The 57,219-nt window shown below is 69.4% G+C and carries 52 protein-coding genes, 1 tRNA gene and 1 other RNA gene (1 of these 54 only partly in view); 21 read left to right on the plus strand and 33 right to left on the minus strand.

The window, feature by feature from the left end; genetic code table 11:
• Positions 1–805 precede the first annotated feature (805 nt).
• From ACZ4FV_RS12385 to ACZ4FV_RS12450, 14 genes are all read right to left on the minus strand, one after another.
• A complete protein-coding gene (locus tag ACZ4FV_RS12385; RefSeq protein ID WP_465322588.1) occupies positions 806–2,080 on the minus strand; it encodes a tyrosine-type recombinase/integrase in 1,275 nt (424 codons plus the stop codon).
• A gap of 11 nt (positions 2,081–2,091) precedes the next feature.
• Positions 2,092–2,319, minus strand: a complete 228-nt coding sequence (locus ACZ4FV_RS12390) for a helix-turn-helix domain-containing protein (RefSeq protein WP_465322589.1) — start codon at positions 2,317–2,319, stop codon at positions 2,092–2,094.
• 298 nt (positions 2,320–2,617) lie between these two features.
• Positions 2,618–4,087 carry a YfjI family protein gene (locus tag ACZ4FV_RS12395; protein WP_465322590.1) on the minus strand — a complete coding sequence of 490 codons (1,470 nt, stop codon included), beginning with the start codon at positions 4,085–4,087 and terminating at the stop codon, positions 2,618–2,620.
• A gap of 65 nt (positions 4,088–4,152) precedes the next feature.
• Positions 4,153–5,043 carry a bifunctional DNA primase/polymerase gene (locus ACZ4FV_RS12400; protein WP_465322591.1) on the minus strand — a complete coding sequence of 297 codons (891 nt, stop codon included), beginning with the start codon at positions 5,041–5,043 and terminating at the stop codon, positions 4,153–4,155.
• An 82-nt stretch (positions 5,044–5,125) separates the two neighbouring features.
• The gene (locus ACZ4FV_RS12405; protein ID WP_465322592.1) at positions 5,126–6,190 is read right to left on the minus strand and encodes a DNA cytosine methyltransferase; all 1,065 of its coding nucleotides are present in this window, start codon (positions 6,188–6,190) and stop codon (positions 5,126–5,128) included.
• A complete protein-coding gene (locus tag ACZ4FV_RS12410) occupies positions 6,187–6,441 on the minus strand; it encodes a hypothetical protein (protein ID WP_465322593.1) in 255 nt (84 codons plus the stop codon). Before ACZ4FV_RS12410 ends, ACZ4FV_RS12405 begins: the two co-directional genes overlap by 4 nt.
• An 89-nt stretch (positions 6,442–6,530) precedes the next feature.
• Complete coding sequence (locus ACZ4FV_RS12415; RefSeq protein ID WP_465322594.1) at positions 6,531–6,761, minus strand: hypothetical protein; 231 nt, start codon at positions 6,759–6,761, stop codon at positions 6,531–6,533.
• A gap of 16 nt (positions 6,762–6,777) precedes the next feature.
• Entirely contained in the window at positions 6,778–7,008 is a 231-nt protein-coding gene (locus ACZ4FV_RS12420) for a hypothetical protein (RefSeq protein ID WP_439675749.1), read from the minus strand.
• A 33-nt stretch (positions 7,009–7,041) separates the two neighbouring features.
• Positions 7,042–7,323: a hypothetical protein gene (locus ACZ4FV_RS12425; RefSeq protein WP_465322595.1), complete on the minus strand. Its 282-nt coding sequence runs from the start codon at positions 7,321–7,323 to the stop codon at positions 7,042–7,044.
• 141 nt (positions 7,324–7,464) lie between these two features.
• Positions 7,465–9,690 carry a cell division protein FtsK gene (locus ACZ4FV_RS12430; RefSeq protein WP_465322596.1) on the minus strand — a complete coding sequence of 742 codons (2,226 nt, stop codon included), beginning with the start codon at positions 9,688–9,690 and terminating at the stop codon, positions 7,465–7,467.
• Between the two features lie 73 nt (positions 9,691–9,763).
• Positions 9,764–10,144 carry an RRQRL motif-containing zinc-binding protein gene (locus tag ACZ4FV_RS12435; protein WP_465322597.1) on the minus strand — a complete coding sequence of 127 codons (381 nt, stop codon included), beginning with the start codon at positions 10,142–10,144 and terminating at the stop codon, positions 9,764–9,766.
• The gene (locus ACZ4FV_RS12440; RefSeq protein ID WP_465322598.1) at positions 10,144–11,511 is read right to left on the minus strand and encodes a hypothetical protein; all 1,368 of its coding nucleotides are present in this window, start codon (positions 11,509–11,511) and stop codon (positions 10,144–10,146) included. Before ACZ4FV_RS12440 ends, ACZ4FV_RS12435 begins: the two co-directional genes overlap by 1 nt.
• Positions 11,508–11,933, minus strand: a complete 426-nt coding sequence (locus tag ACZ4FV_RS12445) for a DUF3307 domain-containing protein (protein ID WP_465322599.1) — start codon at positions 11,931–11,933, stop codon at positions 11,508–11,510. Before ACZ4FV_RS12445 ends, ACZ4FV_RS12440 begins: the two co-directional genes overlap by 4 nt.
• Complete coding sequence (locus tag ACZ4FV_RS12450) at positions 11,930–12,196, minus strand: hypothetical protein (RefSeq protein WP_465322600.1); 267 nt, start codon at positions 12,194–12,196, stop codon at positions 11,930–11,932. Before ACZ4FV_RS12450 ends, ACZ4FV_RS12445 begins: the two co-directional genes overlap by 4 nt.
• 376 nt (positions 12,197–12,572) lie before the next feature.
• On the opposite strand from ACZ4FV_RS12450, the gene ACZ4FV_RS12455 reads away from it, so the two are divergent.
• Genes ACZ4FV_RS12455 through ACZ4FV_RS12465 form a run of 3 tightly spaced genes read left to right on the plus strand, consistent with a single transcriptional unit; the run spans position 12,573 to position 14,544 of the window.
• Positions 12,573–13,340, plus strand: a complete 768-nt coding sequence (locus ACZ4FV_RS12455) for a GntR family transcriptional regulator (protein WP_465322601.1) — start codon at positions 12,573–12,575, stop codon at positions 13,338–13,340.
• A 12-nt stretch (positions 13,341–13,352) separates the two neighbouring features.
• On the plus strand, positions 13,353–14,105 hold the full coding sequence (locus ACZ4FV_RS12460; RefSeq protein WP_465322602.1) for a protein phosphatase 2C domain-containing protein: 753 nt from the start codon (positions 13,353–13,355) through the stop codon (positions 14,103–14,105).
• Positions 14,106–14,109: 4 nt separating this feature from the next.
• On the plus strand, positions 14,110–14,544 hold the full coding sequence (locus ACZ4FV_RS12465; RefSeq protein ID WP_465322603.1) for an NUDIX hydrolase: 435 nt from the start codon (positions 14,110–14,112) through the stop codon (positions 14,542–14,544).
• Positions 14,545–14,692: 148 nt separating this feature from the next.
• On the opposite strand, the gene ACZ4FV_RS12470 is transcribed toward ACZ4FV_RS12465, so the two are convergent.
• Both ACZ4FV_RS12470 and ACZ4FV_RS12475 read right to left on the minus strand, forming a co-directional pair.
• Positions 14,693–18,274, minus strand: coding sequence for an NACHT domain-containing protein (locus tag ACZ4FV_RS12470; RefSeq protein ID WP_465322604.1), 3,582 nt, complete (start codon positions 18,272–18,274; stop codon positions 14,693–14,695).
• Between the two features lie 572 nt (positions 18,275–18,846).
• Positions 18,847–19,254 (minus strand): MerR family transcriptional regulator, encoded by a 408-nt coding sequence (locus ACZ4FV_RS12475; protein WP_395866553.1) that lies wholly within the window; start codon positions 19,252–19,254, stop codon positions 18,847–18,849.
• A 49-nt stretch (positions 19,255–19,303) separates the two neighbouring features.
• On the opposite strand from ACZ4FV_RS12475, the gene ACZ4FV_RS12480 reads away from it, so the two are divergent.
• Positions 19,304–20,188, plus strand: a complete 885-nt coding sequence (locus ACZ4FV_RS12480; RefSeq protein ID WP_465322605.1) for an NAD(P)-dependent oxidoreductase — start codon at positions 19,304–19,306, stop codon at positions 20,186–20,188.
• 96 nt (positions 20,189–20,284) lie between these two features.
• On the opposite strand, the gene ACZ4FV_RS12485 is transcribed toward ACZ4FV_RS12480, so the two are convergent.
• A complete protein-coding gene (locus ACZ4FV_RS12485; RefSeq protein WP_395866556.1) occupies positions 20,285–20,887 on the minus strand; it encodes a LytR C-terminal domain-containing protein in 603 nt (200 codons plus the stop codon).
• 145 nt (positions 20,888–21,032) lie between these two features.
• Positions 21,033–21,329 (minus strand): type II toxin-antitoxin system VapB family antitoxin, encoded by a 297-nt coding sequence (locus ACZ4FV_RS12490; protein ID WP_395866557.1) that lies wholly within the window; start codon positions 21,327–21,329, stop codon positions 21,033–21,035.
• A 168-nt stretch (positions 21,330–21,497) separates the two neighbouring features.
• On the opposite strand from ACZ4FV_RS12490, the gene ACZ4FV_RS12495 reads away from it, so the two are divergent.
• The gene (locus tag ACZ4FV_RS12495; RefSeq protein WP_402234332.1) at positions 21,498–23,060 is read left to right on the plus strand and encodes a helicase HerA-like domain-containing protein; all 1,563 of its coding nucleotides are present in this window, start codon (positions 21,498–21,500) and stop codon (positions 23,058–23,060) included.
• Positions 23,061–23,141: 81 nt separating this feature from the next.
• On the opposite strand, the gene ACZ4FV_RS12500 is transcribed toward ACZ4FV_RS12495, so the two are convergent.
• The 5 genes from ACZ4FV_RS12500 to ACZ4FV_RS12520 form a co-directional block, all read right to left on the minus strand.
• The gene (locus ACZ4FV_RS12500; RefSeq protein ID WP_395866560.1) at positions 23,142–25,013 is read right to left on the minus strand and encodes an AAA family ATPase; all 1,872 of its coding nucleotides are present in this window, start codon (positions 25,011–25,013) and stop codon (positions 23,142–23,144) included.
• A gap of 77 nt (positions 25,014–25,090) precedes the next feature.
• On the minus strand, positions 25,091–26,539 hold the full coding sequence (locus ACZ4FV_RS12505; protein ID WP_395867024.1) for a DUF2201 family putative metallopeptidase: 1,449 nt from the start codon (positions 26,537–26,539) through the stop codon (positions 25,091–25,093).
• A gap of 5 nt (positions 26,540–26,544) precedes the next feature.
• Positions 26,545–29,094 carry a hypothetical protein gene (locus ACZ4FV_RS12510; protein ID WP_465322606.1) on the minus strand — a complete coding sequence of 850 codons (2,550 nt, stop codon included), beginning with the start codon at positions 29,092–29,094 and terminating at the stop codon, positions 26,545–26,547.
• 268 nt (positions 29,095–29,362) lie between these two features.
• Positions 29,363–29,497, minus strand: coding sequence for an alpha/beta fold hydrolase (locus ACZ4FV_RS12515; RefSeq protein WP_465322607.1), 135 nt, complete (start codon positions 29,495–29,497; stop codon positions 29,363–29,365).
• A gap of 19 nt (positions 29,498–29,516) precedes the next feature.
• The gene (locus ACZ4FV_RS12520; protein WP_395866566.1) at positions 29,517–30,350 is read right to left on the minus strand and encodes an isocitrate lyase/PEP mutase family protein; all 834 of its coding nucleotides are present in this window, start codon (positions 30,348–30,350) and stop codon (positions 29,517–29,519) included.
• Between the two features lie 258 nt (positions 30,351–30,608).
• On the opposite strand from ACZ4FV_RS12520, the gene ACZ4FV_RS12525 reads away from it, so the two are divergent.
• From ACZ4FV_RS12525 to ACZ4FV_RS12540, 4 genes are all read left to right on the plus strand, one after another.
• Positions 30,609–31,988 (plus strand): FAD-binding oxidoreductase, encoded by a 1,380-nt coding sequence (locus ACZ4FV_RS12525; RefSeq protein ID WP_402234337.1) that lies wholly within the window; start codon positions 30,609–30,611, stop codon positions 31,986–31,988.
• A 172-nt stretch (positions 31,989–32,160) separates the two neighbouring features.
• Complete coding sequence (locus ACZ4FV_RS12530) at positions 32,161–33,504, plus strand: sensor histidine kinase (protein ID WP_465322608.1); 1,344 nt, start codon at positions 32,161–32,163, stop codon at positions 33,502–33,504.
• Between the two features lie 206 nt (positions 33,505–33,710).
• Positions 33,711–34,361 carry a response regulator transcription factor gene (locus ACZ4FV_RS12535; RefSeq protein ID WP_395866571.1) on the plus strand — a complete coding sequence of 217 codons (651 nt, stop codon included), beginning with the start codon at positions 33,711–33,713 and terminating at the stop codon, positions 34,359–34,361.
• A gap of 176 nt (positions 34,362–34,537) precedes the next feature.
• Entirely contained in the window at positions 34,538–36,628 is a 2,091-nt protein-coding gene (locus ACZ4FV_RS12540) for a serine/threonine-protein kinase (protein ID WP_465322609.1), read from the plus strand.
• 25 nt (positions 36,629–36,653) lie between these two features.
• Here the strand turns inward: ACZ4FV_RS12540 and ACZ4FV_RS12545 are convergent, their stop codons facing one another.
• From ACZ4FV_RS12545 to ACZ4FV_RS12565, 5 genes are all read right to left on the minus strand, one after another.
• Positions 36,654–37,430 (minus strand): ABC transporter ATP-binding protein, encoded by a 777-nt coding sequence (locus ACZ4FV_RS12545; RefSeq protein ID WP_465322610.1) that lies wholly within the window; start codon positions 37,428–37,430, stop codon positions 36,654–36,656.
• Positions 37,427–38,389, minus strand: coding sequence for a FecCD family ABC transporter permease (locus tag ACZ4FV_RS12550; RefSeq protein ID WP_402234344.1), 963 nt, complete (start codon positions 38,387–38,389; stop codon positions 37,427–37,429). Before ACZ4FV_RS12550 ends, ACZ4FV_RS12545 begins: the two co-directional genes overlap by 4 nt.
• Before the next feature lie 217 nt (positions 38,390–38,606).
• Positions 38,607–39,626, minus strand: a complete 1,020-nt coding sequence (locus tag ACZ4FV_RS12555; RefSeq protein ID WP_465322611.1) for a FecCD family ABC transporter permease — start codon at positions 39,624–39,626, stop codon at positions 38,607–38,609.
• Positions 39,604–40,419 (minus strand): siderophore-interacting protein, encoded by an 816-nt coding sequence (locus ACZ4FV_RS12560; RefSeq protein WP_395866580.1) that lies wholly within the window; start codon positions 40,417–40,419, stop codon positions 39,604–39,606. Before ACZ4FV_RS12560 ends, ACZ4FV_RS12555 begins: the two co-directional genes overlap by 23 nt.
• Positions 40,420–40,514: 95 nt before the next feature.
• Positions 40,515–41,522, minus strand: coding sequence for an ABC transporter substrate-binding protein (locus ACZ4FV_RS12565; RefSeq protein ID WP_395866582.1), 1,008 nt, complete (start codon positions 41,520–41,522; stop codon positions 40,515–40,517).
• A gap of 105 nt (positions 41,523–41,627) precedes the next feature.
• On the opposite strand from ACZ4FV_RS12565, the gene ACZ4FV_RS12570 reads away from it, so the two are divergent.
• The gene (locus tag ACZ4FV_RS12570) at positions 41,628–42,440 is read left to right on the plus strand and encodes an AraC family transcriptional regulator (RefSeq protein WP_402234346.1); all 813 of its coding nucleotides are present in this window, start codon (positions 41,628–41,630) and stop codon (positions 42,438–42,440) included.
• A gap of 254 nt (positions 42,441–42,694) precedes the next feature.
• Here the strand turns inward: ACZ4FV_RS12570 and ACZ4FV_RS12575 are convergent, their stop codons facing one another.
• The 3 genes from ACZ4FV_RS12575 to ACZ4FV_RS12585 all read right to left on the minus strand — a co-directional run bounded on the left by ACZ4FV_RS12575 (position 42,695) and on the right by ACZ4FV_RS12585 (position 46,286).
• The gene (locus tag ACZ4FV_RS12575) at positions 42,695–43,744 is read right to left on the minus strand and encodes a porin PorA family protein (RefSeq protein ID WP_402234347.1); all 1,050 of its coding nucleotides are present in this window, start codon (positions 43,742–43,744) and stop codon (positions 42,695–42,697) included.
• 729 nt (positions 43,745–44,473) lie between these two features.
• Positions 44,474–45,223, minus strand: coding sequence for an SDR family oxidoreductase (locus tag ACZ4FV_RS12580; protein ID WP_465322612.1), 750 nt, complete (start codon positions 45,221–45,223; stop codon positions 44,474–44,476).
• 157 nt (positions 45,224–45,380) lie between these two features.
• Positions 45,381–46,286, minus strand: a complete 906-nt coding sequence (locus tag ACZ4FV_RS12585) for an AraC family transcriptional regulator (RefSeq protein ID WP_395866590.1) — start codon at positions 46,284–46,286, stop codon at positions 45,381–45,383.
• 144 nt (positions 46,287–46,430) lie between these two features.
• Here ACZ4FV_RS12585 and ACZ4FV_RS12590 point away from each other — a divergent pair, with 144 nt between their 5' ends.
• Positions 46,431–46,748, plus strand: coding sequence for a putative quinol monooxygenase (locus ACZ4FV_RS12590; protein WP_465322613.1), 318 nt, complete (start codon positions 46,431–46,433; stop codon positions 46,746–46,748).
• 98 nt (positions 46,749–46,846) lie between these two features.
• Positions 46,847–47,806 carry an alpha/beta hydrolase gene (locus tag ACZ4FV_RS12595; RefSeq protein WP_395866592.1) on the plus strand — a complete coding sequence of 320 codons (960 nt, stop codon included), beginning with the start codon at positions 46,847–46,849 and terminating at the stop codon, positions 47,804–47,806.
• 167 nt (positions 47,807–47,973) lie between these two features.
• Here ACZ4FV_RS12595 and ACZ4FV_RS12600 read toward each other — a convergent pair.
• Positions 47,974–48,061 (minus strand) — tRNA-Ser (locus ACZ4FV_RS12600).
• 84 nt (positions 48,062–48,145) lie between these two features.
• An RNA gene (gene ffs / locus ACZ4FV_RS12605) (signal recognition particle sRNA small type) lies at positions 48,146–48,244 on the minus strand.
• Between the two features lie 90 nt (positions 48,245–48,334).
• Between ffs and ACZ4FV_RS12610 the strand changes: the two genes are divergently transcribed.
• The 9 genes from ACZ4FV_RS12610 to ACZ4FV_RS12650 all read left to right on the plus strand — a co-directional run.
• Complete coding sequence (locus tag ACZ4FV_RS12610; RefSeq protein WP_465322614.1) at positions 48,335–50,488, plus strand: DNA polymerase III subunit gamma and tau; 2,154 nt, start codon at positions 48,335–48,337, stop codon at positions 50,486–50,488.
• Positions 50,489–50,644: 156 nt separating this feature from the next.
• Complete coding sequence (locus ACZ4FV_RS12615; RefSeq protein WP_395866596.1) at positions 50,645–50,989, plus strand: YbaB/EbfC family nucleoid-associated protein; 345 nt, start codon at positions 50,645–50,647, stop codon at positions 50,987–50,989.
• A 237-nt stretch (positions 50,990–51,226) separates the two neighbouring features.
• The gene (recR, locus tag ACZ4FV_RS12620; RefSeq protein ID WP_391586320.1) at positions 51,227–51,826 is read left to right on the plus strand and encodes a recombination mediator RecR; all 600 of its coding nucleotides are present in this window, start codon (positions 51,227–51,229) and stop codon (positions 51,824–51,826) included.
• A complete protein-coding gene (locus ACZ4FV_RS12625; RefSeq protein ID WP_395866598.1) occupies positions 51,819–52,439 on the plus strand; it encodes a DUF5063 domain-containing protein in 621 nt (206 codons plus the stop codon). The genes recR and ACZ4FV_RS12625 overlap by 8 nt, the downstream gene beginning before the upstream one ends.
• 229 nt (positions 52,440–52,668) lie before the next feature.
• Positions 52,669–53,937, plus strand: coding sequence for an aspartate kinase (locus ACZ4FV_RS12630; RefSeq protein ID WP_355530902.1), 1,269 nt, complete (start codon positions 52,669–52,671; stop codon positions 53,935–53,937).
• A complete protein-coding gene (locus tag ACZ4FV_RS12635; RefSeq protein ID WP_395866600.1) occupies positions 53,934–55,001 on the plus strand; it encodes an aspartate-semialdehyde dehydrogenase in 1,068 nt (355 codons plus the stop codon). Before ACZ4FV_RS12630 ends, ACZ4FV_RS12635 begins: the two co-directional genes overlap by 4 nt.
• Before the next feature lie 253 nt (positions 55,002–55,254).
• Positions 55,255–55,842 carry a SigE family RNA polymerase sigma factor gene (locus tag ACZ4FV_RS12640; protein ID WP_395867026.1) on the plus strand — a complete coding sequence of 196 codons (588 nt, stop codon included), beginning with the start codon at positions 55,255–55,257 and terminating at the stop codon, positions 55,840–55,842.
• Positions 55,839–56,828 carry a DUF4232 domain-containing protein gene (locus ACZ4FV_RS12645; RefSeq protein WP_402234413.1) on the plus strand — a complete coding sequence of 330 codons (990 nt, stop codon included), beginning with the start codon at positions 55,839–55,841 and terminating at the stop codon, positions 56,826–56,828. The genes ACZ4FV_RS12640 and ACZ4FV_RS12645 overlap by 4 nt, the downstream gene beginning before the upstream one ends.
• A 43-nt stretch (positions 56,829–56,871) precedes the next feature.
• Positions 56,872–57,219: the start of an SURF1 family protein gene (locus ACZ4FV_RS12650; protein ID WP_465322615.1), read on the plus strand. The gene runs 444 nt beyond the window's last position; only the first 348 of its 792 coding nucleotides appear in the window; it begins with the start codon at positions 56,872–56,874; its stop codon lies beyond the right edge, outside the window.

The following is a 57,219-nucleotide window of genomic DNA, read 5'->3' on the forward strand; positions in this document are numbered from 1 at the left end:
CTTCCCCCCCCCCCCCCCCCCCCCCCCCCCCCCCCCCCCCCCCCCCCCCCCCAACCCCCCCCCCCCCCCCCCCCCCCCCCCCCCCCCCCCCCCGCTTCCGTCGTTCCGTCTCAGTTTCCGTCTCACTTGGTCCAAGGGCGCGGCGCTTCCCCTCCGAGGTGGTGGGCCACACGGCCGGGGCGCCTTCGTTTCGAAAGAAGATTTAGACCATCCGCCTCTAAAGACGTCTTGCATGCCATCGGCTAGGTGCAATTTATCCGCTTTGTTGGCCCATGGGCCACCTGATTTTTGCTGACAACCGCCGTGGCCTTGGGATTCAACGGTAAAGAGTGGCAGGCCAGAGCGCTGATCTTGGAAATCAAGGATAAATCGATGTCTGGCCTAAGAAGTAGTGGTAAGGGTTTGAGTGAGCCCTTGACTTCGTTGCCTATTGGCTGCATTGGCCTCTGAAACGCAGTACGATCCTGAGCAGGGAGCTGGCTTCTTCACAGCTCGTCATGTTCGAGAGCCGCCCGCTCTCTCGCCAAAGATAACCGGGCGGCTCTCGACGGGAACCTCTTGTAGGAGGCTCGTCTTGCCCGAAAGTAGCACCTCAGAGGACGAAGAGTTCGAAACCAAGGGCCGCTCAGGTCGACGGCGCCAGTCTAGTCGGCGTCTCCTCCGGGAACTGACTGTCCAGATCATTGCTGGTCTGGCAGTAGCGGGAATCGTTGCGTTGGTAGCAATCCTGCTCTGAGGCGCCGCACTGCGGTGTGGGTTCAGACAGGGGTGCTCGACCTTCAATGGATCGAGTGCCCCTGTCCGGCTATCCGTTGCGGTCGACCGCCGTCCCATTGTGGGTGGGTCGCCCCGGAAGCGGTTCCCAAAGCAGCCCGTCTACACGTTGGGCAACGTCTTGCCGGATGCCGTTAGTGACGTGTTGGTACCGCGCGGCCATAGCGGTTGAGGACCAACCCATGATGGACATCACCGTGCGTTCGGGCACCTCCAGGATGAGGAGCACGGTGGACGCGGTGTGCCGGGCGTCGTGTAGCCGGCCATCCCGAACTCCGGCAGCCGACAGAAGCGCTTTCCAGTGGGTGTAGTCGGTGCGCGGGTTGATCGGCGCACCGGTCTCGGTTGCGAACACCCAGTCACCTTCCTGCCACGCCGCTCCTGCGGCGAGCCGTTCGGCCTGTTGCTGGGCGCGGTGCAGTTCGAGTAGTTCCACTAGGCGGTCCGGCAGGCCGATCACGCGCCGTCCCGCGCGGGATTTCGTGTCGTCGGTGTCTTCGTTCTTTCGGATTCGACGCGGACAGTACCCGGCGTACTGTCTTCCACAGACGTCTCCGCAGCCATGTGTGTACTTGGGTCGCAGCCGGTTTCGGCGCACGCGAATGGTACGTCCGGGCAGGTCCACGTCACGCCACTTGATGCCGAGCGATTCGCCCTGGCGCAGGCCGAGCGCGAGCGCGAGTGCCCATCGTGCGCTGTTTCGGCTCTTGCCCGCCTCCACCAACAGCCGCTGCACCTCGAGGACAGAGTAGGGCTCGACTTCGTCGTCAGTGAGGCGCGGCGCCTTGGCGAGGGTCGCCACGTTCCGCACGACGTGGCGACGTCGGAGCGCTTCGTTCAGCGCGGCCCGGATCGTTCGATGCGCCTGGTGCGCGGTCGCGGCGGAACTCCCGTTCTTCTGCATCTTGGCGTAGAGCCGTTCCAGATGCTCGGGTTCCAGCTTGCGGAGACGATGAGCGCCAAGCCCCGGGATGAGGTGAACGTTCACCGCGGAGCGGTAAGCGGAGTGGCTGGATTCCCGGACCACGGGCGGCGCAACGATGTTGTCGAGCCAGTGGGTGAGCCACGCCTTGACCGTCCACGCCTTGCCTGTCTTGGGGACGGCGCCGTCGTCGCGCTGCTTCTCCAATTCCCGGACGGCTTGGATCACTTGACCTTCAGTCTTGCGTTCGACGTGGCGCCGGTCGGGCCTACCGTCGTCCTTCACGCCGACGGTCACGCGACCGTGCCATTTACCGTCTTTGCCCAGGTAGACGGTTGACGCGCCGTTGGGGCGGCGAGTGCGGTTCTTGGGCTGTTCTGCCACGCGGGTTCTCCTCAAGCTGCGGTCTCGGAACGGTGGGCCTGCCGGAGCCGGTGGACGTACTCGGCTACGGCCTCGACGGGGATGCGGCGGAGACGGCCGACGGGCACGGTCTCGATGGCGCCGGATGCGATGAGGGCGTACATGGTGGTGCGGCCGATGCGGAGACGGCGGGCGCCTTCCTCGACCGTGAGGAGCAGGACGGTCGGGTCGGGTACGGGGAAGGCGTTGGGCTCGGTCACGTCGACTCCTCGCGGATGCGTTGGGATGACGGAGGCGCCGCAGTAATCGCACAAACCGCAGTAATGCCGGTTGGGTGCTCTGACCTGCGGTGATGCGGTGTTCGGTGCGCCCCGCAGTAATCGGAGGTAATTCCGCAGAATTAGCCGTGCTCGGGTGCCGGACCGGCCGCTGCTGCCTGCTCGCTGATTACTGCGGAATTGGCGGGCTTTCTGCGGAGCGGCGGCCGGTCGGGCATCGGTGCTGGTCAGAGCGGGTGCGCGGGTATTACTGCGGGTTCTGCGGTTTCTGCGTACGGGTTCAGACGGGCGGAACGGTCAGGTGCGGGTGTGTCTCGTACCGGGGCGACGGCGGCCGGCCGCGCCCGCGCCGTTCGGGTGCGGGTTCCTGCCGTAGCCACCCATGCTCTTCGAGCAGGTCGAGAACGGGGTCGAGATCGGCCATGGTGGCGAACTCGGCGCGTGACAGCGCGGTGAACAGGTCCCGCTTGGACACCGACGGCACGGGCGCGGCGCGGAGGTGTTCGAGGATGGTGCGGGCGCGGTCTTGGGCGGGGTCGGCGCCCATGAGGTCGAAGACGGCGAGTGCGTGGTCGGTGAAGTAGTCGCCGATGCGTCCGGCCGCGGTGAGGGTGGCTGCGTCGATGGCTCGTGACCATCCGTCGGTGGGGTGTTCGGCGAGGTGGAGGAATCCGGCGATGCGGACGGTGGCGCCGTCGACCTTGCCGCCCCAGTTGCGGACGTGGGCGAGCGTGCCGCCGTCGGCGAGGCGCCGTTCGGTGCGTTCCTGCCGTTGGACGAGTACCGCGTCGGCTTCGGGGGTGAGCGGCAGGACGGCGGGGTCGGTCCAGTCGGCGAGCGTCATGGTGAGGGCGCCGAGCTGCTGTGCGTAGGTTGCGGCGACCTGCTCGGGGACCGGTTCGGTGAGGATCCGCCGGTGGCCCACCAGGGAGACGGGCAGGGAGTACAGGAAGCGGGCGAGCAGGCCGCGGCCGTCGAATCCCTTCACGCGGGCGATGTCTTCGAGGACGGTGGGCTGTACGGCGAGTCCCATGGTGAGCGCGGGGTTCTCGATGTACTCGCGCCGTCCCTGCCGGTTGACCTTGAGCAGGTCTCCGGCGTGACCCTTGAGGAAGACCTCCATGTTGGGCGTGCCGCTGTAGCGACCGGCGATGATGTCGAAGATGCCGCCTTCCGCCGAGAGGAGTGCGAGACGTCCGCCCTGCTCGGCGAGCAGGGACGCGACCGCCTCGGGTGTGGCGTCGTCGGCGATGAGTTGCGGTCGTGGGGGCACCGCGACCGCCTCGGCGGCCTGGGCGAGCGTGATGGCGTCGGCGGTGAGTGCGTCGCGTTTCTCGGCGTCGGCGCCCGCAGCCTTCATGGCGGCTTTCTCGGCGGAAGCTTTGGCGAGTCGAGCGGTGGTCTCCGCTTCCACGATGGCGGCTACGGCGTTCTCAGCCATCAGCTTCTCGGTTTTCAGAAGCGGTCCGGTCATGGCGGAGAACACAGCGCTCTTGCGGTTCGCCGGTGGCAGCGCGACGGCGACGTACACGTTGACCGGTTCCCGCCACGCGCCCCGGGCGGCGACGACTGCGCGTCCGCCGGCCGCCGTCGACAGGGCGGCGAGTGCGAGGCATCCGGGCAGGTCGGTCGGAGTCTGTGTCTCTTCGGCAACGGCGGCGACCATGTCGGCGACCCACGCGGGCAACGCGTCCACCGGGAACGGCGGCAGGGTCCGGGACTGCCCGACGGGGATCGGGTCGTCCCACACCGCAACCGGGGCGGAGTCAAGCTGGTTGAGGATGTCGTCAACCGTGAGTGGTCGACCCGGGCCGGTCACGCGGTCGTGCCGGTGGTGGCGCCGCGGGCGAATCCGCTGCGAATGGCCTGCTCGCACTCGGCGACGGGCAGGCCGCGTGCGGTACCCGCAGCGATGAGGGCTTGTGCGGTGAAGGTGGTCGGTAGGTCGCCGGACGCGACGAAGCGGGCAAGCGCGAACGCGGCGCCGTACAGGGTCCGGTTGCGGGTTCCCTCGCGGGCGTGGAGAACCTTGCTCAGTTCGCCACGCAATGCCGCGTCGCAGTAGCCGCGCGCGTTGCCCAGCGCTGCCCAGCGTTGGGCGAACGCGACGGTGTGCACGGGCTGTTCGGCTACGCGCGAGGTGGTGAGCGCGACCGTGAGCCACGACGGCAGCGGGTCGGGGCCGGTGGCGACGGTCGCCGCGTACGAAGTGCCGTCGATCATGCTCGCGGCAGCAACGACGTAACCACCGTGCGCGCGGGTGTCGATCTTCCACCCGAGCTTGCCCGCGGTGTTGCGCAGCTCGGTTCCGTCGGGTGCCCGGAAGTAAAGGTGTTGCCCGCCGGTGGGCGTGGCGACGGTGTACGTGTCGCCCGGGTAGGGCTGCTGGGCGCCGGTGGCGAGCAGGTAGAACACGTCGAATCCGTCGGTGGCGCCCTGCTCGGCCCATTCGGTGGGCGGGGTGTCCGTGTCGGTCTTGGGCTTGTCCAGGTCGACCACGAGCAGGCCGGACGGTCCGCACGCGATGCCGATGTTGTACGGCCCGTGGTCCCAGCACCGGGCGATGCGCTCCGGGTCGGTGGTCGCGCGGTCCTGCCACTTCGCCACGACCGGCTTCTTGCCACCCGGGGCGAGAGGGAAGACGTGCCACCCACGCTCGGCGTGCGCGAGCGCGGCGGCCTTCAGGATCGGGTTCGGTCGGGTCATGTGTCCCTCCGGTGTCCTTCGGGGTGTGACCGGCCGCCGGCGGGGCGGCCGGTCACGGTGGTGCGCTGCTTGGGTGGGGTGTTCAGGCGGCCTGGTGGCGCTCGGCCCGGTGGGCGAGCAGGAGGCGGAGCGCGGTGGCGGCCTGGGCGGGGAAGACGCCGTTGCCGAGCGCGTGCAGTTGGCGGGTGCGGGACAGGCCGGGCACGTCCGTGACGCGTCCGGTGGCCACGCCCATGAGCCATTCGACGAACACCGGGTTCAGCCGGGGTTGTCCGTCGCGGTTGGGTGCGGTGTGCGCGGGCGCGCGGAGGCCGGTGACGCGTTCCCAGCGGGCCACGGCGCTGGCGTACTTGCCCCATCGGTCGGGCTGTACGGCGGCCGGAGGCGCGACGTCGCCGGGACGGCTGCCCCGCTGGTTCGTGCCGCCGTTGCCGCCGTCGGTGGCGCGCTGCATCGGCAGCAACGACACCGCCGTACGCAGGTCCACACCACCGGTGCCGTGCGCCCCGGCCCCGTTGGCGTCGGACACGCGCGGTGTAGGCAGCAGCGTCAGACGGGCGGCAACCCCAGGATGGCGGTCGGGAGTTGCCCGCGTTGTCCCCCGCCGCGCCAGTCCCGGGCCGCCGGGGTGGGAAGCAGGCCAAGCGGTGATGAAGACGCGGCGTCGCAGGTGGGCGGCGCCGACGTCGGCGGCAGATAGAACCCGGTAGCGTCCCACGTACCCGAGTCGGGCCAGTCCGTGAACGACTCGGGCCATAGCGTCGCCGCCGTCGACAGTGAGCAGCCCGGGGACGTTTTCGAGCACGAGCAGCCGGGGTTGTGGGTCCAGGTCGCGAGCAGCGTTGAGGATCGCATCGAAGATCCACCTCTCGTCGGCCGTCCCGGCGCGCTTGCCGGCCATGCTGGAGGGCTGGCACGGCCACCCCGCGGTGAGCACGTCCACCGCCGGGACCGTGCGGAAGTCGAGCGCGGTGATGTCCCCGAGGTTGGGGACTGTGGGCCAGTGGTGGGCCAGGATCGCGCTCGCCCCGGGGTCGTTGTCCGCGTGCCACATCCGTTCTCCGCCGAGCACGGTTCGCACGGCGTCGTCCAGGCCGCCGTATCCCGTGCACAACGACCCGATGCGCGGGCCGGTCGCGGTGTTCACGAGATCTCCCCGCGCGGCTCGTGCGTTGCGGCACGGGTGAGGAGCGAGGCGACGGTCAACACGGTGGGGCTGTCCCAGGTGCCGAGCCACTCGATGATGCGGTGGTCGTACATGCCGAGCTGCACGCCGGCGTCGGCGAGCGCGCGGTACAGCAGCGCGCGATTCTCGGCGCCGGTCTGGCGCTCGATGCCGCGCGGTTCGGTGTTCAGCGGTTCGCGCGGGATGGGCACGTCTCGGATGGGTCCTGTCATGCTGGGTGTCTCCTGTCTGCTGATGTGGTGCAGGAGGCCCGGGGCGACCGGCTGTTCTTGGCGGTTCGGGCGGTCGCCCCGGGGCGGTTTTAGAACGGCGGTTCGGCGCTGTACATCCGGCTCGGCCGTCGGCCGTAGGGGATGCGGTAACGCGGGCCGTCGTTGCACGGGCACGCGACGACGTCGGGGTCTTCGGGGTGGGTAGCGCTGCCTTCCCACCAGCCGCCTTCGCCGAAGCAGTCGGGGCAGTTGGGGTTCGCCCCACGTTCGATGTGAACGGCGCGGTGCTCGCGGTAGACGAACCAGCGGCGGATGCGCATGCGGTGTGGTCTCCGTTCAGCCGATGGCGGAGGCGAACGCGTCGACGGCGCCCGCGACGAACGTCCCGGTGGAGTTGCTGAGCGAGGCGGCGAACGCGGTCCCGGAGAGGTTGACTCCGGCGACGAACAGGCAGAACCCGGCGAGCTTCGGGGCCTTGTTGTTGGCGAGCAGGCCGAAGGCGGCGAGCAGGAGGATCAGGGGCAGGCCGATGGTGACGGTGGATCCACCGGCGGCGAGGGTGGTCATGGCTGGTCTCCTGACTGGTGGTCGGAGCGCGGTTCAGCGGGTGCCGTCGGCGTGAAGGCGCCGGGCGTGGTTGTGGATGCGGCGGCCGATCCGCAGCCGGGCGCCGGTTCCCTTGCAGCGGCGGCAGGGCTTGCGGATCCGCCGCTTCGGCTTGGCGGCCGGTGCGGTGCGGGCGCGGTGCTTGTCCCACCACGAGATGTGGTTGCCGGTGCCCTCGCAGCGTCGGCAGGGGCCGAACGGCGAGACGAGGCACAACAGGCTGTAACCGAGAGCGTAGGCGGCGACGGCTGCCGCGACGAGCGTCGTGAGGGTCACGAGGTGCCTCCCAGAGGGGTTTTCGCTGGTTCCGGGCATGGCGGTGCTAGGGGCTAGTGCTCTGGTCAGTGCGGGGATTGGGTGCTAGCAGGGGTGCTAGGTCTAGCAGGGGGGCCTGCTAGACCTAGCACCGTTTCGCGATCAGTCGGCCGCGCGGTTTACGTCACGCTTGGTGACGGCTGCGGTGATGTCGTCGCGGGTGATGCCGCGCCGGTTCGCGCCCTTGCCGCCGTCGGCCGGGGTGCCCCAGACCTGACCGACGGTGATGCCGAACGGCTTGAGTGCGGTGGTCAGTTGCGCGGGCTTGGCCTGACTGTCGAGCGTCGCCCACGGCCCGTAGACGTCCGGCCGCAGCTCGGCGAGGCGGTCGACCACGATCTCGTTCCACACCTTCGCCTCACTCGGTTCGACCACTGCGAGGATGTCGGCGAGCAGGTCGTGAACCGGTGTGCGGTCGGTGTCGGTGCTCGCTCCGGCGGCCTGCCCGGTGAGTGTCCCGGCGGCGACGCGCGCGGCGCGGGCGCGGGTGCACACGATCTCGGCGCCGGGGTTGTCGACGCCGAACGTGCGGCCGGTCTGTGCTTCGGGGCCGGCGCCCACGAGGTAGCCGATGCCCTTGTCCTTGAGCGTGAACGTCGTCGCGCGCAGCCCGTTCTTGTAGGACGACGTGCCGAGGATCATGTCGTTCTCGGTCTGGCCCATGACCTTGAGGCAGAACCGGATGCCCACGTTGGCGCTGATTGCGGTGGGCAGCGAGTCCTTGTCGGGGCGTTGGGTGGCGAGGAGGAGGATGATGCCCAGTGCTCGGCCGCGCTTGATGATCGCGGTGAGCTTGGTGTCGGCCTCCTTGCCGAACTTCTCGTGTGTGAACAGCTCTTGGCACTCGTCCACCGCGAGCACGAGCGGGTGCAAGCGCAGCCGCTTCCTGGCGGCGAGTTCCGGGGTGACCTTGTTCTCGGGGCACACGTCGCGCGGCAGACCGGAGATGACCTTGGCGCGGCGTTCGAGTTCGGTGTGGACGTAGCGGATCGAGTCCATCGACCCGGCGATGGTCGGGTCGTCGGCGCCGGATCCGTAGGCGTGGGCGACCTGCTTGAACGGCGACAGGTCGCCGGTGCCCTTGAGTTCCCACACGTGCAACTCGGCCGATACGTCCAGCGCGGCGGCGAGCAGCGCGATGCGCAGGGCGAACGTCTTGCCCATGCCGGGCATGGCGCCGATCAGCATGTTCGCGTACATCAGGTTGAGCAGGATCACCCGTCCGCGTTGATCGGTGGCGTAGGGGATCGACTTGAACAGCGACACCGCACCCGACGCGGCGAGTGGCCATACGGCGGGTGGAGCCTGCGACATGTCCTGGTCGCCGACCCACAGGACCAGCCGTCCGGCGTGCTGGTCGTACGCCGGTTCCGGCCATACGCAGCCCATCGGGCGGCGCAGGCCGGACGCGAGCCGGTCGCGGCGCTCGATGATGTCGACGGCGGTCACGCCGTACGGCAGGTCGATGTCCGCGCGCCATCCGGGCCCGTCGCGGGTGATCGGGGCGACGAACGCGCGCGGACCCCAACCCTTCGCCACGGCCTTGTTGATCTCGGCGATCCCCAGCGCGCCGAGCGCCCGCAGGACCATCGCGCTGGACAGCTTCTCGGCCTGCGGTTTGACCACCGCCGGGCCGATCACCGGCCGGTCATCCGGCGCGCCCGCCCACCCCAGCCCGGCGACGACGCCGAGCAGGGTGAGCACCAGGGCCCAGGTCGGACCCACCAACAGCAGCGCGGTCAGGAGCAGACCGGCGGACAGGACAGCCGCGGTAAGGATGGTGCCGCGCAGCCGGACCTTGCCGTCGCGGTGCTTGGCGAGCTTCAGGTACTCGGCCGCGTCCGCCTTGCGGACCGCTTCCGCGCGGACCGGGCGCCCGTCGGCGTCGGACACCCACCGCAGCGCACCACCCACCAGCCGGGCCGCGCCGAGCGGCGAACGCAGCGCGAGCGTCCCGGCGTACACCGGCGTGCGGACGGCGTGGAACGCGAACACGTGCTTGTAGTGGTCGAGCACCCACGCGGTCTGCTCGCGCAGAGCCTCACGGGAGCGCAACCACTCGGGGAGGACGTCCCGGCGCTGCTCGCCCCGGACCGATTCGCTCCACGTGGGCTGCGATCGGCCTGGCGGGTCGACCGGTACCCGAAGCTCGGTGTCGTCGTCCTGCTCGGCGTCGGTTTCCTCGGTCTCGTCGGTACGGGTTTCGGCGTCCGGGTCCGCCGTCGTCTCACGCGGGAAGGGGATCACCTCGCCGCCGGGCGGGGTGTCGTCGTCGCGGTCGCGCTCGTGGTCCTCGAAGTCGGGACTGTCGAAGGTGTCGTGCGTCATGCTGAACCTCTCCTCTTAAGAGTGGAGAGCGGGCACCGGCCGAGCCGCCAAGCAATCGCCGGTGCCCGCCTGATCAGGCAGCGCTGTACTGGTCGACATCCGCACACGGCACACACACGCCGAGACGGACGGAAATCACGTAGCCGCGGTCAATGCGGCAGGTGGGGCAGGTACGGCGGGCACGCATCGCGGCGGCAAGCGCGCGGTGACGACCCACGGTCATCGGCCGGACCGGGCGGGCCCGGTCGACCCGGTACAGGTACGCGACCCGCAACCCGCGTGCCCGCGACTGCCACATGAGTTGCGCGGCTGGGTCCTGGCCACCGGGCCGCAGCCTCTCGGCCCGAAGCTGACGCCGGGTCATGAGCCCTTCGGGCGCGCACTGCCACGGATACGTCGGAATGCCGTAGCGGGCACCGGTCGGGTCCCAGAACCGCGCCCGGAACCGGGCCATCAGCTCTCGGCCGCAGCGCCGGAGTCGACCACCAGGTGAAGCCCGGCGGCCGTGCGCTCGGCGAGCAGCGCATCCCGCAACGTCCGACCGTTCGCCGACGACGTGCGCACCGCCTTGCGGACCGCCTCACCGGTCAGTCGGTCGACTGGCCACCCGGCGGTCAACCTCCTTGCCTCAACAAGAAGTTCATCGGACGACCGGACCCGTCCCGTCGCCTTCGCCGCCGTCGGGACCTTGCCGGTCGACCTGCGCGCACGCGCACCGGTCGACCGAGTCACACCCGACTCGGCCTTGCCGTTTTGCGATGAAATGTGCTGATCAGGGGTCGACTGCTCCGCGTGAGTCGGGGCAGTCGAGCGGACCTTGCCGAGCAGTTCGGCGACCGGCCGCGCGGAGTCGAACGCGAGGATGAGCGCGTCCCGGACGGCTTCATCGGAGTCGAGCACCGAACCGCCCGGGGCGACGTCGGCGAGCGTGGCGGTCGGCGTCTGCATGACCGACAATGCGACCGGTTCGGTCGGCAGGTCCGGTGCTTCTGCCAGGAGTTCACGAACCCGTCGGGCGGCCTTGTGGTGACGCTTGAGGGTCCGGCGGGTGACCCCGGGGTCGGCGCCGTGTACGCCGCGCCACGCCACGATCCACGCTGCGTCCTCCGTCAGGCCCGGCACTGCGGCGAGCAGGTCGCGCATGCGTCGACTCACCCGGCGGAACCGCGCCGAGCGGTACAGCTCGGCGCGCAGTTGCGCGCCGCTCTTGCCTCCGGCGTGCTCGGCCTGACTGTGTGCGTAGGACTCCCACAACACCACGCCGAGCATCGACGCGATCCCCAGCACGATGGCGAGCGGGACACTGCGGTGGATGGTGTGCGCGACGTTCAGCGCTGCGGCGGCGAGTGCCGAACCCCACGTGATCGCCCGGTACAACCCGGCGGGCCGACCCGACTCGATCGCCTTGGACGCCATCGCAGCACCAGCCCACGCGGCACCCTCGGACATCGACGTGACCAGTACCGCGAGCGCGGGGTTCATGCCGAGCGCGAGATAGAACGACATCTGAGCGGGCCACGCCGTGCCCACCGAAGCGGCCATCATCGACGTGACCATCACGAAGTCACGGCGAACGAGAACCGCGTCCAGGCGCTTGCGCCACCGAAGGTTCCGGGCAGCGCGGGCAGCCGCCTTGTCCTGGTCGGCACCTTCCCGTGCGGTGCGCTCGGCCTCGCGCTGAACGGCGGCGATCCGCGCGGCGGCTTCGGCCTGGGCGAGCGCCGATGCGGCCTGCTTGGCCTGCGCGGCGGCCTGCGCTTCGGCGACCTTGGCCCTGTCGAGCTGACGGCCGGCGCGCATCGAGTAGACGGTGTCGGTCACGACGTCACCCCCGTGACGATCAGGGCGGCGACGAACAACCACCCGATGTGCCAGGACTGATCGAGCAGATACGGCGCCTGCGGATCGCGCTCCCACCACGTGCCCTTGCCGACCCGCCGGGCCAACCCGGCGAGGGTGTGTCGGCGGTCCGCCCACCAGTGCGACAACGCGTCGACCACCAGGCCGACGACCACCGCGAACGGGTTCAGCGGCAACGCGAACACCACCCACACGGTGGCGAGAAACACCACCTTGACCAGCGTCAACGACACGACGTGCCGCGCGGCCCAGAAGCGGCCCGGCCAACCGGCTGCACCCTTGCCCAGCGCTTCCCGATCCGTCTGCACCCAGTGGTCACCCACCATGTGCGCGGCGTAGAGCGAGAAGCCGACGGCGGCGAACGTGCCCGGATCGGCGCTCACGCGGCCCACCGCCGAGCCACGAAGCGGCGCGGCATGGCCAGAACCCGGGGCGCCTCGCCGAGCAACTGCGCGGCGTAGGCGGCCAACTCGGGGTCCTCGCGCCACAGCGCGATCAGGATGTCGTGCGCGGCGTCGACCCGGGCGGCCCGCTCTTCGGCGGATTCCCCGTCGACCCCGGTGAACAGCTCCGCGTCGACGCCAAGCGCCAACTCGGTGAACTCGAAGCTCGTCACGGCCAAACGGCCGTTCACAATGGTTCTCACGGTCGTACTCCCTGCATCGGAGTTGCGACCCACGGGGCGCCCGCCTTCCGGCAAGTCGTCGGGCGCCCCGGCACACATCGGTGTGCCTCGTCTTGAGAGACGAGTGGCCATGGCCCCCGACGCACCCGTGATGGCGCGCGCCGAGGACTAAAAGCACTCGTTTGATCTCGTCCATCACCCTGTTGAGTTCTCAAAGTTCGAGCTGTCCCGGCGCTCACAGGCGCGCGGCCGAAGCCGCCTTCCCTGGCAGGTCGCAAGGTCTGACGTGCATAGATCCCTGGTTCACCACCTCACTAGTGAGGCGGTGATGTGACAGTAGCGCCACAGAACGTACGACCGCAATACCTCACTAGTGAAGTCGCCTAAGATTGCTCGCATGGCCATTGATCCGACCGATCCGCGCTCGCCGTCACGACAGATCGCCGACGAACTCAGGGAAGAGATCACCAGCGGGCGCTTGGCGCCGGGTGACGCGCTTCCCTCGGAAAAGATGCTGGTAGGGCGCTTCGGAACGGCGCCGGCCACGGCTCGTCAAGCCGTGCGGCTCCTCAAGGAAGAGGGCCTTGTGGTCGCCGAGAAGGGCAAGGGCGTCTACGTGAAGCGTCAGCCGCCGACGATCCGTCTCGGATCCCACCGGTTCTCTCGACAGACTCGCGCCGAGGGGAAGTCGGCCTTCGAGGCCGAGATAGAGCGGCAGGGCTTGAAGTGGGGACAGGAGGTTCTTGAGCTTGCCGACGTTCCCGCGCCTGAGTGGGTCGCCGAGTGGCTTGGCGTGGACACCGGGGCGACCGTCTTCGTGCGCCGGCGCCGCAACTGGGTAGGCGACACGCCGACGCAGCTTGCGGACAGCTACTACCGTCTCGACACCGTCGAAGACACGGCGATCCGTACCCCCGACACGGGGCCGGGTGGTAGTTACGCCCGGCTGGAAGAGAAGGGGCTCACTCTTGAGCGCTTCCGGGAGGAGATCCGAATCCGGATGCCGAACCCGGCTGAGGTGCGGGGACTGCGGCTCACTCCCGGAACGCCTGTCGCCGAGCTGCGGCGCATTGCCTTCGGGGCGAACGGACCGCTCGAAGTGCTTGAGTCTGTGGTGTCCGGAGACAGCCACGTGTTCTGCTACGAATTCGCCGCACCCGAGTAGACAGGAAGAACCTTGCAGGTCAGTCACATCAGTGAACCGTCTCCGGGCGGCATCAACGATGACTACGTCGTGGCCAGTGAACGATTCGTCATCGTGCTGGACGGCGCAACCGCGAATGGCCTGGACACCGGGTGCGTCCATGACGTCCCGTGGGTGGTGAGCCGACTGGCTGCGCAACTGTCGGCCCGGCTCATCACGGACGACGGCGCGCCGCTCAGCGAGATCCTGGCCGACGGCATTGCCGCCGTCTGCGACCTTCACGCCGATACGTGCGACCTGTCCAACCCGAACAGCCCGTCAACCACCGTCGCCCTGCTCCGCAACGGCGGCGGCCTGGTCGACTATCTCGTGCTCTGTGACTCCCCGATCGTGATCGAGACGACGTCCGGCGGCATCCACCCGATCAACGATGACGCGACCGCGCATCTCCCGGGGTACACCCGCGAAATCCTCCAAGAGGTTCGGAACCAGCCGGGCGGCTTCTGGGTCGCGAGCACGAAACCCGAAGCGGCGAAGTACGCGGTCACCGGTTCCGTCCCGACAGCAGACGTACACCGCGTTGCGGTCATGACGGACGGCATGTCGCGGCTGGTCGAGCGGTACGAATGGGAGTGGAGCCAGCTCCTTGACGAACTGGAGACGGCCGGACCTTCCGCCGTCGTCGCAGCCGTTCGGAAAGCCGAGCAGCAGACCCCCGCTGGCAAGTTCAGGGGCAAGCCTCACGATGACGCGACCATCGCGTACTGCACTCACTTCGGAGCGTAGGACTGTGGCGGCTCCTGCGCGGCACTCAGTGAGCGTGGCCGGCGTCATCGTCGACGATGCTGGCCGCTGCCTGCTTACGAAGCGCCGAGACAACGGCCAGTGGCAAGCGCCCGGCGGTGTGCTTGAACTGTCCGAGACGATTCATACAGGTCTCTGCCGAGAAGTGCGCGAGGAAACCGGCCTTGAGGTTGAGCCGATAGCTCTGACTGGGATCTACAAGAACATGCTACTCGGCGTCGTTGCGTTGGTCTTTCGTTGCCGGCCCGTGGGCGGGACGTTGACCACCAACGAGGAGGTAGCTGAGTTTCGCTGGGTTTACCCAAACCAGATTCAGGGCCTTGTGACTGAAGCCTTCGGGGTTCGGATCACGGACGCACTGCGGCCAGTTGTCCCTCCTATGGTCCGATCGCATGACGGCGAACATCTCATTCCCGAGTGAGGCGCTGAGAGATCTGCCCATCATGCTGCATGTGACGACTATGCAAAAGCGGCGAGCAAACGTCTTGGACTAGCGTTCAGCAAAGCAGATCCCGGCTGCCATCGTTGCTTTGGAGGATGGCTCTGACTCGCGAATCCTGGTGCGTCGGTTACGGCGGAGTGAGAGGACGAGCGCCTTCCAAACAGTGACCACAGTCGAGAGTTGACACCGTATTGTGCCCCAGACACTCGGGACAGGACCAATAAAGCGCTTCAAGGGCAATGTCTCGACTGTCGCTTACTTCTGTGCGCACCGTCATGTCGTCATCGATCAGTGCGTCGTTCTTTATCTGATTAATCAGTTCGTGCTCTTCCTTGAAAAGCGTCGCGGTGCGAGCCGCCCCTAGCCTTATTGCTACGTCCGCGTCATGAAACAGCTCGTAGCATTTCTGTTGAGGATCTGCTGAACTAATGCAAAGAGCCGGTACAGCGGCGCTGCGACGGCGTGGGTTAAGAGTCGGCATGACTCGTATAAGGAGTTGCTCCGCTCGGTTGTCCCGCATGTGCATTAGTATCCTTTTCGCAACGCTACCTGGCCACGTCGACGTGAATGTCATGGAATCGACGAGGACTTCCAATGTGGCTTCTGAGACGTTCCGAGCAGGGTGAAAGGAGGTGCCCGAACTTTCGAGTAGGAAGCCAAAATCGTCAAGGGGCTTCTCGCCGCCAGTCTCTACAACATATCTAGCCTGACGCGAGATGGCGGGCACATTCATTTCGTAGATTTCTGCAACTGCTGAGAGCCATGATGGCATCGATTTCTGGTCGTAGCGAAAAGCGTCCCGGTAGGCGCCGACGCCGACTTTCGCCAACCCAATGACTTCGAAAAAGTCTGCCAAGTCTGGTAGATGCCAACGGTCATACCGGTGCATAGGAGAGGCTCCCGCATGTTCGACCTCTATGGCAACGGTAGCAGCGAAAATTTGCGCCCAGGAGTCGAAAGTCGAAGAGTACTCGGCAAGCATTGCTTTGATTGTCGAACTGACTGCACTCTCCATTGGTACATTCTGAGCGCGAAGGGCTATAGCCAATCGGTCGTACGATGCCACAGATGATTGATTAGCAACTTCCTTCAAGTGTGGGACGACCGAATCTCCCAAATCCTTGAGATATGGTGCAGCCCTGAGTGCTGCCTCGGTATGGCCACTCAGGAGTGGAGGCTCGTCGCTGTCGTAAGAGAAATACCCTCGCTGTAGTTGCTTTCCTTCGTACCTTCGTGCTTCGACCTCACGGTCTAGCAGGAGACGCACTGTGCGAATTTCGTCTTCTTCAAGCGAGGATCGAGTGTCCTCGACGGCAGAGAGAACAATGAGAGCCTCAAGAATCGAGCGCCGGAGTTCATCCAACGGTAGATCAGCCAAGAGCTCCCTCCGCAGCTCCTTGGCGCTGTTGGTTAGCGGAAGCTGGGCTGCCAGCACGACTGGCAGCCATCCTGGCCCATCAGCCTTCATCTGGCGCTCATTGGAATAGGTGCATACAGCTTTTGGCCCACCATTTGAAGAATCCAAAAAATCTCCATAGGCAGCCCTTACGAGCCATGCGGTGGATTCATCGGGAAGTTTCGATTCCGCGACCTCGGATTCGAGAAGCCAAATAAGGCCCCTGCCGCGCATTATAGGGTCCGACTCGTTTTGGACGACACTTAGAAGATTCATTGATGTTGGTGCGGAGATGCCGCATGCCAAATTCACGGTTTCTTTTTTATCGGGATCCTTTATTGCATTTCTCAGCCATTCTCGAACTGTTTCTTCATCCTGCCATGAAAGCCAGATAGCTTCTGCGATCTCTACGAACTGCCGACTTCGGGGCTCGATTGCACCATCTGCTGTTGTTTCAACGAACATGCCAACTCGTGTATCCCAGAATTCTCGTACTTTCTTGGCGTGGGTGATTGCTGCTCGTGAAGCGAAACCCCAAGCGTGCCGAAAATGATTAGCCATAACCTGTTCGGTCATTGCAGCTGTGACACTTTGGGCCCCAGCGAGCAAATGACCAATTATCGCGTAACCATCCAAGAGGTGGTCCGACTGTAGGTCATCGTTTTGATATCCCGAAGCTCTGCTTTCTTCCCACATTTTGACGCTATCCTGCACAACCGCATGAAGCAGCCCCGCGCGACTTGATGGAAGTGACGGGTCCTGCCTCCTCGCTGCCAGTAGCGTCAGCATCGTCGCCAGGAGGGGAACCGCCCAGACATCTCCGTTCTTTCTCTTCGATTCTCGAATCCAAGATTTCTTTTGTAGAAGCCAGGCATGTTGTTCCGATATTGGTACCCGGACTTGCACAACTGCCATAAGCAGCGATCTCATTGAGGCTTCAAGATTAGAAGGTTCGCATAGCCTTACTTCCGCGAGTGCTAGCTTCTTTGCTGCCGGCATTGCGCTGTCGCGGCTCGTTAGGATGATCTGGTTTCCGGGAGGCAATGACGTGATTAGTGCAGCAAGTCCTAGTGAAACGATCCCTTTCCGCTCGTAGCATTCGTCGAGGCCATCCAGAAGAATTGCTGCGTTTCCTTCATCCATTGCGCCCTGAAGGGCGGAAGAAAGAGGAGCCCGATGGGCGGGATCACAGTTTGCAGTCACCTGTTTGATGATCAGTTCTCGTGTTACGTCTGACGGTTCTTCTACTTCTTCGGCAATACGTTTTAGAGGTACAACCAGGGGAATTGGCGCATCGGCCAGGCTTGCCCACTTCGCCGCGATCTGGCCAAGAGCCGTCGATTTGCCGGTGCCGGGCAGGCCAGACAGGAGGACTCGGGGCTGCCGACGCACAATGGCGAGCAGTGATTTTTGATCACGCAGTTCTTTGGTGCCGCTGGGATGCACACGGAAGGATTCCGCAAGACCGTCTATCTCCACTTCGGGCAGATCATCTGCCAGGACAGGATAACTCGCGATGTCCAAACGGCCTGCCATCTTGACTCTGTAGGCATCGAGCGCGATTTGCTCGGCAACCAACCGCGGTCCTGGTCCGCTCTCGAAATCACTAATTACTTGCAGTTTGGCCTGTTTGAGCCAGGATACCCAATCCTTTAGATCGCTCCCAATTCCGGAGACGCTCGCTGCCTGGAATTTTCTCTGCAGAGTCTCGACGGCAATACTGCCCTCCCCGAGAGCAACAACGACACCATCCAGCAACCCGGCTGCCAAGTCAAAATGACTATCTCCCGGCCCTTCGGCTTTGCATTCAACAAAAATGGCGGCCTTTATGAGGTTTTCCTCTTGACTGGGTGAAAAATGAAGTGGCAGATTCTCGCGGAGGGCTTTTAGTGCATTGTCCATTCTCGTTGTAGGTGTCGAAGGATATCGGGCGACTCGGTTCTCCAGGGCATCTTTCAGGTCTTTTATTGGCCCTTTTGGTATGCGGACAACAAGGCCGACTTTATCAAGGTGACCTAGATTCGGTAGCTGCTCAACCCATTGGTCGACGGTTGCCTTGAAATGCTTGTCTTTGCCGCATGTTCTTTTGGCTTGGAAAAATACGGTGCTGCCATCAGTTAGTGTGCAAGCTATGTCGTCAACGGCATCAGACGTTTCGAATCTAAGGATTGCGGGCGAGGGCCCTGATGGGATGTAGCCTGCAAAACTGAGAGACTTTCCACAGAGTCCATGCGCGGCAAGCAGAGCGGCAAAACCGCTACGATGCAAGCTTCCAGCCTCATTGGCTCGTCCGCCTTGTGTATTCTTCTTCACCACTACCCCTTCGGCCTCCTAAAAGCAACTCTACGACATGCTCCGTCAGTTGGCCGGACGAACGTGCTATAGCTGCTGGCTCACAGCGGCAGCGTTGATCGGGGACTGCGGTCATAGACGAGTTGAGCATGCTGGAGTGTCCCGTGCCCCGCAGATACCCGTCCCTTATTGACCCATTGGACGAATGGGACTGCGTGGGAGGGCTGTCCCACTGCTCCTCGGCTGGTCAGGAGCTGCGTGGGCTTGCGGGTTTGGCGCCACGCTCGGTGCCGTCTCAGTTTCCGTCTCATTCATGGTCGTCCGGGCGCGTTCGTGGTTGTGCGGAACGTTGGTGGACGAGCGGGTGCGGCCAGCGACGGGATGGTGGCGAACAGCCATGAACGGAACGCCGAACGACGAGCGATCTTGAGTTCAGACCTCGAAAGCGTGTGATGGTGCAAGCTATCCGTGGGTTCAAATCCCACCGCTACCGCTCTTGAGCAGGACATACGAAGGACCCGACCGCACGCGGTCGGGTCCTTCGTCGTTCGTGGTCCCGGGTTTGGGCTCGGTTCGTCCTCGTGGGCCTGCGGTCAGGCGGGGACGGACTCCAGGTCGGTGCCGTCGAAGGGTGGGTAGTTCTCGTCGCCCGTTCGCTCGGCCGCGTCGATGTAGGCGGCGAGCGCGTCGCGGGACTGGGCGAGTCGGTCCATCTGATCCTCCAGGCGCCGCAGCCGGGACCGCATCGCGGTCAGCAGTTCCATACACCCGGGCAGCTCCGGGGCCTCGCCGACCGCGCAGGGCAGCAGGTACGCGATGTCCTCGGAGGACAGACCGGCGCCGAGCAGGTGGCGGATCTGCTTCACCCGCAGCAGGGCGTTCTCGTCGTACTCGCGGTAGCCGTTCGCGCGGCGGTCCGCTTCCAGCAGGCCCTGGGCCTCGTAGTAGCGCAACTGATGGGCGTGGACGCCTGTGCGGCGACTCAGTTCTCCGATCCGCATGAACACCTCACTTGACCTTCACACCGGTATCAACGTTGACGATGCTGCCATGAACAACGAAACCGCTGCCCCCGTGACCGTCATCGGACTCGGCCTGATGGGCCGGGCACTCGCCGGCGCGTTCCTGAAGGCCGGCCATCCCACCACCGTGTGGAACCGTACGACCGCCAAGGCCGAGACGTTGGTCGCCGAGGGTGCCCGCCTGGCGCCGACCGTCGGCGACGCGCTCGGGGCGAGCCCCCTGACGATCGTCTGCGTCACCGACTACCAGGCCATGTACGAACTGCTCGGCGCGAACGAGGCCGCGTTGCGCGGCACGATGTTGATCAACCTCACCTCGGGCGACTCGGCCCAGGCCCGGGAGGCCGCCCGGTGGGCCGAGTCGCGTGGCGCCCGATACCTGGACGGCGCCATCATGGCCATCCCGTCGGGGATCGGGACCGCCGAGGCGATGATCTTGCACAGCGGGCCGCAGGCGGACTTCGAGGCGCACGAGACGACGCTCGGGGCGCTCGGCACGGTCACCCACCTGGGCGCGGACCACGGGTTGGCGTCCCTGTACGACGTGGCCGGCCTGGCCATGATGTGGAGTGTCCTGAACGCCTGGCTCCAGGGCACCGCGATGCTCAGGACGGCCGGTGTCGACGCCGCGACGTACGCGCCGTTCGCGCGGCAGATAGCCGCCGGGGTGGCCGAATGGTTGCCCGGGTACGCCGAGCAGATCGACCGCGGCTCCTTCCCGGCCGAGGTGTCGGCCCTGGAGACCGACGCGCGGGCGATGACCCACCTGATCGAGGAGAGCGAGGCGCTGGGCGTCAACGCCGAGCTGCCGAAGTTGTTCAAGGCGATGGCAGACCGCTCGATCGCCGCCGGACACGGCGGGGAGCAGTATCCCGTGCTGATCGAAGAGTTCGGCAAGCCCGGCAACGGCTGACCGACGCCGGCCCCGGCGCGCCGCTGCCGCCCTCGTCGGGTGCGGGGCGGCAGCGGGTGAGGCCCTCGGACGGGGCCTTCGGGTGTCGTCGGGTGGTCAGCAGCCCGGCGGGGCGCTCGCGGGCGGTGGGGGCGGCGGGGCCAGGATCGCGGCGGCCTGCTCCGGGGTGGCCAGGTCGGTCCACCCGTCACCGATCACCAGGTCGACCGAGCCGTCGGTGCGCTGGTCCTCCTTGTCGGTGCTCGCCGCCACCTGGGCCGCGACCACCTTCGCCGGGGTGGCGCCGGGGAAGCCGTGGCGGATCTCGGCGGTCGCGGCGATCGGCTGGTTCAGCGGATCGTTGGTCACCTTGCCGATGGTGAAGCCGCGTACCTTGAGCGCGTCGGAGACGGTTTTGGCCAGGCCCGTGCGCTTGGTCGCGTTGTAGACGTTCACCGTGATCGTCTTGGGCTCGGGCAGCGCCTCGGGCGGGGCGGTCGGCGGGGCCGAAGCCGTCGGGGACGGGCAGGCGGCAGCCTTGGTGTCCTTGTCGTCGGACGTGAAGTGGTACACGCCCCAGCCGGCCGTGGCCAGTACGACCAGCCCGACCACGATCGCGATGACGACGGGCATGCGTCGCCTGCGCCGCGTCATGCGCGGATACAGCTTGCCAGTGATCTTGTACTGGCCTCCCATGCCGCGGGGAGTGAGCATGCTCATCGATGTGCCCCCGTCCTCCTCCTGCACGGCATGGCCGTGATCCCGGTCGCCATGGAGTCGAGGTTAGCGCCGACCTGGCGCCTTGCGTATCGGGGCAGGGCCGTACGCGCGACGACCACCTGATCGGGCCGCCGAGGTTGCGCGCTCAGCCGAGTTCGAGCACGCGCGCGTGCAGCACCTGGCGCTGTTGTAGGGCGGCACGGACCGCGCGATGGAGTCCGTCCTCCAGGTACAGGTCGCCCTCCCATTTCACGACGTGCGCGAAGAGATCGCCGTAGAAGGTCGAGTCCTCGGCGAGCAGCGTGTCGAGGTCGAGTTGCCGCTTCGTCGTGATGAGTTGGTCCAGACGCACGGGCCGCGGGGCGATGTCGGCCCATTGCCGGGCACCCGACCTCCCGTGGTCCGGGTACGGTTTGCCGTCACCGATCCGCTTGAAGATCACAGGCTCAGCCTACCGGGATCGAGGTCCCCGAACCCCCACCCGGCGCCGATGAGAGGGAGGGAGGGTGCGGATCGGGCCGGCTCGGATGGCCGATCGGCAGGGGCAATCGGGATATTTCTTGTCCTATCGGTGTATTCGCCTTCCGCATCTCGGCGAGCGGAGGAGCGGATGAGCGAGCAGGACGACACGATCGCGACCATCGCGGCGGGGTACACCTTCACCGGACCCGCGCTGGAACTGGGCGCGGCCGTCGTCGAGGGCGTCGCGCACGCGCAGGCTCCGGTGCGCGTCCCGCTCGCGGTGCTCAATCGGCACGGCCTGGTCGCGGGCGCGACCGGCACCGGCAAGACCAAGACGCTGCAACTGATCGCGGAGCAACTGTCCGCACAGGGCGTGCCGGTCTTCCTCGCCGACATCAAGGGCGACCTCTCCGGCATCTCCGCGCCGGGCGAGCCGAGCGACCGGACCGCCGCGCGCGCGGCCGAGGTCGGCCAGGACTGGCAACCCGCCGGATGCCCGGCCGAGTTCTACGCGCTCGGCGGGATCGGACCGGGAGTGCCGATCCGGGCCACCATCACCGACTTCGGGCCGACCCTGCTGGCCAAGGTGCTGGACCTGAACGAGACGCAGGAGTCCTCGCTCGGCCTGATCTTCCACTTCGCCGATCAGCGGGGGCTGGAACTGGTCGACCTCAAGGACCTGCGCGCGGTGATCCAGTACCTGACGGACGATCAGGGCAAGGCCGAGCTCAAGGCGATCGGTGGGCTGTCCGCCGCCACCGCCGGGGTGATCCTGCGCGCGCTGATCACGTTGGACAACAACGGCGGCGGGGCGTTCTTCGGCGAACCGGACTTCGACACGGCCGATCTGCTGCGCACCACCCCCGACGGGCGCGGTCTGGTCTCGGTGCTCGAACTCGCCGCGGTGCAGGACAAGCCGCAGTTGTTCTCCACGTTCCTGATGTGGCTGCTCGCCGACTTGTTCCACGATCTGCCGGAGGTCGGCGACCCGGATCGGCCGCGCCTGGTGTTCTTCTTCGACGAGGCGCACCTGCTGTTCACCGGTGCCTCGAAGGCGTTCCTGACCGCGATCACCCAGACCGTACGGCTGATCCGGTCCAAGGGGGTGGGCATCTTCTTCGTCACCCAGACGCCGCGGGACGTGCCCGGCGACGTGTTGTCCCAGTTGGGCAACCGGGTACAACACGCGCTGCGCGCGTTCACTCCCGAGGACGCCAAGGCGCTCAAGGCCACCGTGTCCACGTTCCCGCGCTCGGGCTACGACCTGGACGCGGTGCTGACCCAGGCGGGCACCGGCGAGGCCGTGGTCACCGTGCTCGGCGAGAAGGGCGCGCCGACGCCGGTGGCCTGGACCCGGCTGCGGGCCCCGGTGTCCTTGATGGCCCCGATCCCGGCGGAGGCCCTGCGGGCGGTCGTCGACAAATCGCCGCTGTTCGCCAAGTACGGTACGGCGGTCGATCGGGAGTCGGCGTACGAGAAGTTGACGGCAGCTCAGGCGCCGCCGGCCGAACCGGAGTCGGCGGCGGTGCCCGAACGGGCGGCCGAGTCCGAGCCGGAGGGCCGGCGCGGGCGCGGGGAGAAGCCCAAGTCCGGGATGGTCGAGCAGGTGATGGGCAACTCGGCGGTGAAGTCCGTGCTGCGCTCGATGGGCACGCAGATCGGCCGGGAAATCACCCGCAGCCTGTTCGGCACCGCCCGCCGCAAGCGCTGACGGGCGGGCCGGGGCTCGGCCGATCCCGCTTCTCGGGACCGCTTTTCAGGGACCGGATCTCCGAGACCGCTTTTCCCGGGTCTACTTCCTCGGCATCTTCGCGAACGCCTCGATCCAGAACCGCTGCTTGTCCACGGACTGGCCGACCAGGTAGCTCGAGCGCAGCTTGGGCGGCAGGCCGGCCAGCAACTGCGCCACGGTGTCCAGGTGTTCGCGGAGCTGGCTCAACTCGGCGTTGGCCAGTACCTGGTGCACGATGTCGGTGTCGTCGGTGCCCTCGCCCGACTCCTCGTTGGCCGCCTCCAACCGCCGCACCCACTCGGCCAGATTGGCCGAGATGTCACCCAGGCCGGTGGCCGGGTTCTCCGCGAAGCGGGCCTCCAGGGCGTTCAGCGGCACCGGCGCGTACTCGCCGTCGCCGAGGTAGACCTTGGCCATCTCCAACGGCAGATCGCGCTTGTGCAGCTTGATCAACCGCTCCAGGGTGCGCTTGGTGATCCAGTCCCGGCCCTCGTCGTCGATGTCGTTCTTCCACCACTCCAGGACCGTCTCGGCGACCGGACCGTAGGTGCTGATCAACCACTCGTTGGCCGGGATGTCCTCGGGACGGATGGTCAGCGACGCGGTGAACCGGGTCGCCTGCGCGATGTTGTTGCGCGAGACGAGCATCTTGCGGCCGAGGTGGTACGGCGGGTTCTGCAACGCGATCTGGGCGCGCAGGCCGGGGATCGGGCGGCCCGCGATGGACCACTCCTGGGTCACCTCCATCAGCTTGGCGAAGGTCGACTTGTCCTTGGGCCGGTTGTACTCGTCCCAGACGATCACCTTGGCGCCGGGATCGGTGAACTTGGCCGCGAGCAGGTTCTCCAGCGAGCCGTCCGGGGTGGGCACCGGCGCGCACAGGTCCTCGACGTTGGTCACCGGCAGGGAGAAGTAGAGCGGGTCGTGGCCGAGTTCGGCGCGCACCACGTCGCGCACCACCTCGGTCTTGCCGCACCCGGGCGGGCCCTGGATCAGCACCGACCAGCGGCGGTGGATCGCCTCGCGGACGATCCGGCGCACCGCGTCCGGTGTCTGGTCGGGGTTGCGCACGTTCAGGCCCGCGGCGATCCGGTCGAGCACCTCGTCGGTGCGGTCCGGGCCGGGCGAGCCGTCCTTCTTGGTCTCGGTCAGCGCGAGCCGGTCGCCGTTGACCAACGGCAGCCCCCACACCAGCGGGAAGCCGGCCAGCGCGCAGTCGATCACGTGCTCCAGGGTGCGCGGGGACACCAGTTGGCGCAGTGCCGGGGACAGGCTCGTCCAGACCTGGAACACCGGGGTCAGGTCGGTGCCGGCGAAGCGCTCGGCGAGTTTGAACCGCCACGCGGTGTCGGTCGCGGTGATCTTGACCGTGACCATCCGGTCCAGGATGGCCAGGTCGGTGCGCCGGGTCGCGGTCTCGGCCAGCGACTCGTTGTCGGTGAGGAAGACGCCCACGCAGCCCAGTTCGCGCAGGTCGTGTTCGCCGAGCGTCCAGTTGCAGGCTATTTGCATCAGTTGCGACTGGATCGTCTCGCCCGCCTGCAACGCGTCGTCGATCAGCAGCACGAACCGCTTACCGGGCCGCAGTTGACGCATGATCAACTGACGCAGCACCAGTTCCCCGGTGCGCTCGTCCCGGACGGGCGCGTTGATCAGCAGATCGTCGGGGGTCAGGTTGGCGGCGGGTACGAAGACCAGGACCGTGTCGTCGTGCCGGTCGGGGATGTGGCTGAAGAACGTCGCCGTCTTGCCGATTCCGTGCTCGCCGAAGATCTGGCCGGTCTGGCCGAGGTCGATCATCGCGTCGATGAACTCCTCCAGCTTGGACACGCCCTTCCAGCCCTTGGGGCGTTCGGGGTAGGTGGCGGTGGCCTTCCACTTGGGCTCGGCCGCGGGGCGTCCGGCGCGCGTGGTGTCGGCGGTGATCGTCATGGTTCCTTCCGGGTGCTGCGCACGGCGTGCTGCGGAGGGCTCTTCGGCGAGGCGCGTCGGCATCGACGGACCCCGGATCAGTGGTCGCCGGTGACGACGCGATGACAGTCCATGGGCGGGTGGTGCCGCTCCGGCCAGTCGTCCCCGCCCTCGGTGATCAACCAGATCCATTTGTCCGGGTCGGCGGGGGTGATCGGCGGCGCGTAACCGTCGGTGAGCATCACCACCGCGTCGACCGATTCCTCGAAGCGGCCCGATCCCTCGATCGCCAGTCGGCCCTCGACGTAGTCGGCCACGTTCTGGAAGTTGGTGCCGCCGCCGCCCAGCACCCGCTCGCCCGGCTTGAACGGCATCACCGTGCCGTCGAAGCTGAGCCAGTGCGTCTCGACGCCTTCGGCCTTGCCGACCAGCTCGGTCAGCCAGCTCACCACCTGGTCGGGCATCGAACCCGAGGTGTCGTAGGCGATCACCACGACCTTGGTGCGCTCCAGGCCGCGCCGGGCGAGCATCGGGTCGTGGCCGAGGGCGGCGAGCAGGGCGCCGCGCTTCTTCGGATAGACCAGGCGCTCGCCCTCACGCAGCTTGGACGCCAGTACGTCCACCAGCCACTGCTGCCACCACTCGACCCGGCGGGTGCGCTGGGTCTCGCCGCGCAGGAAGCCCGCGCCCAAATCGCCCCACAGCTTGGAGGCCCGGTCGGTGGCGCCGTCGGTGCGCGCGAGCAGGTCGAGCAACTCCTGTCGGGCCAGCCGCTCGCCTCGACGGGCGGCGAGCAGGACGCTGCGCAGCACCTCCGAGGCCACCCGGCCGACCGTCTCGCCGTCCATGCCGTCGCCGTTTCCGGTGCCCTCGCCCAGGATCACGTGCACACACAGCGGGGGCGGCACCGGCGGGTGCTTCATCCGCTTAAGCTCGGCGTAGACCGTCGCGTCGGTGTCCACGAAGTCGTCGTAGGACAGCGCCTCCAGGCCCTGGTCGGTGAGGTCCTCGACGTACGAGCGGTGGACCTTGCGCGGGTCGACGCCGGTGGGGTCCTCGATCGAGGCGCCGGTGTCCGGGTCGGTCCGGCGCAGGATCGGCAGCGTGCTGCGGCCCAGACGGGTCATCGCGACGTGGTTGATGGTCACCTCGGCCGCGAGAGTGAACACCGGGTCGGCACGCAGCTCGGACTCGGCGAACAGGTGTCGCTGGATCAGGTGCCGGGCCTCGTGGAAGAGCACGAACTTCACGCCGTCCAGGCCCAGATCGCAGAAGAACTGGGGGTTGTACAGGAGTAGGCAGGTGCCGTCGCCGGAGGCCATCACGGCCGCGGTGTCGATCGCGGTGGTCGGGATGTGGTGGTGGCACTTGGTGTACAACCACGAGGCGATGACCGACAGTTCCATGCCGAAGTCGAGCAGCGCCTCTTCCTTGAGCTTGCGGGCCCGCGCGATCACCTCGTCGTCGGCCGGTCGCCAGGCCTCCAGCGCCCGGCGGTCGGTCAGGCTCACGATCGGCGCCTGCGGGGCGCGTTCGCCGTACGCCACGTTCGTCACCTCCCCTCGGTGTCGTTCGATGATCCCAGTGCCGACCGACAGCCGCTCGGCCGATCCGGGGCGCCGCCGGCGGCCGCAGACGAGGTCGCGGCCAGTTCGATCAGGGTCGGCTCCACGTCGCCCCGGGCCAAATGTGCGGCCACCACCCACGCCCGGGTGTCGGTGCCCAGGTGTTCGCGCAGGTGCCTGGCCACCACCCGGGCCAGCCGCGGCCAACCGGGCGCGGCGTCGAGCACCTCGACGGCGGGTGTCTCGGCGAGCAGGCGCTCGACGGTCAGCGCGCCGCTGTCGAGTAGTGCGATCACGTGCGGCCGGTACGGGTGGGTCCGACCGGGCGCGCCGGCGGGCACGTCGTGGTGTGGCGAAAGGTGACGTCCGGTCGGGTCCCGCTCGGCCACGGCCCGGGCGAACGGCTCGCTCACGTCGGGGCGTCGGCCGAGCGCCCCGCGGATCCACGCGCACAACCGGCCGGCCCGCACGGCTTCGGTCAAGGCCGGCCAGTCCGGGGCCGGATCGATCAGGGCGGCGGTGAGCTCCGACTTGGGCAGCCGGCTGTGCTGTTCCCACTCCCGGACCGACTCCAGCGCGCGCAGGCTCGTCTGGGCCGACTCGGCGAGCGCGGCGCGCAGCGGATCCGTGCGTCCGGTGCGCAACGCGTCGGTGATCTCCGGATTCTCGGGCAGCGACGCGAGCGCCGGCACGCCCGAGGTCTCGGCCAGGCGCAGCGCCGCGTACAGGCGCAGCACCCGGCCGGCGAGCGTGCGCGCGTCCTGGGTGCGGATGTTCGTGCGGTCGAGGGGTGGGTCGTCGCGCAGCGCGAGCGCGCGCAACAGCCCCGGATCGTGAGCCGCGAGCAGGGTGCGCAGCAGGACCGGATCGTCGGTGGACAGCAGTTCCCGACGCAGTGTCGGGTCCAACTCCGGCGCGGCGAGCACGAGTCGGCGCTGCGCGTCGGTCGCGCGTGAGTTGCGGTACACGGCGGCCGTGATCGCCGGGTCGGCGTGGCCGGCGAGTCGGTCCAGGATGGCGCGCGGGGTGTGCGGGTTGCCCGCGAGCACGCGCAGGGTGATCGGGCCGCCGATCCCGGCGAGCCGCTCGGCGAGGAACGCGGGCAGCGTCCCGGTGCCGGCGAGCGGGGCGAGGTGGGCGTCGTCGAGGAAGGCGGTGGCGTCGTCGGCGGTGCCGGCCAGGTCGATCAGGACGGTGTAGGCCCAGGCGGCTTGGCGTCCGGGGCGGGGGAGGGGCGTGGGGGTGGGTGCGGCGGCTGCCGTTGCTGCCTTTCGTGTTTTCGCTTCTGCTTTCGTCTCCGCCGTCGCCGTCGCTGTTGCTTCGGCTTCGGCGAACAGCTCGTGGATCGGCGCGTTCAGGGTGGGCAGTGCGGTGTACAGGGCAGGCCACAGCGCCGGTCCGGTGCGGTCCAGGTGCGCGCGCAGCGTCCGGCCGAGCACGTACGCGAGTTCGGCCTGGGTCGCGACGGCCGACACCGGGCCCTGGTCGAGCGCGGTGAGCAACAGCCGGGCCGGGCGTACCGCGAGCAGTTCGCCGAGGTCGGCGGTGCTCGTCGCGAGCCGGCGCAGCAGCACGGTCTTGGTCCGGCTGTCACTGCCCTCGGCGACGCACGCGGCCAGCAGTTCGGCCGGCGGCACCGGGATCACCTCGATCGTCTGCGGGTACTTCCCGGTGAACTCCATGAGCAGTTCCGGGGGGCAGCGCGGGTGCTCGGCGAACGCGGCCACGGCGTGCCACGGCAGCGGTTCGGCCCGATGCGCGGCGGCGACCGCGGACCAGTCCGGGACCGGCACGCCGGCCACCACGCTCCGGGCCCGACCGACGGTGGTGGTGCCGCGTGCCCGGCGTACCAGCGTTTCGGGGGAGAGTTGCTTCGCCAGGTACTTCGGGAGGTCCCGGAGCATGTGCGCGCCGCCGAGTTCGCGCCGCAGCGCGGGAGACAGGTCTGCCGGCAGCGGGTGTCGGGTCAGTCGGGACACGGTGCGCAGCCGGGCGGTCTGGCCGGCCTTCAGGAGGGTGATCCTGGCCGCGAGCGCGGCGAGCGGTTCGGGGTTCGGGTGGGCGAGCAGGGCCCACAGGGCGAGGTCGGGGTCGCGCGCCCACAGGGCGGGTTCGAGGTGGGCGTAGTGGGTGGTGGTGGTCAGCTCGGTACGCAGCGTGGGATCCAGCGGGACCAGCGCGTCGGCGGGGGCGCCGGGGCGGTGCGCCCGTTGGCTCAGGATCGCGCGGCGCAGGCCGGCCCACTCGCTCTCCCGGTACAGGGTCGCGTTGAGCTCGGGATCGTCGCGTTCGAGCAGCCGCAGCAGCAGTTCGGGGTTGCCGGGTGTGCCGGGTCGACGGCCCTTCCCGTGTCGTCCGACCAGGCCGGCCGCGACGCCGTGGCGCAGCCGGTACGCGATCAGCGGCGGAGGTGTCGCACCTTGGGCCCGAGGCCCGGTGTCGGGTGATTCGGGCGCCGGGGCCCCGAGCCGGTCGATCAGCTCGGCGCCGACCTCGGGACCGGTATGCCACAGCAGATCGTGCACCGCGTCGCCCATGTCGTCACCCCCGTCGCCCGGTCGGTCCGGGTTTCACATTGTGGGTCGCGACAGGCTGCGGGGTCTGCGGGTTTTCCCGCGATCGGCCCGGCGACGAGGCGTTCGCGGGTGGATCGGGTCGGCGTCCGGCCGCGCGGGTGGCCCCGACCGGGTGGTCGACCGAAGCGGACCACCCGGCTCGGCGGGAGCGGACTCGGATGCCGCGCGGAGCGGGCTCGAATACCTCACCGGGCGGGCTCGGACGCCTCACCGGGCGGGCCCGGACGCCTCACGCGGCGGAGACGAAGTCGCGCACGTGCGCGACGAACTCCTCCTGCTTCTCGAACATCACCACGTGCCCCGAGTCGATCTCGACGTAGGCGCTGTGCGCGATCGCGGTGTGCAGCGCCCGGCTGTGCTCCACCGGCACGGCGAGGGTGTGATCAGCGGGCCAGCAGCGCGTTCAGGTCGCCGTAGGGGATCGTGTCGGTGAGCGAGCTGTACGTGCCGGTCTCGAACAGTTCGCGGGCCGAGCGGCGGACCACGGCGTAGGCGGCCTCGGCGATGGCCGAGCCGAGGCTGACCCGGGCCACGCCGAGTTTGCCGAGTTCGGCCACGGAGGGTGCGCCGGGGCCGACCAGCACGTTCAGCGGGGCGGGCAGGGTCTCGGCGAGGGTGGCCACGGTGGCCGGGTCGGTGACGCCGGGGACGAAGATGCCGTCGGCGCCGGCCGCGAGATAGGCGGTCGCCCGATCGAGCGTCTCGCGCAGTCGCTCGGCCGGGCCGTCGCCGACGCCGCGGAGGTAGGTGTCCAGCCGGGCATTGATGAACAGTGGTACGCCCGCCGCGTCCGCGGCGGCCCGCGCGGCGGCGATCCGCTCGGCCTGGTCGACCGGCGTCCGCAGCGGTACGGAACCGGTGTGCAGCGCGTCCTCCAGGTTGACCCCGACGGCGCCCGCGGCCAGCACCCCGCGAATGGTCTCGGCGACGCCTTCCGGGTCCTCGCCGAAGCCGCTCTCGATGTCGGCGGTGACCGGGACGTCGACCGCGGCCACCACGCGTGCGATCAGTTCGAGGGCCCGTTCGCGGCCGAGCCGATCGCCGTCGGCCGCGCCCAGGCCCCAGGCGACCCCGGCGCTGGTGGTGGCGACCGCGCTCGCTCCGGCGTCGGCCACGAGTCGGGCGCCGGCCGCGTCCCAGACGTTGGCGAGGGCAAGGGGCGCGGCACTGGTGTGCAGAGCGCGGAAGGTCAAGGCGGTGTCACGCAGACTCGTCATGGCCCTACTCCATCACCCGCCCACCGATCGGGCCGGCGGTTTTGCGCCGGCATCACCGGCCGATCGGCGACGGCCCCGGCGCGGTGCGAAATTGCGCCGCCGTGCGCTCGGCGAGAGGCTGGATGGGTAAGCCCTGCGGCGTTCGGCCGGCCTGCAGGCCACAGCGACGCCGGGGTAGTGGCGCACGATTGCTTACCGAGGGTCGGCCAGGGCGAGGCCGGGCGGGTTTGCGGTCCGCGTCCCGTCAGGGAGATGCTCATGGACGGCAACACCCTCGAAGACATGCGCGGCGCGCTGCGCGGCCCGGTCATCGATCCACAGGACCCCGACTACGACCCGGCACGCCGGATCTACAACGCGATGATCGATCGGCGCCCGGCCGCCATCGTGCGGTGCGCGGACGCGGGGGATGTGATGGCCGCGGTCGACTTCGTCCGCGAGCACGACCTCGAACTCGCGGTCCGCGGCGGCGGGCACAGCGGTGGTGGCCTGTGCGTGGTCGACGACGCGGTGACCCTGGATCTGACGCCGATGCGCTGGGTACGTGTGGACCCCGTGGCCCGGACGGCCCGGGTCGGCGGCGGCAGTCTGCTCGCCGACCTCGACCACGCCACGCACGCCTTCGGATTGGGCGTACCCGCCGGAATCATGTCCACGACCGGCGTCGGGGGCCTGACCCTCGGCGGCGGGCACGGCCACCTCACCCGCAAGTACGGCTTGACGATGGACAGTCTGGTGGCCGCGGACGTGGTGCTGGCGGACGGCAGCTTCCTGACCGCGAGCGAGTCCGAGCACCCGGACCTGTTCTGGGCCCTGCGCGGCGGTGGCGGCAACTTCGGCGTCGTCACCTCGTTCCGCTTCCGCCTGCACCCGGTGGACACCGTGGTCGTCGGGGTCACCCTGTGGCCGGTCGAGCGCACAGGCGAAGTGCTGCGCTGGTACCGCGAGTTCCTGCCACAGGCGGCCGATGACCTGAACGGGTTCTTCGCGGCGCTCACGGTCCCGCCGGGTCCTCCGTTCCCGGAGGAGATCCACGGCCGCAAGATGTGCGGCGTCGTGTGGTGCTGGACCGGGGATCCGGAGGCCGCCGAGAAGGCCCTCGCACCGGTCCACGAACCGGGCCCGCCCGCCTTCCACTTCACCGCGCCGATGCCCTACCCCGCGTTGCAGAGCATGTTCGACGAACTGATGCCCGCCGGTCTGCAGTGGTACTGGCGCGGCGACTTCTTCGACGCGATCTCGGACGACGCGATCGACGTACACGCCAAGCACGCGGAGAACCTGCCCACCGCGCTGTCCACGATGCACCTCTACCCGGTCGACGGGGCCGCCCATCGGGTCGACGCCGAGGACACCGCGTGGGGTTACCGGGACGCCCGGTGGTCCGGCGTGATCGCCGGCATCGATCCGGACCCGGCCAACGCCGAGACCGTCCGGCGGTGGTGCGTCGACTACTGGCAGGACCTGCACCCGCACTCGATGGGCGGTGCGTACGTCAACTTCATCGGCGCGGACGAGAGCCGTGACCGGGTGGAGGCGACGTATCGCGACCACTACGAGCGGCTGGGCGGGATCAAGCACAGGTACGACCCGCACAACCTGTTCCACGCCAACCAGAACATCAAGCCGGCGGGCTGAGGCAACGAGCCGACCGGCCGAGGTATCGAGCCGGCTCGTCGAGCCACACCGTTCGGAGGCCGGTCCCGCGCCTCGTGCGTCGGCGTGGCCGGTCGCGTGTGGGGGTGTGCCCTACCCTCGGCGTCGGGAATACCGGGTGGGCGCGGTCGTCCGGGGTGGGCAGGATGGGCTCATGATCGAGTCGACCGCATCCTTCGAGCCGACGGCCACTCCGGCGGTGGCCGGCCCGGTGACGCCCGCTCCGACCGCGGCCGGCCGCGGTGCCGGGCGGTTCGGCCGGCAACTGGGCTTTGTACTCTCCGGGTTGCCGATCGGACTGGCGGCGTTCGTCGTCCTACTGGCCGGATTCGCGGCGGGAGCGGTGACCTTCGTGGTCCTGCTCGGCGTACCGATCCTGGTCGCGACGCTCGCGGCGGCACGGCACTTCGCCGAGATCGAGCGCCGGCGGGTGGCGGCGGTCACCGGCCGGGTGTTGCCGCCGCACGCATACCGGGAACCGGCGGGCGAGGGGTTCAAGGCCGGACTGCGCGCGCTGCGCGACCCGCAGTCCTGGCGGGACCTGGCACACGCACTGGTGTCGTTCCCGCTGCGCGTGGTGAGTTTCTGTCTCGCGGTGACCTGGACGGTGGGCGGCCTCGGCGAACTGCTCTACGTCGTGTGGTCGTGGTCGATTCCGCGCGACCCGGACACCACGGGACTCCTGGATCTGATGTTCGGCATCTCCTCGCGGGCGGCCGACATCGCCTTCAACACCGGGATCGGCGTGTTGTTGCTCGCCTCGGCGGTGCCGCTGGTGCGCGCGCTCGTGGCGGTCCAGGCCGGGCTCGCGCGCGGGCTGTTGACCGACGAGACGGCCGCCTTGCAGGTTCGGACCGAACAACTCGCGCTCGGACGCCGCAGCGCGGTCGCGGCCGAGGCACAGACGCTGCGCCGGCTGGAGCGGGACCTACACGACGGCCCGCAGCAGCGCCTGGTGCGGCTCACCATGGACCTGGAGACGGTGGCGCGTCGGCTGGACGACGATCCGGATCGGGCCAGGCCGTTGGTGGCCGAGATGATCTCGCAGAGCCACGAGGCGTTGTCCGAACTGCGTGCCCTCTCCCGCGGGATCGCGCCGCCGATCCTGGCCGACCGGGGCCTGGCCCCGGCGCTGACCGCGGCGGCGGCGCGTTGTCCGGTGCCGGTCGAGCTGACCACCGAGTTGCCCCGGGGACGACGGTTCGCCGCGGCGGTGGAGAACACCGCGTACTTCGTGGTCACCGAGGCCCTGACCAACGTCGCCAAGCACGCCCGGGCCGACCGCTGTGAGGTGACGGTGACGGTGGACGAACGAGCCCTGTTCATCAGCGTCCGCGACGACGGGTGTGGCGGGGCACACCCCGGCAAGGGGCACGGCCTGGCCGGCCTGATCGACCGGCTGGCCGCGGTCGAGGGCCGACTGGACGTACACAGCCCGCCGGGCGGACCGACCACGCTCACCGCCGAGGTCCCCCTGAGCGGAGTCGGGGAACACTGACCGGGGAGCCTCGACACGAGTGGTCGCGACCGGGGATCGGGCGGTCGGGCCGGTTGATCCTCGGCACGGCCGGGGCCTTGTCGAGTGGAGTCCGGGAACGTTGATCAGGGAGCATCGGCGCGAGTGGTCGCGACCGATGATCGGGCGGTCGGGCGGGTCGACCCCGGCACAACCGGGGTCTTGGCGAGTGGAGCGGGGGAGTATTGATGCGGGTGGTGTTGGCCGAGGACTCGATGTTGTTGCGGGAGGGCCTGGTCCGGCTGCTCGAGGAGATCGGCGCCGAGGTGGTCGCGGCGGTCGGCGACGGTCCCGCGCTGGTCGAGGCGGTCACCGCGCATCGCCCGGATGTCGCCGTGGTCGACGTGCGGATGCCGCCGACCTTCACCGACGAGGGCCTGCGCGCGGCCCTGCGGATCCGCCGCGAAGTACCCGGCACCGCCATCCTGGTCCTGTCCCAGTACGTCGAGGAGTCCTACGCCGAAGACCTGCTCGCCGACGGCGGCGGTGTCGGCTATCTGCTCAAGGACCGCGTCTCCCGCCTCGACGATCTCTCCGACGCCCTGACCCGCGTCGCGGCCGGCGGCACCGTCCTCGACTCCGAGGTCGTCTCCGCCCTCTTCACCCGCCGCCACCGCCGCGACCCGCTGGCCGCCCTCACCCCCCGCGAACGCGAAGTCCTCGCCCTCATGGCCGAAGGCCATCGCAACAGCGCCATCGGGCAAACCCTGTCCCTCACCCCCGGCACCGTCGAGAAACACATCACCGCCATCTTCGACAAGCTCGGCCTCCCCCCATCCCCCACCAACCACCGCCGAGTCCTGGCAGTCCTGACCTGGCTCCGTACGACGAACACCTGAGCCACGCAGGCGGGTACGACGGACCGAGTGAGGGGATCCCGGCGGACCGTGGGGGTGCGGTGCGATGAAATGATCGCCTGCCGGGGGTGCTTCGGTTTCCTTGGAGCCCTGGATCCCCTGGCAGACTGCGCGCGTCGCCGACGGGCGGGAACGCTGAAGCCTATGGGGGAACGGGCATGTGGGGTTCGGGCACGGTGCTGGGCGGCCGGTACGCACTCGCCGAGTTGCTGGGCGGCGGGGCCATGGGCGAGGTGTGGCGGGCCGAGGACCGCGTGCTCGAACGGTCGGTCGCGGTGAAGATCCTGCTGCCCTCGCTGTTGGCCGATGCCAAGTTCGCCGAGCGGTTTCGGCGTGAGGCGAAGGTTCTGGCCGCGCTCGACCACCCCGGCATCGTCGATGTGCACGACTATGGGGAGAGCGGGTCGGATCCGCGCGTCGCGTACATCGTCATGGAACTCGTCGGTGGTCGCCCGCTGGACGTGGTCCTGGCCGACAGCGATGCCGAGGAGATGCCCGTCGATCGGGTGCTCGGCATCGCCGCCCAGGCATTGGACGCACTGCACGCGGCACATCTGCGCGACATCGTGCACCGGGACGTCAAGCCGTCCAACCTGATGATCGGCGCCGACGACCGGGTGACCGTCACCGATTTCGGGATCGCGCAGTCCACGGCCGACACCAGGCTCACCGCGTCGCACTCGGTGCTCGGCACGGCTCGGTACATAGCTCCCGAGCAGGCCCGGGGGAGCGGCGCGGTACCGGCGTCCGACCAGTATGCGATCGGCGTCGTCTGCTACGAACTCATCGCCAGGAAAGCGCTGTTCACCGGGGACGCGGTGTTCGAGGTGGTGCTCAAGCACATCAGGGACCCGGCGCCGGAGTTGTCGGAGGAGTTCCCCGAGGCGGTCCGCGCTTTCGTCGCGAAGGCGTTGGCCAAGGATCCGCAGGATCGATACGCCGACGCGGCGGCGATGGCGGTGGCGGCTCGCGCGGCGATGACGGGTGGGTCGGCGGCCGCGGTGGTGGCCGCCGGTGCCGCGGCGGTCAGTGGGGCGGCTGGGAGCGGGGCGCTCGGGAGCGGAGCACTCGGGAGCGGAGCGGTCGGCGGTGGAAGTGCCGGTGCCGGTGCCGCGAGCAAGGCTCTCGAGGTCGACCCGACTCGGAGTGACGAGGCGACCGACGAGGGGGACGCGGAGAGTAGTTCGGCGGAGCAGGTCACGCCGGTGAAACAGGTCCCGACCACGGCCGAGCCCTCGACACCCGACGCGGTTCCCGACGCCGTTCCGGAGACCGCTCCCGACGCCGTTCCCGACGCGGTTCCCGATGCCGTCGCCATCGACGCGAAGCCTCCGACACCCCCGCCGTCGGCCACCGACACCCCCGACGCGACAGCGACCCCCGCGAACGGCGGGTCCTGGAAGCGGCACGGTATAGCCGCCGCGCTCCTGGTCCTGGGTGTCATAGCCGGCGTCGTCGCCACCGTCCTGTACGTCAAGCCCTTCGGCGGCGGGTCCGACCCGAGCCACGACACCCCGAACGCGAAACCGGTCGTATCCGGAGTCCAGGTCCCGGCCGGAGCGCAGGGCGATCCGGGCGCAACGTCGGTGCCGCCCACAGGCGCCGCCACCGGCACCCCGAGTACGAACACCGCCGGCACCCAGACGCCGGGCACCGCACAGGGCGGGACCGGCGCATCCCAGGGCACCGCCGGCACGGGCGGCGCCGTACCGCCCCCCGGGCCCGGCAACGGTGGCGCCAACGGCTCCGCGTCCGGTGGCGCCGGATCGCCCGGCGGCGGAGGCAACAGCGGCGGCAACCAACAGAAGCCGCCCGCGTCCACTCCGCCCCCGGCCCAGAGCGTCCCCCAGGGTTGCGGTGGCGAACGCTGGGGCGCCATCACCAGCGTCGCCGACGGCCAACGGATCGGCCTCGTCGCCGACGGCCCGGGCGGCGGCAAGGAGGTGGTCATGGGCGGCCACCCGCAGTACGGCTGGGTGCACACGGTCTCCACCTGGGACACCTTCAGCACCTGCAACCTCAACGGCCCCGCCCTCGGCCAGCCGTACGGCAACGCCGAACGTCCCGAACTCGCCGTCGGCTTCGGCTACTCCACCAACTGGCGCCTCGCCGGGGCCCCCACCGCGGGCGCGGTCTACATCAAGGACTACATGGGCCAGAACTGTCTGACCAACAACGGCGCGGGCAAGGCCCTCTCGGTCGTCGCCTGCACTCCCGGCAACAAATACCAACAGTGGCGAATCCCGTAACGAGCCCGGTCCACCGCGCAATACGTCAAACCGTCGGCACCACCAGAGGCGTCCCCGTCACGGGATCCGGCACGACAAGGCTGGGCAGGCCGAACACGTCCGCCATCAGGGCGGCGTCCACGATGTCGGCGGGCGACCCCTCGGCGCGGACCCGGCCGTCCTTCATCGCCACGATGTGATCCGCGAACCGGCAGGCCTGGTTGATGTCGTGGAGCACCGCGACGATGGTTCGGCCGTCGTCGCGGAGCGCGGCCAGCAGGCGGAGCAACTGGTACTGGTGGGCCAGGTCGAGGAAGGTCGTCGGCTCGTCCAGGAGCACGTAGGGCGTCTCTTGCGCGAGCACCATCGCGACCCAGACCCGTTGGCGCTGTCCGCCGGAGAGCCGTGCGACCTGCCGGTCCGCGAGGTCGCCCACGCCGGCGGCGGCCATCGCCTCCTCGACCGCCCGCGTGTCGGCCGCGGTGCGCACCGAGAGCAGCGAGCGGTGCGGGAAGCGTCCGCGGTCCACCAGTTGGCGGACCATGATGTTCTCCGGGGCGGCCAAATCCTGTGGCAGAAAAGCGATTTCCTGCGCGATGTCCCTGGGGCGGTAGCCGTGGACGTCGCGTCCGTCGAGCAGGACCGTTCCGGCGGACGGCCGCAACAGCCGCACGAACGCCCGCAATAGCGTCGACTTCCCCGAGGCGTTGGCGCCGATGATCGCGGTGAAGGCACCGTCGGGTATGTCGAGGCTGAGGTTCGCCGACACCGTGCGGTCGCCGTACGTGAGGGTGATGTCCTGCGCGGTCAGGCGTGCGGTCACGGTCGTTTGACTTCCTTGAGGAGCAACAGCAGGAGATACGCGCCGCCGATCGCCGTGGTCACCACGCCGACCGGTAGCGTCACCGGCGCGAGCAGGCTCTGCGCGATCAGGTCGGCGCTCAGGAGCAGTACGGAGCCGGTGAGCGCGGCGGGGACGAAGTGGATGCCCGGGGACCGGGTGGCCGCACGGCCCAGGTGCGGAGCGGCGAGCGCAACGAACGCGATCGGTCCCGTGATCGCGGTGACCGTGGCCGTGCAGCCGGCTCCGGCCACGACCGCCAGCAGACGGTGTTGCCGCAGGCGGACGCCCGACGTCACGGCGATCGCGTCACCGAGCGCGGCCTGCTGTGTCGCCCGCGAATTCAGGACGAGCAACACCGCGAGTATCGCGGCGGCGACGAACGCCACGTTCAGGTCGGCCCAGTCCACGCCGTTGAGCGAACCGACGTTCCACATCTCGGCGGCGATCGCCACGTCCAGGTCGGCACGCAGGATGATCCACGAATTGACCGCGGTGAGCATCGCGTTCACGGCGATGCCGATGACGATGAGCCGATGGCCGCCGAATCCGGATCGGGTGGAGAGGGTGAGTACCACCACGGCGGTCAGCAGCCCGCCGACGACGGATCCGAGGGCGGTGGGGGTGGTCGTTCCGCCGATGACGACCATCACGATGAGCGCGCCCGTGTACGAACCGACATCGAGGCCGATCACGTCCGGGCTGCCCAGTTCGTTGCGGGTCAGGTTCTGGAACACCGCGCCGGCGCAACCCAGCAGCGCACCGAACAGGACTGCCGCGACGACGCGCGGCAGGCGCCACTCGCGTACGACGACGGAGAGATCGCCGTGCCCGGCGAGGCCGTCGGCCGCCGCCTGTGGGCTGCTCCAGGTGTCGCCCCGGCACAGGCCCGCCCCCGCGAACAGCAGAAGCAGCAGGAGCAGTACGGCGTTGCCGGCCACGGCACGCGGCTCCAGGCCGAGAGCACGACGGGTCCGGTCAAGGGCATGACAGGCGCGGCCGAAGGCGGTTCGCCGGGACGACGGCTCCGCTCCCGGCGCCGACGGGACGGTGCCGGTGGTCGGCGGGCGGGTCCTCGTCGTCTCGGACACGAGGTGGTCCCCTGTCACCGGACTGCCCCCGTCACCGGACCGGCCCCCGTCACAACGTGATCCCTCGTCACAACGTGGTCCCTTCGTAGCGCCGCACGGCCCAGATGAGCACCGGCGCACCGAAGAAGGCGGTGACGACCGCCACCGGGACCTCGCCGGTGGGCAGCAGCAGTCGACCCGTGATGTCGGAGGCCAGCAGCAGGATCGGCCCCAGCAGCGCGCTGTACGCCAGGAGCCAAGGCACCGAACCGCCCGCCGCGCGCCGCACGATGTGCGGAACCATCAGGCCCAGAAAGGCGATCGGTCCCGCGACGGCGGTCGCGGTGCCGGCCAGCAGCGTGACGACGGCCAGCACCGCGAGGCGGGTTCGGTTCACCCGGGCGCCGAGGCCGTGCGCCACGTCCTCCCCCAGGGCCAGCGTGTTCAGCGCTCCGATCAGCGCCGACGCGCCGACCAGGGCAAGCAGGATCAGCAGCACCGGCAGCAGGAGCGGGGCCTGTTCGCGGCCCGCGAGGGAGCCGACGCTCCAGAACCGGTAGTGGTCGAACGCGTCCGGATCCAGGATGCGCAGCGACATGGACACACCCGTGAGCACGGAGGCGAGCGCGACACCGGCCAACACCAGGCGCAGGGGCGACGTACGGCCGACCGCGTACACCAGGACGCCGGCGATCAGCGCGCCGACGAGGGCGAGGGACACCTGTACGCCCTGGTTTCCGGTCAGCCCGGTCGTGGTGCCCACGGTGACGGCGAACCCGGCGCCCGACGTGATCCCCAGCAGGCCCGGTTCGGCCAATGGGTTGCGGGTCAGCGTCTGGGTCAGCGCGCCGGCCGTCGCGAGCGCCGCACCCACGCAGATCGCCAGGATCGTGCGGGGGACCCGGATCTCTCGGATCGTCAGGTCGGTATCGGCGCCGGAGGGGTCGGTGAGGGCCCGCCAGACGTCGCCGGGTGGGATCGCCCTGGCCCCGAGGGCCAGGCTCAGGCCGCAGACCAGGGCGAGCAGGGCGACCGCCCCGACGAGCAGCACGACCTTGGGCGCGGCAGGCTTCGAGACCGGCGACTCAGTCTTCGAGACCGGCGACACCGCGCCTCCAGTAACCGGTGAACAGGGCGTCGAGGCGACCTTTGGCCCACGCGCGGAGCGGCTTGATGTCGTCGGCCTCGCCGGCGGCGAACAGGAAGGTCCGTCCGGCGGGAAGCGGCAAGGCGCGTACGGTCTCGGCGAGCCGGGACGCACCGCCCCCCTGCGCCAGCCACGTCACCCGTACGCCGTCGCGCGCGGCGAGCGGATAGCGGTGCTCGTCGGCGTGCGCCGTTTCGACGACCAGGTGCGCCGAGACGTCCCGCGGCGACTCCTCCAGCCAGCGCGCCGCCGCCGGCAGCGCGGTCGTGTCGACCGCGAAGACGTAGTGGTCGTAGTTGTGCGGGAACGACTTCGCCCCGGGTGGCCCGGCGATCACGACATCCGCGCCCGGTGCGGCGGCGACCGCCCAGTCCGAGGCCACGCCACCCGGGTGGATGACCAGGTCGATGTCGAGTTCGCGCGCCTGGGCGTCGTAGCGTCGCGCGGTGTAGCGGCGGCTGGTCGGCGACGGGCGCGGCCAGGTCAGCGACTGTTCGTCGTCGGGGACGGGCAGCCGCATCGTGCCGTCGGCGTCCGGGAAGACGATCTTGAAGTGGTCGTCGGCCTGGTAGGTGTGGAAGCCGTCCAGGCCCGGGCCGCCGACCGTCAGGCGCAGCACCGACGTGGTCACGTAGTGCTTGCGCAGCAGCGTGACGGTGCGGATGGCGATCGGGTAGCCGATCTTGGCGATGCCTTCGCCGTTCGCGTGGTGGGCGGCGACGCGCGGGGCGGGGTTGTCTCGTTCGATGCGCACGGGGTTCCGATCACTGGGCCGGGAGGGACGCGGGGGTTCCGATCACCGGGCCGAGGGGGTTTTCGATCACCGGTCCACGAGGGGCGAGGGTTCCGTCACCGGGCCAGGAGCGGGGCGAGCGCCTGGTCGACGGCGTCGAGTGTGCGCTGGGCCTGTGCGTACGTCACCGCCGCCGTGTAGCGGATCGGGAAGGCCTTCCCGGCCTTGACCGCGGGCAGGTTCTTCCACAGGGGCGAGTCGAGGACGTACTGCACGCCCGCGCTCGGGGTGCCGTCGTCCTGGACGGTGTAGGTGATCACGTCGGCCTCGCCCAGGCTCGCCGGCAGTTCCTCGATGGACGGCGTCTCCGAGACGTCGGAGGAGCCGCCGCTCTTCTTCTTGACCGTGCCGTAGTAGTCGAGGCCGATGTCCTGCGCGATGTTCGTGCCCCACGAGCCGGCGAATTCGCGCTGGAAGGTGCCCTGGGAGTTCTCGTTGTACGCGCCGAGGTGGCCGACCCTGAGGCCGCCGACGGCAGCCGCGTACTTGGCCTTCAGCTCGTCGGCCCGCTTCCGGTACGTGTTCCGGGTCTCCTCGGTGTGGCCCGCACGGCCCGCGGCGTCGGCCTGGCGTGCCGACAACTCGCGCCACGCGGATGGCAGGCTGGGGCCGATGGCGACCACGGGCGCGATCGATCCCAGCCGCTTGAGGTCCAACTCGCCGAGCACCGGCCTGGGTACGCCGATGATGATGATGTCGGGCTTCGCGGCGGCGATGGCCTCGTAGTTGGTCTCCTTGGCGGTCGCGCCGCCGATCTTGTGCAGCTTGTCGTACGTCGTGCGCTCGGGCCCGGTCATCAGGCCCAGACCGCGCGGCCAGGTGGATATGCCGACCAGGGGAGCGTTCGCCTCGATCAGCACCGGCACCGCGTAACCGGTCGCGACGACGCGCTTGGGGCTCACGGGGACGGTGATCTGTCCGTTGTCGGCGGCGATCACCCTCGTGGCGCCGCTCTTTCCACCCGTGCCGCTGTCGGAATCGGAGCCGCAGCCCGCCAGGAGGGCTGTCGCGGTCACGGCCGCCAGGCCGGCCGAGACGAGGCGGAGTAGCGGACGAACGGACATAAGCATTCCTTCGGGTCGAACAGGTCTTGGCGCCCCAATCGGTCGGCGCGGCGAACTTAGGCTAGCCTCACCTGAGTCTTGATGGTTGTCCGGAAAGGTCACCCGATGTCGATCAGAGGACAGGATGTGGGCGGAGACCCGATCGCCTGCGACGCGTTCGGGTATGGGCTCGGGCAACCCGCGGGCATCCTCGTCCTGCACTACCGCACGGCCGGTCCCCTGGGGTTCGGGGCCGTCCGCAACGACCTCGTGCACCAGCTCTACTGGTCACCGGACGGCATGCTCTCGGCCGTACACGGGGGCCGGTCCTGGTTCACGGCGCCCGGCGAGGGCTTCTGGGCCGAACAGGCGGTGAGCCACGAGGTACGCGCCGCCGACCGGCAGACCGTCTACCGGATCTGCCTGCGCGAAGTGCCCGAATCCCTGGCCGGGTTGCGCACCGGCCACGTCGCGATCGGCCCGGAGGCGGAGCGCCTCGTCCAGGAGATCGCCACTCCCGGCTACGACGAGCGCCGAGCGTTGGAGGCCCGCACCCGCATCCTGCGCGACCTGGCCCCGCTCACCGCGGACATCGCCGACGAGTGCGCGAACGGCAAGGGCTTCGCCCGGGCCGTCGCCCGCGCGATGTCCCACAACCCCGCGGACCCGACGCGCCTCGACGAGTGGGCGGCACGCCTGCACATCAGCCCCAAGACCCTCCAGCGGGACTTCGTACGCGAGTTCGGCATGTCCTTCACCCGACGCCGCACGCTGCTCCGTCTCGGCGTCGCCCGCGCCCTGCTCGTCGCCGAACCGGTCTCCGTGGTGGCCCGCCGGGTCGGCTACTCCAGCGTCTCCGCCTTCGTCCTCGCCTTCGCCAAGGAATACGGCTGCCCACCCGGCCAATACGCCCGCACCCGGTTGGCCACGCTTGCCTGACCGACCCCGTCGTGCTCCGGGCGGACGCGGCCGTACGGTGATGCCGGCCACGCGCGGCTGCGCGATTGTGGCGAGGCACCTCGCCGGAGGGGAGCCGGCTCCGCCGTCGAGCGAGACCGCGACCCGATCGGTGAGGCTCCGCCGGTCGCCGGTCGCCGGTCGCCGGTCGCCGGTCGGCGGTCGGCGGTCGCCGGTCGTCGGCCTGCCGGACGACACACGATCGGCGCGGTGCCGGCATACCGTCCGGGCGCGGGTCAGGCGTCCGGATCGGGTGTGGGGGTGCCGCGGGGGCGACGACGTCGGATGAGCAGAGCCGCGGCCACCAGTAGTGCTCCGACCACGCCCACCACGATGGGCAGGATGGTACCGACGAGCATGATGGCGTCGTGGCCGTCATCGGCGTCGTCCGCGGCGTCCTTCACGGACTCGGGGGTTTGCTGGTAGAAGACGTCGGAGACCGGCAGCAGCGGGAGGAAGGCGCCGTTGCTCGGGGCGATGACGCCGGCCACGCGCTGCTGGGACCGCCGCGTATCGATCACACTGCCGGTCTCGGGTTCGATCCAGAACGTGTCGGCGCTCGCCAGCGTGTAGGAGAGCGGCACCGGGTCGCTCAACGTCGGTAGCAGTGCGGCGAGTTGCTCCTTGGCCGCGGCAGAGAGAGTACCGAGTTGGGCGACCAGCGCCAGGGTCGTCCGCGGGACGGCCGGCGGCAGACCGGCGAGCGCCTGGGGGTCGGTGATCCGGGTGGGCGGCAGGTTCGCTTCGTACACGTATGTACTGAGGCTTGACCTGTTCTCCGTACGCGCGTACGTCAGCGGCGTCGTGGTCCCGGTCTCCGGCCGCCAGCCGGTGTACGTCTTCTTCTTCGCGCCGAGCGGCCAACTGACCGTCAGGCCCTGGGCGTCGACCACCGTCCAGCCGGCGGGATGGCTGCCGGACGGCTCGAGCGTCTTGCGGTTGACGGCGTACTTCCAGTCCGTCTTCTCGACCGGGTTGCCCGCGGCGGTCGTCGTCCGGCTGTCGCTGACCAGGGCCGTGTTGCCCGAGGTCTCCTCGACCTTCACGGTCCGTTCGACGGCGAGGGGGACGTTCCGCTTGACGGCCGTCGCAAGGCTGCCCTTCGCCACCTCCTGGGCGTCGAGCAGGGTCCTGAAGGTACCGGTATAGGAGCGCTTGGCATCGGTGTCGTCGGGCAGCCGGACCACATAGTTCGGCGTGATGACGTACGCGAGCACGAAGGCGCAGGCGATCAGGACCAGACCCACCACGACGCCGACGCTGCGGAGCACCATGTTCGTCCGCATGATCCGCTCTCCCACTGAACTAGACCCGAGATCACGCTCCGTCTGAGCCAAGTGTTCCCGAGACACCCCGCCACCGCGCCCGCCGACGACCATCCGTGTGACGACACCCCATCCCAGACAGGGTTCGAGCAATCCGGCCCTGCCGCGGCACGTCACACGCCGCCGCGCCCCGGATCCACGGTCGACACCCGCAGGCCACCATCACCTCCCGGCCGACACCTGGACATGGGTCGGGTCTCGGGCCCACCAGGACTGACGGACGACGACGAACGCCCCGACCGCATGGCGATCGGGGCGTTCGTTTGCCTGTTCAGGCTGGCGGAGGATACGAGATTCGAACTCGTGAGGGTGTGAACCCAACACGCTTTCCAAGGGGTCATCCGCTGATCCGGCGACGCTCGCCAACGTCCTGACGTGCGGTGGAGTACGCGGCCGTCAGCCTTGCGAACGGCGGTGTACGCCGGTGAATGCAACCAGAACTGCAACCAGGGTGGTGGCTCTTGATTGCAGTTGATCAGGCTGACAACCTCTCCTGCGCCCTCGGGGTTCTCGGGCCCGCGCCTTACGACTCGGTGGTGCTGCGGGCGGTCTGTGGCAGCTCTGGGATGAAGGCGTGTACAGCGCCACTGCCGGCGGGTGAAAACGGCCGCCCCGCCCAGCGGCTCGAGTCTCCCCATCCCCGTCGCGGACAACCCCACACCGGTACACGTGAGAGCGCATCCGGCTCGATCACGTCGCCTGGGCGAGTCGGACGGCGTCGGGGCCGGCCGGGAAGCGCAGTTGGCCGGTCGTGTCGTGGGCGGCGCGCCAGACCGTCTCGGCGACGTCGCTCTCCTGGGTGAACAGATCCTGGCCGGTGAAGTCGGCCATGGCCTTCCTTGCGAACGGCGCGTAGGGCGGCGGGACCAGTTCGTCCAGCGGCCCGCCGTCCATGGCCTTGCCAGCGAAGTTCGTCGTCAGACAGGCGCCCGGCTGGACCGTCTTGGCCCGTACGCCGAAGGGCGCGAGTTCGAGCGCGAGGGACGAGGTGAACCCCTCGACGGCCGCCTTGCTCGCCTTGTAAACGGCCGAGAGGGGCATGGGGCCCAGCACCACGCTGGAGGTCACGTTGACCACCACGCCGGATCCGCGCTCGCGGAACTGGGGCAGCACCGCCTGCGTTGTGACCATCACGCCGAACGTATTGGTCTCGAAGACCTCCCGCACGCGGGCCATCGGGGTGCCCTCGAACACGCTGATCGAGGGGACACCCGCGTTGTTGACCAGGGCGTCGATCGGACCGGCGAGCTCGAGCGCGGCGGTGATCGTGTCGGGCTTGGTCACGTCCAGTTCGACGATGCGCAGCCGGTCCGACTCGGGCAGGACATCCGGGCGCCGGCCGCGCATGGTCGCGATGACGTTCCACCCCTGCGCGTGGAAGTGGAGGGCGGTCGCGCGGCCGTAGCCGGACGAGGTCCCGGTGATCAGAACGGTGTTCATGCTGTGCCCCTTGCGATGTGGTGGGATCCGCGGACTGGAATGTTCATTCCTGCTCGGCGGTGGTTTCAGTGATCCCATTGAATCGCTCTGAACTGGGAGAACAGTAGAACTATCCTCGCCCTTCCTTGCACGATTCTCCCTTTCTACCCGACCGTGCTTACAGTGTGATGCTTGCCGGGGTGCGGGCGGCGTCCCGCAGGCGGACCGCGTCCCGGCCCGGGGGCGCGCCGAACCGGCGGCGGTACTCGCGGCTGAACTGCGACGGGTTGTCGTAGCCGACGCGCCGGCCGACCCCGGCGACGTCGCCCGGGTGGGTGGCCAGCAGCAGTCGTGCCTCCTGGAGCCGGATCTGCTTCTGGAACTGGATGGGGCTCATCGCGGTCACCGCCTGGAAGTTGCGGTAGAACGCGGAGGCGCTCATGCCGGAGAGGCGGGCCACGTTCTCGACCCGGAAGGGCTCGGCGTAATGCTCACGGATCCAGCGTGCGGCACGTGAGACATGACTGAGACCGCTGTCGGCGATGCCCAGTTGGCGCACCGTCGCACCCTGCTCGCCGGTGATCACGCGCCACAGGATCTCGCGTTTGACCAGCGGGGCCAGTACGGCGCGGTCGCGGGGTTCGTCGAGCAGGCGCAGCAGCCGGACCACCGCGTCCAGGAGGGCGGGCGGGGCGTTGCTGACGGCGATCCCCGACGGCGGGCCTCCGCCGGTGCGGGGCATGTCTCCGGGGCCGGCCTGCAGCAGGAGCTCGGCAACGGCGGACGGTTCGAGAATGAGCCCGAAGCCCAGTGCAGGGCGGCCCGGGTCGGCCTGGGTGAACTGTCCGGTGACCGGCAGGTCGACGGAGGCGACCAGGTACTGCCCCGGTCCGTACTCGTAGACCCGATCGCCCAGCGCGAGCCGTTTGGCGCCCTGGGCGATGACCGCCAGGATCGTGCCGGACATGGAGGGCGCGGGCGGGTCGGGCCGGTCGACCTTCGAGATCAGGACGCCGTCGACGGCGGTGGTCCAGTCGGGGCGGGCGTGCCGGGCCAGGAGGTCGCGGAACTCATCGAGGGACATGCGCCCATTTCAGCAGCAATGCGCGAAAGCACTCCCGGGTTCGCGAGGATCGTGCAAGAACGAGAGAGAATCGTTCTTACGTTTCCGCAGGTCAGGGGCATTGAATGGAGGCAGTCCACTCCACCGAAACGAAGAAGGCTCCCCATGATTGCCAACTACGGATTCAACGCCACTCTGACCGCCGCTCCCGGGATGGGCGGCAGGCTGATCGATCTGCTGTCGACCGGCCTGGACGAGGGCAGCCCCGGCGCGAGCGAGCACTGCGTCGTCTACCTGGTCTCGCGTTCCGCCTCCGACCCCGACGTCGTCCACGTCACCGAGGGATGGACCAGCGAGGAAGACCACCACCGGACGTTCGCCGGCGAGGCCGCCCAGGCGATCGTGGCGCGGATCGGCGAACTGCTGGCCAAGGAGCCGGAGAACACCGACTACGTCCCGGTCTGCGGCAAGGCCGCCTTCTAGGCCCTGGGGAGGCCGCCCCCGGCGCCTGCCGAGGCGGCCCTCGCTCCACCCGGAATCCCGCCGAACGCCCCGCACCATCCCGCGAAAGGCCGACGACCATGACCACAGCGCGCCCCGCCCTGGACCCCGAACTTCGCGTCCTCCTCTCCGACATGCCGCTGATGTCCGAGCTCAACCCGGAATTGCTTGCACAACTGCGGCAGTACCCCTCGACGCCGGTCGAGTCCCTGCTCGCCGACCGGTGGGTCGACCGGCGCGAGGTCACCGTGCCCGCCAAGGACGGCACTGCGATACCCCTGTCGGTCTTCACCCCCGGGGGCGCCGACCGCACCACCGCCGCGCCTTGCGTGTACTGGATCCACGGCGGCGGAATGGTGATGGGCGACCGTTTCTCGCAGATCGACATCCCGCTGGAGTGGCTCGACGAGTTCGGCGCGGTCGTGGTGTCCGTGGACTACCGGCTGGCGCCCGAGGCCACCGGCACCGTCCCCGTCGACGACTGCTACCAGGGACTGCTCTGGGTCGCCGAACACGCCGAGGAACTGGGCGTCGATCCCGCCCGGATCATCGTCGCGGGAGCCAGCGCGGGCGGTGGCCTGGCGGCCGGCGTCACCCTGCTGGCCCGCGACCTCGGCACTCCGGCGATCGCCGCGCAGATACTGACCTGCCCCATGCTCGACCACCGCAACACCAGCACCTCCAGCCGCCAGTACTCCGGCGGGCCCGGCGTCTGGACCCGCGCGATGAACGACTTCGGCTGGCGCTGCGTTCTCGGCGACCTCACCGATGACGACGTACCCGCGTACGTCTCACCCTCGCTGGCCGACGATCTCTCGAACCTGCCGACCACCTACATCGACACCGGCTCCGCCGAAGTGTTCCGCGACGAGGACACCGACTACGCCACCCGGATCTGGGCGGCCGGCGGACAGGCCGAACTCCACGTCTGGGCAGGCGGTTTCCACGGCTTCGACGCCCTGTACCCGCAGGCGCACATCTCGGCCACGGCCCGCCGCACCCGCACCGACTGGCTCGCCCGGCTCCTACACGCCGCATGACGCCGCAACCCGCGGTGCCGCCGGCACGCCCGGCGCCGGCTCGGCACACGAAGGCCGGGGACGGGAGCGAGGAGCTGATGCGCTGCAACCGAGACCAGAACTGAGACCGACAACGACGTTGCCCCCGGTCGCAGAGCGACCGGGGGCAACGTTTTGCCTGTTCAGGCTGGCGGAGGATACGAGATTCGAACTCGTGAGGGTGTGAACCCAACACGCTTTCCAAGCGTGCGCCCTAGGCCACTAGGCGAATCCTCCGTGCGGAAGCTTACAGGAGGTCGGTGGGTGCTCGCGCACCCCTATTCGAAGGGGGCGGAGGGGTGGGGCCAGGGGGGTGGGGGAAACTGTGAACCCCCCGTGCACCCGGTAGAGCCTCCCTATCCTTGCTGCCTTCCGGCCCTGGGGAGGTTCAGGAGGATACCGCCGCACGGGGGGTCCGGGGCCTACAGTACCCGACCGTGGTCGGTGATCGGGCACCCGGTGGGTGATGAGGGTCCGCGTCTGTCGTTCGGCCCGGCTATCGTCGGGGGCGTGTCGCTCGCCCTCTACCGTCGCTACCGCCCCGAGACCTACGCAGAGGTCATCGGGCAGGAGCACGTGACGGAACCCCTCATGCAGGCCCTGCGGAACAACCGCGTCAATCACGCCTACCTGTTCAGTGGGCCGCGAGGGTGTGGCAAGACCACCAGCGCGCGCATTCTCGCCCGGTGTCTCAACTGTGAGCAGGGGCCCACGCCCACGCCGTGCGGCGAGTGTCAGTCGTGTCGGGACCTCGGTCTCGGCGGGCCCGGCAGCATCGACGTGATCGAGATCGACGCCGCGTCGCACGGTGGTGTGGACGACGCGCGCGATCTGCGGGAGAAGGCGCACTTCTCGCCGGTGAGTTCGCGCTACAAGATCTACATCATCGACGAGGCCCACATGGTCACGTCGGCGGGCTTCAACGCGTTGCTCAAGGTGGTCGAGGAGCCGCCGGAGCACCTGAAGTTCATCTTCGCGACGACCGAGCCGGAGAAGGTGATCGGGACCATCCGGTCCCGCACGCACCACTACCCGTTCCGGCTGGTGCCGCCCGGCGTGCTGCGCGACCACCTCGCGTCGGTGTGCGAGACCGAGGGCATCAAGGTCGAGCCGGCCGTGCTGCCGCTGGTCGTACGGGCCGGAGCCGGGTCGGTGCGGGACTCGATGTCGGTGATGGACCAGTTGCTCGCGGGCGCCACCGACGACGGTGTCACCTATGCGATGGCCACCTCGCTGCTCGGGTTCACCGACCGGTCGCTGCTGGACGACGTCGTCGAGGCGTTCGTCGCGCAGGACGGCGCGGCCACCTTCGAGTTGGTCGACCGGGTGATCGAGGGGGGCTACGACCCGCGTCGGTTCGTGGCCGACCTGCTGGAGCGGCTGCGCGACCTGGTGATCCTGGCCGCCGTGCCGGACGCGGCCGACAAGGGCCTGATCGACGTGCCGGCCGATCAGTTGGAGCGCATGGTCCGGCACGCCGCCGAGTTCGGCCGGGCCGGGCTCACCCGCGCCGCGGACATCGTCAACACCGGCCTCACCGAGATGCGTGGCGCCACCGCGCCTCGGCTCCAGTTGGAGCTGATCTGCGCGCGGGTACTGCTGCCCGCCGTCGACTCCGGTGAGCAGGGTTTGCAGACTCGGCTGGAACGGCTGGAGCGCCGGGTGTCCGTCGGCGGCCTCCCCGCCGGGCCCGCCGCACCGGACCACGCCCGCGCCGACCCGCCGCCCCCCGCGGCGACCCGGCCGCAGCAGGCCGCCCCGGCCCAGGTCCAAGCCCCGGTTGCGGCGCCGACTCAGGCTCCCGTACCGCCTCCCACGGCACCGCAGCCGCAGCAACACCGGCAGCCCCAGACCCAGCAGCCCCCCGCGCCCGCCCCCGGTGCCTGGCCCCAGGCCCGCACCGCCGGCTCCGGCCCGCCCCCGTCCGCCGCACCACAACACCAGGCCCAACAGGCCCAACAGCAGCACACCCAGGCAACACCTTCGCCCGCCGCCACCCCCGCCCAAGGCACCGGCGACCTCACCCGCGTGCACGAGATGTGGCCGCAGATCCTGGACGCCGTCCGCGGCCGCAACCGGGTGGCCTGGATGATGCTCCAGACCGTGACCGTGGCCGGATTCGACGGCGCCACGCTGACCCTCGCGTTCGAGCAGGCCGGCGCCCGCGAGGGCTTCCGCAGCAGCGGCCGGGACGAGATCGTGCGCCAGGCCGTCCAGGACGCGTTCGGCTTCGACTGGCGGATCGATTGCGTCGTCGCCGGCGAGGGCGCCGCGGCGCCCGCCCGCCGCCCCGCGACGCCGGCTCCGGTCCCGGTCCCGACCACGACGCCCCAGGCCGGCAGCCCCGTCACGCACCCCACACCCGCCGCCGCCCCGCCCCCCGGCGCGTGGCCCGGCGCTCCGACGCCCCCTGCGGCCACGCCCCCGCCGGCCCCCGCCCAACCCCGCCCCGCCACCGGGGCCCCGCCGCAGGCAGCGCCGCCCGCCCGACCGCAACCGCAGCAGGCACCGCCCCCGCCGCCGCCCGAGCCGGACTACGACATCCCCGAGGACATCGGCCGGTACGACGACGAGGACCTCGCGGACGACGGCGGCCTGTCCACCCACGAACTGCTCGCCCGCGAGCTGGGCGCCACGATCATCGACGAGTCGCCCACCACCTGACCCACCCACCACCCGCCCCACCACCGGACCCGCCGATGCGTGCCGCCGCCGCGCATCGGCCCCGCCCGGAGCCGTAGGCTCGACCGCAGGACGGCCGCCGAGCAGGGCCGCCCCGAGGCGGTGCGAAGCCGCGTCCGAGCGACGAAGGGTGTCCAGGTGTTTCCCGGTGGTGGCCAGCCCGACATGCAGCAGTTGCTGCAGCAGGCGCAGAAGATGCAGCAGGACCTCATGGCGGCGCAGGACGAACTCGCCCGCACCCAGGTGACCGGGAGCGCCGGCGGCGGCCTGGTGACCGCGACCGTCTCCGGTGCCGGCGAACTGCTGGCTCTGGAGATCTCGCCGTCCGCGGTGGATCCTGAGGACACGGAGACCCTCGGCGACCTCATCGTCGCCGCGGTGCGCGACGCCAACCGCGCGGCCTTGGAGATGCAGTCCCGGTTGATGGGCCCGCTGGCCCAGGGCATGGGCGGTGGCGGCCCACTGGGGTTGCCCGGCATGTGAGCCGGGTCCACACGACCGAAAGCCGAGCCCACCCGGAAGCCGACAAGGCCGAAGCCCGAGGCTGAAGCGCAAGGCCCAAGACCCCAGGCCAAGCGCCACCGACAAAGCCCAAGCCCAGCCACGAGCCCACCGACCACCAACCACCAACCACCGACCACCGACCACCGACCACCAACCACCGACCACCAACCCCACCAATAAGCCCACGAAGAACCAGAGCGAGCAGGGAGACGGTAGGTGTACGAAGGCGTCGTACAGGACCTCATCGACGAGCTGGGCCGACTGCCCGGTGTAGGGCCGAAGAGCGCGCAACGCATCGCCTTCCACCTCCTGGCGGCCGACCCGGCCGACGTCCGGCGCCTCGTGCACGCGCTCACCGAGGTCAAGGACAAGGTGCGCTTCTGCGCCACATGCGGCAACGTGGCGGAGTCGGAGCAGTGCCGCATCTGCCTCGATCCGCGACGCGACGTCGCGGTGATCTGCGTGGTCGAGGAGTCCAAGGATGTCGTGGCGATCGAGAAGACCCGCGAGTTCCGAGGCCGCTACCACGTGCTCGGCGGCGCGATCAGCCCGATCGAGGGCGTGGGACCCGACGACCTGCGGATCCGTGAACTGATGACCCGGCTCGCGGACGGTGTGGTGACCGAGTTGATCCTGGCCACCGATCCGAACCTGGAAGGAGAGGCGACCGCGACGTATCTGGCTCGCCTGTGCAAGCCGATGGGTCTGCGAGTGACCCGGTTGGCCAGCGGGCTGCCGGTGGGGGGCGACCTGGAGTACGCCGACGAGGTCACGCTCGGGCGTGCCTTCGAGGGGAGACGACTGCTCGATGTCTGACGACCTGAACGAATTCACCGGAGAGATCGCCGACCAGATCGACAGCTTCGTCCTGGCCGTCACCGAGGTGGCCAAGGGCGAGGAGCCGGAGCAGGCGGTGTCGATGCTGCTCCTGGAGGTCTCGCAGTTGATGCTCGCGGGCGGCCGGCTCGGCGCGATCGCCGACATCGTGCCCGACGACCGCTTCGAGCCCGACTCGGGCCCCGATCCGGATGTCGACGCGCTGCGTTCGGCGCTGTCCCGGCTGCTGGAGCCGATCGACGTCTACTACGAGGTCTTCGACCCGTACGTGCCCAAGTCCAAGCCGGTCGCCGCGCGGCTGTCGGACGACGTCGCCGACGTGGTCGCCGACCTCGCGCACGGGCTGGCCCACCATCGGGCCGGACGCAGCCGCGAGGCGCTGTGGTGGTGGCAGTTCTCGTACCTGTCCAACTGGGGCGCGACCGCCAGCGCCGTGCTGCGCGCGCTGCAGTCGGTGGTGTCGCACGCCCGCCTGGACGATCCGATCATGGAGAGTCTGGACCCGGCCGGCCAGGCACTGGCCGACGAGTTGGTCGACGAGCTCGCCGAGCAGCTCGACGAGGCCGTGGTACTGGGCGGCCCGCACACCTGAGTCGTCGCCCGATCCCACCGGGATTCGGTATCAACGGAATTCGGGCGAAAGGCGAGCGGGGTACGGACCCGGTACCGCCCCGGTACGGCCCGTCCCGGCGCCGACATGGGCGTTCGGTTCCGACTGCCCGCTTAGTGATACGTACGTCTCACAATGTGAATAAAGCTTTGACCACTGTACGGCCTAGTTAGACTGTGCCGACCGCACAGATATCAAGCGAGGAGCGCACGTGGGCCTTGTCGTGCAGAAGTACGGCGGCTCCTCCGTCGCCGATGCCGAAGGCATCAAGCGCGTGGCCAAGCGAATCGTCGACACCAAGAAGCAGGGCCACGAAGTGGTCGTGGTGGTGTCCGCGATGGGCGACACGACGGACGAGCTGATCGATCTGGCGCAGCAGGTGAGTCCCATCCCTTCCGGGCGCGAGCTCGACATGCTGCTCACCGCGGGTGAGCGGATGTCGATGGCGCTGTTGGCGATGGCGATCAAAAACCTGGGCGTCGACGCACGGTCGTTCACCGGCAGCCAAGCCGGTGTGATCACCGACGCGGTCCACAACAAAGCGCGCATCATCGATGTGACGCCGGGTCGGATCCGCTCCGCGCTCGACGAGGGCGCGATCGCGATCGTGGCCGGTTTCCAGGGTGTGTCCCAGGACACGAAGGACATCACCACGCTCGGCCGCGGCGGCTCGGACACCACCGCCGTCGCGCTGGCCGCCGCGCTCAGCGCCGAGGTCTGCGAGATCTACACGGACGTGGACGGCATCTTCACCGCCGACCCCCGTGTGGTGAAGAAGGCCCGGAAGATCTCCCGGATCAGCTACCAGGAGATGCTGGAGCTGGCCGCGAGCGGATCCAAGGTGCTGCACCTGCGGTGCGTCGAGTACGCCCGCCGCTACGACATGCCCGTGCACGTGCGGTCGTCCTTCTCGGGACTCGTCGGCACTTGGGTGACGGATGAACCCGAAGGGGACGACATGGAGCACGCGATCATCTCCGGGGTCGCCCACGACACCAGCGAAGCGAAGATCACGGTGGTCGGGGTCCCGGACAAGCCGGGCGAGGCGGCCAAGATCTTCCGCCTGGTGGCGGACAACGAGATCAACATCGACATGATCGTGCAGAACGTCTCCGCGGCCTCCACGGGCCGTACCGACATCTCCTTCACGCTGCCGATGTCCGACGGGCAGAGCGCGATGACCGCGCTGACCAAGGCCCAGGCCGAGATCGGCTTCGAGTCGCTGCGCTACGACGACCAGATCGGCAAGATCTCGCTGGTCGGCGCCGGCATGCGCTCGCACCCCGGCGTGACCGCCAAGTTCTTCGAATCCCTCACCGGCGCGGGGGTGAACATCGAGCTGATCTCGACATCCGAGATCCGGATCTCGGTGGTCTGTCGCGCCGACGGCGTTCCGGCCGCCGTACAGGCCGTGCACACCGCGTTCGGCCTGGACGACCAGTCCGGCGAAGCCGTCGTCTACGGAGGTACCGGCCGATGACCCGCAAGGACAAGCCCACCCTGGCCGTGGTCGGCGCCACCGGCGCGGTCGGCACGGTGATGCTCGAACTGCTCTCCACCCGCCAGGACGTGTGGGGCGAGATCCGGCTGATCGCCTCGGCGCGCTCCGCGGGCAAGAAGCTCGTCGTACGCGGCGAGGAGGTCGAGGTCATCGCGCTGAGCGAGGAGTGCTTCGAGGGCGTGGACGTCGCGATGTTCGACGTGCCCGACGAGGTCTCCGCGCACTGGGCGCCGATCGCCGCGAGCAAGGGCGCGATCGCGGTGGACAACTCCGGCGCGTTCCGGATGGACCCCGAGGTCCCGCTCGTGGTGCCCGAGGTCAACGCCGCCGCGGCGCGGGTGCGTCCGCGCGGCATCATCGCCAACCCCAACTGCACGACGCTGACCATGGTCGTCGCGCTGGGCGCGCTGCACGCCGAGCTCGGGCTCAAGGAACTCGTCGTCGCGTCGTACCAGGCCGCCTCCGGTGCCGGTCAGCCCGGCGTCGACGCGCTGCGCGAGCAGATCGGCAAGGTCGCGGGCAGCCAGACACTGGGTACCCAGCCCGGCGACGTGCGCCGCGCGGTGGGCGACTTCGGGCCGTTCCCGGCCCCGCTGGCGCTCAACGTGGTGCCGTGGGCCGGCTCGCTCAAGGACGACGGCTGGTCGTCCGAGGAGCTCAAGGTTCGCAACGAGTCCCGCAAGATCCTCGGACTGCCGGACCTGAAGGTGCACACGACCTGTGTGCGCGTCCCGGTGATCACCACGCACTCGCTCGCGGTGCACGCCGTGTTCGAGAACGAGGTCTCGGTCGCCCGGGCACACGAGATCCTCGACGGTGCCCCCGGCGTCGTGCTGTGCGACGATCCGGAGAACGGCGAGTTCCCGACGCCGGCCGACGTGGTCGGCACCGACCCGACCTGGGTCGGCCGGGTGCGCCGCTCGATCGACGACCCGTTCGCGCTCGACATGTTCATGTGCGGGGACAACCTGCGCAAGGGCGCGGCGCTGAACACGGCCCAGATCGCCGAAGTCGTCGCCGCCGAGCTGACCGAGCGCGACTAGGCCCCGACCGGCCCGCCCGGCCGCCCCGGACAGGGTCCGGACCCGGGCCGCGAACCGTCGCGGCAGCCGGTGTTCCCCAGGTGGGGACACCGGCTGCCGCGCGTGCGCGGCCGTTTCCCGGCCCCGAGTGGCTGACTGCACGTCACCCTGCCCACTACGGTGGGCGCACGTGTGTCTGAGCCGACGACCGTCCCCGGATCGCAGGCGTATACAACCTTCCCGGGGGGTCGGGTGTCCAACAGTCGTGGCAGAAATGGTCGTGAGGGCGGAACCGGCGCTGCGCCCGGTCCGAATGCCCGTGGTCGGCGCGCTGGATCTGGGCGTTTCGGGAGTTTCCGTGTCCTCTGACGCGGGCGTCTCCATCGACGTCCTCACCGAGACCTACCGCGCGCACTATGGTTCGTTGTTGCGCTTGGCTTCCCTGTTGCTCGACGACACCGATTCGTGTGAGGACGTGGTGCAGGAGTCGTTCGTACGGGTGCACACCGCCCGGCACCGATTGCGCGAGGCCGACAAGACCCTCGCCTACCTGCGGCAGACCGTGGTCAACCTGTCCCGGTCGACACTGCGCCGTCGGATCATGGGCATGCGACTACTGTCGAAACCCGAGCCGGAATCGACGAGTACCGAGGACGGTTCGCGCCACGTGGCGGAACGCGACGTGTTGGTAAGGGCGTTGCGCGAATTGCAACGGCGGCAGCGAGAAGTGATCGTGCTGCGCTATTACGCTGATCTGACAGAGGCTCAGGTGGCCGATCTGCTCGGACTGTCGGTCGGCTCGGTGAAGGCGTACGCCTCACGCGGACTGGAAGCCCTCCGGGCCCGGATGGAGACGCCGTGACGAACACCCCGGGGACTCTCGGTCCCGACCCCGACGACCTCGAGGCAGAGGTGCGCCGGCGGCTGCACGCGGCGGTCGCCGACGTGCTGCCCGCGTCGGACGCGCTGGATCGGCTGCGCGTCGCCGTGCCGGCCCGGCGCCGGCAGCGGCGGGTGGCCACACTCGGAGCCGCCGGGCTGGCGGCCGCGCTGCTGATCGGCACACCGGTGCTGCGCACCGTGGTGGACGGCGGCGACGGCTCGAAGTCGAACGTCGGCGGCATCCGGTCCTCGTCCTCAGCGGTCAACGCCACCGAGCCGTTGCCGGGGCCGAGCGAGGGGATGAGCGCCGGTATCCCGGGCGGGGCCGGCCAGTCGCACCCGGCGACCCGCGGCGGCACGCCCACCAGTGGGTCCGGCGCCTCGATCGCGCCCACCAGCGGGCAGAGCGCGGGCGTGGGCCAGACCGTGCCGCCCGCCACCAGCGCGCCGCCGAGCGGGAGCACGCCACCGGCCAAGCCGACGCCGGCGTGCGCGACCACCGACCTGTCCGGGGAGGACGCCCGTCTGGGACCGATCGGCGCCGACGGCCTGGCGTACGGCGTGCTCCAGGTGCGCAGCAACGCGGCCAAGGACTGCCAGGTGACCGGGCCCGGCGTGGTCTCGGTGGTCTCGCCGCCGGGGAACCCGATCGTGCAGGTGACCGTGCTCCAGCACAAGGCCGGCGACGACGCGGCCGCGCTGCCGGTACTGCCCGAGACCTCGGGCACGGTCGTCGTGCTCCGGCCGGGCCAGGAGTACGAGTTCCAGTTCGCGTGGAAGCCGCAGGCGCCGGGCGCGGACGGCACCTGCGCCGCCGACTCGCCCAAGGCGCCGGTGCCCGCACTCGGTTACGCGCTGATCGCCAACGACTTCAACGTGGCCAAGGTGACCCTGACGCCCACGTGCGGCGGCACGGTGTACCGCACCGACATCTATCGGACGGGGGCGTACCCGCGGGTGGGGTGACACCCGCGCTCGGGCGCCGTCGGTCGACGGTTACCGTTGGGGGGTGTACCGGTTCCTGCTCCAGCCGCGCTGGCTGGTCTTCCACATGATCGTGCTCGTCGCGGTCCCGGTGTGCGCGGCGCTGGGGTTGTGGCAGTTCCATCGCTACGGCGAGCACAAGGGAGGCGGGAGCAGCGGGGAGAAGGTGTCCTCGGCTCCCGCGGTGCCGATCGGTGAACTCGTGCCGCTCGGCGGCCGGGTGGAGGGATCCGACCGCGGCCGCTCGGTCACCGTCACCGGCAGCTATGACGCGGCGCGGCAACTGATGGTGCCCGGGCGCCGACTCGACGGACGCACAGGGTCGTACGTGGTCACCCCGCTGCTGGTCGACGGCGCCCCGGCGGTCGTGGTC

The organism is Embleya sp. NPDC025285 (assembly GCF_055558835.1).

Excerpts from the sequence above, each read along its gene's own strand:
- ACZ4FV_RS12400 (WP_465322591.1), bottom strand. The coding sequence starts at position 5,043 with ATGACCCGACCGAACCCGATCCTGAAGGCCGCCGCGCTCGCGCACGCC.
- ACZ4FV_RS12410 (WP_465322593.1), bottom strand. The coding sequence starts at position 6,441 with ATGACAGGACCCATCCGAGACGTGCCCATCCCGCGCGAACCGCTGAAC.
- ACZ4FV_RS12415 (WP_465322594.1), bottom strand. The coding sequence starts at position 6,761 with ATGCGCATCCGCCGCTGGTTCGTCTACCGCGAGCACCGCGCCGTTCAC.
- ACZ4FV_RS12420 (WP_439675749.1), bottom strand. The coding sequence starts at position 7,008 with ATGACCACCCTCGCCGCCGGTGGATCCACCGTCACCATCGGCCTGCCC.
- ACZ4FV_RS12430 (WP_465322596.1), bottom strand. The coding sequence starts at position 9,690 with ATGACGCACGACACCTTCGACAGTCCCGACTTCGAGGACCACGAGCGC.
- ACZ4FV_RS12435 (WP_465322597.1), bottom strand. The coding sequence starts at position 10,144 with ATGGCCCGGTTCCGGGCGCGGTTCTGGGACCCGACCGGTGCCCGCTAC.
- ACZ4FV_RS12455 (WP_465322601.1), top strand. The coding sequence starts at position 12,573 with ATGGCCATTGATCCGACCGATCCGCGCTCGCCGTCACGACAGATCGCC.
- ACZ4FV_RS12475 (WP_395866553.1), bottom strand. The coding sequence starts at position 19,254 with ATGCGGATCGGAGAACTGAGTCGCCGCACAGGCGTCCACGCCCATCAG.
- ACZ4FV_RS12480 (WP_465322605.1), top strand. The coding sequence starts at position 19,304 with ATGAACAACGAAACCGCTGCCCCCGTGACCGTCATCGGACTCGGCCTG.
- ACZ4FV_RS12485 (WP_395866556.1), bottom strand. The coding sequence starts at position 20,887 with ATGAGCATGCTCACTCCCCGCGGCATGGGAGGCCAGTACAAGATCACT.
- ACZ4FV_RS12495 (WP_402234332.1), top strand. The coding sequence starts at position 21,498 with ATGAGCGAGCAGGACGACACGATCGCGACCATCGCGGCGGGGTACACC.
- ACZ4FV_RS12500 (WP_395866560.1), bottom strand. The coding sequence starts at position 25,013 with ATGACGATCACCGCCGACACCACGCGCGCCGGACGCCCCGCGGCCGAG.
- ACZ4FV_RS12510 (WP_465322606.1), bottom strand. The coding sequence starts at position 29,094 with ATGGGCGACGCGGTGCACGATCTGCTGTGGCATACCGGTCCCGAGGTC.
- ACZ4FV_RS12520 (WP_395866566.1), bottom strand. The coding sequence starts at position 30,350 with ATGACGAGTCTGCGTGACACCGCCTTGACCTTCCGCGCTCTGCACACC.
- ACZ4FV_RS12525 (WP_402234337.1), top strand. The coding sequence starts at position 30,609 with ATGGACGGCAACACCCTCGAAGACATGCGCGGCGCGCTGCGCGGCCCG.
- ACZ4FV_RS12530 (WP_465322608.1), top strand. The coding sequence starts at position 32,161 with ATGATCGAGTCGACCGCATCCTTCGAGCCGACGGCCACTCCGGCGGTG.
- ACZ4FV_RS12535 (WP_395866571.1), top strand. The coding sequence starts at position 33,711 with ATGCGGGTGGTGTTGGCCGAGGACTCGATGTTGTTGCGGGAGGGCCTG.
- ACZ4FV_RS12540 (WP_465322609.1), top strand. The coding sequence starts at position 34,538 with ATGTGGGGTTCGGGCACGGTGCTGGGCGGCCGGTACGCACTCGCCGAG.
- ACZ4FV_RS12565 (WP_395866582.1), bottom strand. The coding sequence starts at position 41,522 with ATGTCCGTTCGTCCGCTACTCCGCCTCGTCTCGGCCGGCCTGGCGGCC.
- ACZ4FV_RS12570 (WP_402234346.1), top strand. The coding sequence starts at position 41,628 with ATGTCGATCAGAGGACAGGATGTGGGCGGAGACCCGATCGCCTGCGAC.
- ACZ4FV_RS12575 (WP_402234347.1), bottom strand. The coding sequence starts at position 43,744 with ATGCGGACGAACATGGTGCTCCGCAGCGTCGGCGTCGTGGTGGGTCTG.
- ACZ4FV_RS12580 (WP_465322612.1), bottom strand. The coding sequence starts at position 45,223 with ATGAACACCGTTCTGATCACCGGGACCTCGTCCGGCTACGGCCGCGCG.
- ACZ4FV_RS12585 (WP_395866590.1), bottom strand. The coding sequence starts at position 46,286 with ATGTCCCTCGATGAGTTCCGCGACCTCCTGGCCCGGCACGCCCGCCCC.
- ACZ4FV_RS12590 (WP_465322613.1), top strand. The coding sequence starts at position 46,431 with ATGATTGCCAACTACGGATTCAACGCCACTCTGACCGCCGCTCCCGGG.
- ACZ4FV_RS12595 (WP_395866592.1), top strand. The coding sequence starts at position 46,847 with ATGACCACAGCGCGCCCCGCCCTGGACCCCGAACTTCGCGTCCTCCTC.
- ACZ4FV_RS12625 (WP_395866598.1), top strand. The coding sequence starts at position 51,819 with ATGTCTGACGACCTGAACGAATTCACCGGAGAGATCGCCGACCAGATC.
- ACZ4FV_RS12635 (WP_395866600.1), top strand. The coding sequence starts at position 53,934 with ATGACCCGCAAGGACAAGCCCACCCTGGCCGTGGTCGGCGCCACCGGC.
- ACZ4FV_RS12640 (WP_395867026.1), top strand. The coding sequence starts at position 55,255 with ATGGTCGTGAGGGCGGAACCGGCGCTGCGCCCGGTCCGAATGCCCGTG.